This window comes from Secundilactobacillus yichangensis, assembly GCF_016861565.1.
Lineage (GTDB): Bacteria > Bacillota > Bacilli > Lactobacillales > Lactobacillaceae > Secundilactobacillus > Secundilactobacillus yichangensis.
Genome location: NZ_BOLK01000004.1, coordinates 115344 through 173014 on the forward strand (window position 1 = coordinate 115344; position 57671 = coordinate 173014).

Sequence of the window (57671 nt, forward strand, 5' to 3'; positions counted from 1 at the left end):
AAACATTCCATGCCTTGAAAGCTATCTTAAACGACCGCGGTTACTCTACTGCCGTTGGTGACGAAGGTGGATTTGCACCTGACTTGAAGAACAACGAGGAACCATTCGAAATCTTAGTTGAAGCCATCAAGAAGGCTGGTTACAAGCCTGGCAAGGACGTCGCAATTGCCTTTGACTGTGCCGCATCAGAATTCTACAACACTGAAACTAAGACTTACGACCTTAAGGGTGACGGCAAGTCATACACTGCTGATGAATTTGTCAGCTTACTTGAAAGCATCGTTGACAAGTACCCAGTTATCTCAATTGAAGACCCATTAGACGAAAACGAATGGGAAGACTGGCAGATGGCAACTTCTCGCTTAGGCAAGAAGGTTCAAATCGTTGGTGATGACTTATTCGTTACGAACACTGACTACCTTGCAAAGGGTATCAAGATGGACGTTGCTAATGCCATCTTAATCAAGCTTAACCAAATTGGTACTTTGACTGAAACTGTTGAAGCCGTTGAAATGGCTAAACAAGCAGGTTACACTGCTATCATTTCACACCGTTCAGGTGAAACTGAAGATACCACCATTGCTGACTTAGTTGTCGCATTGAACGCTGGTCAAATTAAGACCGGTTCAATGAGCCGTGGCGAACGTATCGCTAAGTACAACCAATTGATGCGTATCGAAGATCAACTTGGCGAAGTTTCAGAATACAAGGGTGTTCACTCATTCTACAACTTAAGCGAACAAGCTCGCGAAGCTATCCAAAACAAGTAATAATAAAGAGCTGTTAGGTTTAACAGCTTAATATTGAAGGTTTCAAATGATGCTGGTCATCGTTTGGAACCTTTTTTTATTTTGTCAATTTTTGTCGGTCATTCTTGCGTAGTTAATTGCATAACAAGAAGGGAGCAAGATTGGCAAATGAAATTTAATCGACTATTGTTAGGATTAGCTGTCGCAGCGGGAGCAGGACTGCCCGGTATTAAGGCGCAAGCGGCAGAGGGGGCTTTTACACCTTACGAATTGACGTATAAGGTGACTAGGAGTGTCCAAAATGCTGATTCAATAACTTGGATCAATCTACCAGATCAGACTAAAACCATCTCGGTAAAAGCGCCAATACCTGATGTGACGGGATTTAATAGCAACGGAGACATGATTTATAATTTGGGTACCGAATTTCCAGATTATCTCGATTGGAATAAGCAAGTTTTATCTCCTGTGCTGATTCCGAAAGATAAGAAGCATGTGTATTATGAGATCAGATTACAGGCAAAATATAACAAGCCCAAACTACATTACGTTCTCGAAAACCCTGATACTACTCGCAGTTCGAAGCATTTTACGGAATATCATTTTCTTTACGGTACTGTTGACGGGACGTTTCAGCCACGTTTATCAAATGAGTTAAAATCTGACTATGATTTAGTGGATAGTGAAGAAACAAAAATTACTAATAGTACTGAACCAATTGAAACAGTTATTCACCGAAAATCAGTGACATTTCAGGCAACGTATGTTGATCGTAATGGCGAAATAGTGAATGCTCATGATTTACCATCAGAGTTTACCGTTCCCTTTGATCAAGTTAAGGAAAAGTTGACAGGTCTCTCAAAACAACTGAACGATCAAGATTATCAGGTTGACTCACCAGAGGTTACTTACGATGAAGACGGTAACGGTAAGGTTCAATTTTCAGTTGAAAAGAATGCTGAAAATAAACCGAAACCAGATCCTGAACCTGAAACGAAGCCAGAGGGAGAAACAAAACCGGATCCGAAGCCAGAGACAAAACCGGAAGAGGAGACTAAACCAGAACCGGGTACCAAGCCTGATACTAAGCCTGAGGTCAAGCCAGATACTAAACCTGAGGTCAAGCCTGATACGAAGCCGAATACTAAACCTGAGGTCAAGCCTGATACGAAGCCGGATACTAAACCTGAGGTCAAACCTGATACGAAGCCGGATACTAAACCTGAGGTCAAACCTGATACGAAGCCGGATACTAAACCTGAGGTCAAGCCTGATACGAAGCCTGATACGAAGCCTGAGGTCAAACCTGATACGAACCCCGATACGAAGCCTGATACTAAACCAGAAACTAAACCAGAAACTAAACCCGAGCCAGCACCAAAGCCTGATCCTGTACCAGAAATTATCCCAAAGCCGATTTATATCGAAAACAACCCTTCTGTGTCCCAGTCACCAGCATTCAAGGAATTGTTAGATCGATTTATGAAGTTAATGGATCGTTATACTAACTTATTGGAAAAGCAGAATAATCTACACCCCAAAAAGGCTCAGCATAAAAAAGTTAAGACTAAGCAGCATAAAAAAAAGGTTCATAAGACACATAAAAAGCACAAGAAAAGTGCCAAATCAAAGAAGCATCAGCATCACAGCTCTAAAAAGCATACGAGAAAAATCATTCACAAACGTTAAAACATGCTGCTTAGATAAAATAACGGTAAGCACCTGATTTAACATCAGGTGCTTGCATACATATGATAGAATGATATCCGAACGAAAAACGTGAGGAGCATATTAATGAACGATACGAAGCCTAAAAAAATTGATTTTTCGCGAATCAATGCGGTAGCACAAGGAATTTTAATTGGCTTGATTGCTGGAGTGATCGTGAGTGTCTTCCGCTTGTTGATCAGTCATGGATTACAGCTAGTGCAGTGGTTCTTTCGGCAAGCAAATCATAATCCTTGGTTACTAGTGATTTGGGTGGCAGTCAGTATTTTACTGACGTTGCTTATTGGTCACTGGATCAAGGAGACGCCCGAAATTAAGGGGTCTGGTATTCCCCAAGTTGAAGGTCAATTAATGGGAGAAGTTGAGTACAAGTGGTGGCCAGTACTGTGGAAAAAGTTCGCGGGTGGCGTCTTGGCTATCGGCAGTGGCCTGTTTCTTGGTCGTGAAGGGCCTTCAATTCAGTTAGGTGCAACTGTCGGACAGGGATTTGCTGCCAGTCGAAAAATATCGGGGAATAAGCGGCGGATTTTAATTGCCAGTGGTGCTTCTGCGGGCCTTTCCGCAGCGTTTAATGCCCCTATTGCCAGCTCATTATTTATTTTGGAGGAAGTTTATCATAACTTCTCGACGATGGTCTGGATTACGGCTCTGGCCAGCGCGATTGCTGCTGATTTTGTCTCCACGTTCTTTTTTGGTTTAACCCCCGTTTTACATATTGATTATGTGCATGTTTTGCCATTAGGACAGTATGGCTGGCTGATTTTGCTGGGCTTATTACTGGGACTTTTTGGCCGGCTATACCAAATCGTTGTCTTGCGAGTCGGTTCTTGGTACCATAAATTTAAATTGCTGCCAGATGAATATAATAGTTTGATTGCTTTTATTTTGTTGATACCAGTTGGCTTATTTCTCCCCCAAATTTTGGGTGGCGGTAATCAGCTGATTATTTCTATTGGTGGTCAGGCACCGGGAATAATGGTTCTCTTAATCGTTTTTGCGGTTCGCTTTATTTATTCAATGATGGCCTATGGAACAGGGTTACCCGGCGGAATCTTTTTACCAATTTTGACATTGGGTGCTGTATTAGGCGCGTTGTTTGGACAACTTTTGGTGGCCTTTCATTTGGCAAGTACCAGTCTCGTTCCAATTTTCACCATAACTGCAATGGCTGGGTATTTTGCGGGAATCAGCAAGGCCCCGTTTACTTCTATTTTACTGATTACCGAAATGGTGGGAACGTTACATCATCTTATGCCATTAGCGGTTGTTTCGTTAATTGCGTATCTGACAGTAGATGTTTTAGGTGGGACGCCTGTATACGCTGCAATGCTTGAAAAATCGTTGAAGAAGGCGCATCATGGGCAATCAGTGCCAGTAACACAGTTGGAATTTCCAGTGTTTGAGAACGCCATTATGGATGGTAAACAGATTCGTGACGTCAATTGGCCCGATGGCACGTTATTGGTTGAAATTAAACGCGGCGAAAGGGTCATAGTGCCGCACGGGGATACTGTGATTCGCTTAGGTGATACGCTGCTACTAAACGTGCCGCAAAAAAAGCTGTCGCATATTCGCCAAAAAATGAAACGATTAACCGGTGAATAACTGATGCAGACATTACTAACGACTACAATTTGAGCCATAGGGTAGTAATCTATCTATTTTTATGATAAATTGTATAGAGGTATTGTCGGAGGAAAAGTAGCAATAGGAGGCAATTTCTTGTACAATTTACTGTTAACATTATTGATGATCGATAGTGTACTTATTATAATTGCTGTGTTAATGCAGCCCGCTAAGCAGGATGATGCAATGTCTGCCCTAAGTGGCGGCGGTACAGATTTATTTTCCCATCAGAAAGCTCGGGGCTTTGAAGCATTCATGCAAAAAGCAACTGTAGTTTTGGGAGTTATTTTCTTTGCGCTGGCGTTAGCATTAGCCTATCTATCTTCACACTAGCAATAGATCCTCCTGTGATGACCACAGGAGGATTTTTGACTTTTACCACCACTGACCGGAGGTGAATAAATGATGATTCAGTTACCCAAGCCCTTCTTTTTTGAAGGTGGCCCGCAGGCGGTTATTCTTTTACACGCCTACGCTAGTAATTCAAATGATGTGCGAATGCTGGGGCGCTACCTTCAAAGACAGGGGTATACGATACTTGGACCGATGTTTACCGGTCATGGTACGGGCGAACCTGCAGACATATTGACTAAGGGTTCCCCAGAGGCTTGGTGGGAAGATACACAGCGAGCGATACAATTTCTGAGGGATAAGCAGTATCAGCAAATTGGCATTTTTGGCCTGTCATTGGGTGGTATTTTCGCTATGCGGGCGTTAGAAAAAGATCCCAGTTTACTGGGTGGCGGATCATTTAGTTCGCCGATCTTCACGTCACGGGAAAATAATTTGACCCCAGAATTTATTCAGCTGGCCAAGGCAACTTATAAATACATGAAGGTTGATGGGGAAGAGGAACAGCAGCTTTTAGACTGGCTGGCTGCTCACTTACCAGCACAGTTGGCGCAAATCAATCAATTCGCGGGGGTTGTGGCTAACGACCTTGATCGAGTTCGGCAGGCGACCTTTATTGCCCAGGGCGGACAAGATGAGCTGATTGACGCGCGCAAAGTGTACGCCTTAAAAGATGCATTAACCAATAGTCAGGTCAGCTTTCATTTTTATCAGGATGCAGGTCACGTGATCACGGTCAATCAGGCGCATCATCAACTAGAACAAGACTTAGCAGTATACTTAAAACAGATTTTTAACTAAATACAGCAAATCAAAAATTTAAAATTAATGAGGAATAGATCGTGGAAGATAATAATTTAAAGCAACAAATTACGGATTTACTTCGCGCAAATCCAACTAAACGATTTCGGGTGGAAGATGTTTCCAATGCCCTTGGCTATCATGGATCAGCCGCTTTTAAACTGATCGTTCAAGAGTTTGCCCGGTTAGAGCGTGAACAAATCGCCGTTGTCACTAACGAAGGCGAGTTTCAATTAAACGAAAAAGAACGGACCCTTAACGGGGTTTTTCACGCTAATGACAAGGGCTTTGGGTTCGTTGCTTACGATGACGAATTACCGGATGCTTACATTGCACCGGACAACACCATGCTGGCGTTAAACGGCGATGAAGTGGACATGGAAATTGTCCGTGCTGCTGATCCTCATTCTGATCGTGGACCAGAGGGTAAGGTGACCGGGATTGACGTGCACCATTACACTCACGTAGTTGGGGCCTTCATGCAAACTGACGATGATATGGGTTACTATGGTCAGGTTCGTCTGACCGATAAGAAGTTGTCCCGTTATAAGTTTTACGTCGTGGACACTGGTTTAAAGCCAACTCCTGGCGAAGTCGTCACTGCTGAAATTACCGAATACCCTAACGCTGATCACCCATTAGCAATGGTTGGTATCGCTAAGAAAGTCATTGGTAGTGTGGATGATCCCGGTATTGATATCCTGCAGATCGTGTACGCACATGATATTCCGGCTGAATTCCCTGAAGATGTTTTGCAAGAAGCTGATGCCATTCCGGATCACGTTACCGAAGCCGAAATTGCCGGTCGTGAAGACATTACCGATCAGGACTTAGTGACGATCGATGGTGAATCATCAAAGGACTTAGATGACGCTGTTACTGTCTGGAAGATGGATAATGGTAACTATCATCTGGGTGTGCATATTGCCGATGTTTCCCACTACGTTAAGGAAGGTTCTTTGCTGGACCAGGAAGCTTACAAACGTGGGACCAGTGTCTACTTGACTGACCGGGTAATTCCAATGCTGCCTCGTCGTCTATCAAACGGGATCTGTTCTCTTAATGAGGGCGTTTTGCGGTTATGTATGAGCTGTGAAATGGAAATTGATCCTGAAGGTAACGTGGTTAATCACCGGATTCATCCTAGCGTGATGAAGTCAACGGCTCGAATGACTTATACCGATGTTAATAAGATTTTGGAATCCCATGACGATGCTACCCGTGAACGTTATGCTCGCTTAGTGCCAATGTTTGAAGACATGGGTGAACTGCATAAAATTTTGTACAAGCAACGCAAGCGCCGCGGTGCCATTGATTTCGATGATCACGAAGCAGAAATCATCGTGGACGAGACTGGCCACGCAATCGACATTAAGCTTCGAGTTCGTGGTTTGGCCGAAAAGATGATTGAATCATTTATGCTGGCTGCCAACGAAACCGTTGCAGAACACTATAATAAAGCTAAAGCACCGTTCATTTACCGGGTCCATGAAACCCCAGATGGCGAACGGGTAAAGAGTTTCTTCGAATTTTTGACGGCCTTTGGCATCAACGTTAAGGGTGATCCAGATCACTTACGGCCAAAGATGCTCCAGAACGTCTTGAAATCCGTTGCGGGTAAACCGGAAGAAGCCGTTGTTTCTGTCATGATGTTGAGAAGCCTTAAACAGGCGCGGTATACCGATCAGTCACTTGGTCATTTTGGTCTGGCTGCGAAGTACTATACCCACTTTACGTCACCAATTCGTCGTTACCCAGATACCATGGTTCACCGTTTAATTCACTTCTATGAGGAGAATGGCGTAAACGATAATAGTAAGGAACGCTATGCCGATTTACTGGAAGAAATTGGGACTCATTCATCAGAAATGGAACGTCGTGCGGTTGATGCAGAACGGGATACTGATTCGATGAAGAAGGCCGAATACATGGCCGATCATCTTGGCGAAGAATTCGACGCAACCGTCAGTTCCGTCATGAAATTTGGGATGTTTATTGAATTACCTAACACGGTTGAAGGCTTAATTCACATTAGCCGATTAACCGATGACTACTACGAATACGTTGAAAAGTATTTGGCATTAGTTGGGCGTAAGACCCACCGGACATACCGGATCGGACAAGCAGTCAGAGTTAAGGTTGTTAACGTTGATAAGGAACAAAGTCAAATCGACTTTGCGTTGGTTGACCCTTCAGCTGCACCAACCTCTGATTTATTGCCAAAGCGGGAACACCATTCAAATAACTATGGTGGTAACCGTCGAAACGGCCGGCCAAATGACCATCATCGTTCTCAAAATGGTGGTAATGGCAACCGTAATCGTAATAATCAAGGCGGTAATCGGAATGGCGGACGAAATAATAACGTCCATCATACACGAAGCCAGACACAATCTGGTAACCGTCAGAACCACAAACCCAGTCGTTAATATTTAAAAGTGAGGTGAGGACTGTTGGCAAAGAAAAAAACACCAACTGACAAAAATGTCATGGCGCAAAATAAAAAAGCTCGGCATGATTATGCGATCCTCAATACCTATGAAGCTGGTCTTGTCTTAACTGGGACCGAAATTAAATCAATTCGAGCTAAACGCGTTAATTTGACTGATGGTTTTGCTCAGATTCGTAATGGGGAAGCTTGGCTGATGAATATTCATATCAGCGAGTATACCCAGGGAAACCGGTTTAACCATGATCCGCTGCGTAACCGTAAGTTGCTTCTGCACAAGAAAGAAATCAATAAGTTGCAAGGTGAGACGCAGGATAAGGGGATTACCATTGTTCCCTTACGGATCTACATTAAAAACGGCGTGGCCAAAGTTTTGCTTGGTGTTGCTAAAGGGAAACACGAGTACGATAAACGTGAAACCATTAAGCGACGGGAACAAAGCCGTCAAATTGCCCGAGTGATGAAACATTATTAGGACAATCAGAGTCTGACCGTACTCAGTTGAAGTCACAAATAAGAGGATTGGGAAAACTAGCCTCTTAATAAAAGCAGGAGTGAAGTTCTTGGATTTTCAAGAATTTCACTCCTGCTTTTATTTACGGTACCCGTTATTCTATTACCTGAAGTTGAGTTTCTTCCCAGCCCCAATCGTGCTTAGGTTTTGGGTGTTAAACGTTTTTTCCCACTTTTGCTTAAAATAGCGGTAATTTTCCTAAATAATGAATATCATCCCGTGCAGCAGCATCGCCCTCTGCTAATATTGCTAATTGCGAAACGACAGTACCACCGGCCTTTTCAACTAACGCTTTAGCAGTAAAGACGGAACCACCGGTACTAATAACATCGTCGACGATGACGACCCGTTTGCCTTTAATTAGTTCAGCGTCAGCACCATCAAGCACTAGTTCTTGATCAGCGTTGGTGGTAATGGCGTTAACTGGTTCACTGATGGGGTGTTGCATATAGTCTTTGACTGATTTCCGTAAGACGATATAGCGGTCGTGATTCGTCAGCCAACTTAATGCTTGAGTTAACGGAATCCCTTTGCTTTCCATGGTAATCAGATAGTCAAATGGCACATCCGCTATCAATTTCGACAGTTTTTTAGCTGCATAGTGGGTCATTTCAGCGTCCCCTAATAGCACAAATGAGGCAATAGTGACGTCTGGGCTGATTTTGATTAATGGCAGATTTCGAGTCAATGGTCCTAGTTTTAACTGATAGGTTTTAGTCATTTTTTACACTCCTAAGCCAATCAATGGCAAAACAAATTTCAACACACCGCCAGTCAATAATCCAGCAAACGGATCAAAGACGGCTGTGACAACAAGTGTGACCGCTGGAATCAAGTTATTGGTGCCACTCAGGGCAGATGTAGCATTCTCTGGGAACGTGATAACTGCACCTAAAATGAATAGAAAACCGGCAATCGAAGCACTTGGCACATATTTTCCAATTTTAGGCAACCAGCCCGCAAAGAGAATCACGGCCATGATCAGCATCATCAAGACACCCGCAATGACAGGTTCCGGGGCACTAGCCGTTGCGGAAATAATCGTTTCAACGGGCGCACCACCGAGTAGACTAGTGCCCATGTCAGCTAAGGCTTGCGTACTAGTTAGCAAATTCAAGTTAACCGGATTGGGCTTTAAGCCCGTCATTTGTCCCGTAATCAGGCCATAAGAGATATTGGCCCCAATGTTCAGGCAGGCTAGGCTAAGTGCGCCACGGAGAACCCGCCAGCTAAAGGTGGGTTTTAAAAAGTGAAATTTACGGGCGGTGACGTAGTCCGGTAATGCTGCACGATAGTGTTCAACTAAGGTGGCGTAACAACTTGATAAAATAACTGACAATACGATCGTCCATACCAGATCTTTGGTAATCAAATAAATGAGCGTTGCAACTGCAATGGATATCCAGCCGGTCCGCTTTTCGGTTTTAGTCATTTGGATGGCAATTTTTGCCAGCATAATACCGACGCCAGCCATCATCGCGGCCATGATGTGATTACCCAAGAAAGACACGATGCGCGTCAGAGATCCGGTCACCCCGATGACAATCATAATCAGTGAGCCACCAAAAATAATTGAAGTCCGTTCCCGAATATTTTTACCTAAATTTCCCGTTAGTGCGAGGGATTCAGCCTGAAATGAAATCGGGGCTACGGAGCCAAACAGTCCGTTAACGCCAGATGCAAAAACAAATGAAAACGTGGTCGGAAAAACGGCAAATCCCAGTGACATTGCCATGATACCTTGCGGAATTCCGTTTAATACCACACCTATTGCTGCCAATAAATCTGCGAGCCAGTGCATAATGAGCCTCCCCAATAGTCGTATTGTTCTCTTATCAGCAATAGTGTAACGCAATTTAACGTGAAATTTAAGAGAAAAACAAGATTTTTATTAACTATTATGCTGATTACTAATGATATAGTTCGTTTTTTGACTTACTCCCCGTTTTCAGACCTTAAAAAAGATCTACGGTTAACTCTGAAATGAAGGTTAGCCATAGATCTTTAGTGTGATTAACTGAAGGTTAAAAGTTGCAGATTATTGATAAAGTTTTGATATAGCTGTAGGCTGTTCGTGATGAACCTGCTGTGGAAGTGGTGTTAACTGGTGCCTTTCCGTTTTACACCACCGACGTTTTGAGAGACGCGATTTTCGGCTTGGATCGGTCGCCATAGCAGGTTCATCCCGGACGGCTGGAAATGAAAAGTGTAGTCATTTTATTGATATCAACGTTGCAGTACCAGAGACTATCCATCATTCTTAACTTTCTTTAGGTGATTAATATTAGTCGTCATCAGTGCATCATTCGGTGCCAAACCTGTTGATTGGCGTAGTGCCAAGCACGACTGCCACGTAAACCAAGTTGCCGTTTTAGTGATGCGTGCCAGGCCTGTGCAGGGTTCTTCAATTGACTATGGCCGCTAGCCCAATGGTCTAACGTTGCCGCAATACAGATACAGATGGGTTCCAAGTTCTGAGAAATGATCTGCATTTCCCGGAGATCGCCATCGCTACGAGAGTTCATAATGGTTGTTGTCCCATGGTAAATTTTATAGTTGCCAGTGACAAAGTTGCCGACGATGATCCAATGTAAGTTGCTAATATAGATCATTTCGTTGAAGAAGCCCAGTCGCTTAGAGATGGCACCCACCTTTTCACCCTGATAATAAATATCAAAGCGGGGAAGCAAGCCTAATGAAGTTTGGCGAAGCTCAGCCAGTAGGTCACCGCTTATTTGGTAAAGCGAAAGTGCGTCTTGATGACGGCCCCATTTACCGACTAGGAGGTAAATGGAACGTCGATCGGCGTCACGGACAACACTGGCCCCCTTAGCAGCCAAACTGTCCTGTCGAATATACAGTGCGCGCATGGAAGCCCTCCATTCATTTTTGACGAAAATTTTAATTGATTGCTGCGTTATTTAATACTCATTTTAACATGGATAACGGTTAAATAGCGCTTAATCAGCCGTCATTTTGAAACCTTTTACAGCTCGTGAACTGACCCGCTTCAATTCCTACCATCATAACTGCAGGTCACGGGGCCCGTTCCAGTGACTTTTCGTTGTTATTACTAATAATTCGTGAAAATCTATGATAGAATGAACCTTGAGGTGTTGGGAATGAAACCGTTTATTCATAATGATTGGTGGCCGGTTTTGGAGCCGGAGTTTAAGAAAGCATACTACCAAAACTTACGCGCTTTTCTTGTTCATGAGTATCAGACACAAAATATCCATCCTGATATGTTCCATATCTTTGAAGCGTTTCAGTGGACGCCATTTTCAAAGGTTAAGGTCGTTATTTTAGGGCAGGATCCTTATCATGAGCCGCATCAAGCTCATGGCTTAAGCTTTTCGGTCTTGCCAGGAGTTCAAATTCCGCCAAGCCTAAGAAATATTTATAAGGAGCTGGAGTCTGATTTAGGTGTTAAGCCGGTTAATCATGGTTACCTTGAAAAGTGGGCAAAGCAGGGTGTGCTGTTGCTGAACTCAGTTCTGACTGTCCGTAACGGTCAAGCTTTTTCTCACAAGGGAAAGGGCTGGGAACAGTTAACGGATGCTGCTATTCATAAGTTATCAGAGAGACCTACCCCCGTAGTTTTCATCTTATGGGGCAGGGCGGCTCAAAGTAAGATCAGTCTGATTGATACGAAGTCTAACATTGTGATTCAGTCAGCTCACCCGAGCCCGTTGTCTGCTAACCGGGGTTTCTTTGGTTCTAAACCGTTTTCCAAAACCAACATCGCACTGGAGTCACTTGGAGAAACACCCATTGACTGGCAGTTGCCTGAGCACGTTACTGCTGAGGAACCAACACCACAGCATGAGGCGTCAAAGGAGAATTGACTGGTCGGAATTTCAAAATCTGGAGGTCTGTATTGTGGAACTTTTCGAGAGTTTAAAACAAAAAATTAGTGGCTTAAATAAGACGATTGTCCTACCTGAAGGTGAAGACACTCGTATTATTGGCGCAGCCAGCCGATTGGCTTCGGAGAAATTGCTGCAGCCAGTTCTGCTGGGCGACATCGATAAGATCAAAGCAATTGCCAATGAAAAGGGAGTTGATTTGACCGGCGTTAAGCTGGCAGATCCTGCCAAAGCACCCGCTGATGAAAAAAAGAAGATGCTGGATGCTTTGGTCGAACGCCGTAAGGGCAAGAACACTCCAGAACAAGCCGCAAAGATGCTTGAAGATCCGAACTACTGGGGTACGATGATGGTTTACCTGGGCGAAGCTGATGGCATGGTTTCCGGTGCTATTCACCCAACTGGTGATACTATTCGTCCGGCATTGCAGATTATCAAGACTAAGCCAGGTGTTAAGCGAATTAGTGGTTACTTTGTCCTGCTGAAGGGTGAAGAACGCTTATTATTCGCTGACTGTGCTATCAATATTGATTTGGATGCTGCCGGAATGGCCGAGGTGGCTGTTGAAAGTGCCGAATCAGCTAAAAAGTTCGACATTGATCCAAAGGTTGCCATGCTCAGCTTCTCAACGAAGGGCTCAGCAAAGGGCGATCAAGTTACTAAGGTTCAAGAAGCAACTAAGCTAGCTCAAGAACAGGCACCAGATGTTCCAATTGATGGTGAACTCCAATTTGACGCAGCGGTTGTCCCAGAAGTTGCTGCCAGCAAAGCACCAGGCTCAAAAGTGGCGGGTCACGCCAACGTTTTCGTCTTCCCAGAACTTGAAGCCGGCAATATCAGTTACAAGATTGCCCAGCGGTTAGGCGGCTATGAAGCTATTGGTCCGCTGGTACAAGGCATGAACGCACCAGTATCTGACTTATCACGTGGTTGCAATGAAGAAGACGTTTATAAGGTTTCAATCGTCACAGCAGCTCAATCGATTTAAAATGAATTTGAGTGTTAACAAAATTTTGGAGCTGTTGGCAGCATCGTTGCCCCAGCTCCTTTTGATTTAAGGGGTTATTATGACAGTTAAAGTTAAAGTTTCGACACCAGAGGAAACGATGGCAATCGGCCAAAAGATTGCCCCGTTGCTGGCACCAAAGGATATTATTCTATTGGATGGTGACTTAGGTGCTGGTAAAACCACCTTTACGAAGGGGTTAGCAGCAGGATTAGGCATTCAACGTAACGTAAAGAGTCCCACCTTTACTATTATTCGGGAGTATCAGGACGGCCGCATTCCGCTGTATCACATGGATGTTTACCGTTTGGAAGATGGCAGCGGTGATGAATTAGGGCTAGATGAATATTTCAATGGCGACGGTGTCAGCGTTGTGGAATGGTCAAAGTTTGTTGCTGATGAACTCCCCAGTCATTATCTAAGAATTGCTTTTAAACGATTAGATGATGAGGGTGAAAATCAGCGTGAGTTGATTTTCGAATCCCACGGTCAGCGCTTTGAAGAGATGGTCAATCAAATACGGGTGCAGTGAGATGGCAAATGAGCCGGAATTAGTGATTCGTAAAGCGGTTGCGACAGATGCACCAGCCGTTTTAAACCTATTGAAGCGTCTGAAAACAGAATCAACGACTTTTGAAGATACCAGCGATGAAGTTGATCCTGCTGCTGAAGGCAAACAAATTCAATTGATCAGCAAGTCGAATCAGCAATTGCTGTTATTGGCAATTTTGGATGGCGAAGTGGTTGGCTTAGTTACGGCACTGCCAACGTCTGATGAGCAGGTTGGTGAAATTGGGGTTGCAGTACGTAAAGCATACTGGCGTGAAGGGATAGGCCGTGAACTGATGTTAAGCGGGCTTGATTGGGCTGCTTTAAGCAGTCGCTATGACGTCATTATGCTGACCGTTCAAAAACGGAATCAACGCGCAATAAAGCTCTATCAAGATATTGGCTTTCAAACGACACGTACCTTCCAAGTGATAACATCGGTAGGGGAAGTCGTTGAGGCTTACGAAATGCAGCTAGCGGTAAAATAACTAAATATAAATAAGCCTAATTTACCAGTCTTCGGTAAATTAGGCTTATTTATATTGTTGGGTATTAGGCCATTTTTATAAATGGTTTGATGGCTTCTTGACCAAAAGTTTTTGTTTCAGTAAGTAAAATATTGGCACAGGCTAAGCTGTCGTCCAAGGCGTTGTGATGGTGCTCCAGAGAGATTCCCAGCGCGTCTGCAACGGTATTAAGTTTATGATTTTCCAGCATTGGCAGAAACTGCCGGCTCGTCTTCACTGTATCCAGCGTTAAGTAGGCTGGCGATGTCATTCCGTAATGATTAAGGGTTTGCCGCAGTACACCATTATCAAATTGAGCGTTGTGAGCAATCACCAGCTGCTCTGGAGTAAATAAGGACTGAATATGCGGCCAAACGGTTGGGAAATCAGGTGCGTCGGCAACATCTGATTCATGAATACCATGAATCTGGACGTTACGCCAAAAAAAATCGGTGTCAGGTTTGATCAGTGTATAGAACTCATCAGCCACCTGATTATTACGAACAATCGTCAGTGCTAAAGAACAAGCAGAATAGCGTTTACCGTTAGCAGTTTCGAAGTCCATTGCAACAAAGTTCAAATCGGCCACTCCTTTCAAGTCATACAAATTATACGTGAAGGCCGGTGGTTGTCAAGGAAATTGGACAGTGATCGGAACCAAAGATTTTATCTTTAATATCCGCTGATTCTAGTTTGGGCTGCAGTGCATTACTGGTAACGAAGTAGTCGATTCGCCAACCGGCATTCCGGTCACGGGCGCTGAATCGGTAACTCCACCAGGAATAACGTTCCGTGACGTCAGGGTAGAAATAACGGAACGTATCGGTGTAGCCACGGGAGAGAAAACGGGTGAATGCTTCCCGTTCCTGATCAGTAAAGCCGGCGTTTTTGTGATTCGTTTTGGGATTCTTAATATCAATTTCTTCATGGGCAACATTTAGGTCACCACAAAGGATCACTGGTTTCTTGGCGTTTAATTGATCGATGTAATCTTGAAAGGCATCTTCCCAGCCCATTCGAAAATCGAGGCGTTTTAGGCCGGTTCCCGAATTGGGCGTATAGCAGGTGACTAAGTAAAAGTCGGTGTATTCCAAAGTAATGACCCGGCCTTCATGATCGAATTCATCGGTTCCAATGTCATAAGTGACATTGATTGGATCATGTTTTGTGAAGACTGCCGTACCTGAATAACCCTTCCGGTCAGCAGAGTTAAAGTACTGGTGATATCCTGGTAGATCCAAAGTCAGCTGATCCGGTTGCATTTTGGTTTCTTGAACGCAGAAAAAATCGGCATCTAAATCGTTAAAAGTGGTCATAAAATCATGTTTAACAGCGGCCCTTAGACCGTTGACGTTCCAACTGATAAATTTCAAGGCAGAAAACATCCCTTCTTGATAAAATAGGTCACTCCTAGTTTATCATTTTTCAGTGATTCAGGCTGTTAAGGTATTTTAATAATAAATGAAGTACTTGTATGGCTGACCTTTTGTTTGCGGGAGTTCGCATGGTATGATATTAATATATAATCTTACGAAATATTTGAGCAGTGAAAGGAACTTAATCATGACGGCAGACATCATCGCAGCTTTTCCCAGAGTAAAGCTGATGCAAAACGAACCACTATCAAACTATACGAATACTAAGACGGGCGGTAAGGCTGATTTTCTAGCTTTCCCAGCAGATTTAACTGAAGTTCAAGAATTGGTGATCTATGCTAATCAACAAAACTTACCTATTACTGTCATCGGTAACGCCAGTAATTTAATCGTAAAAGATGGCGGTATTCGTGGCTTGGTTATGATCTTAACGGGTATGGATCACGTTGAGACCAAAGATAATCAGATTGTGGCCGAAGCCGGTGCGTCGCTGATTGAAGTTACTAAGGTTGCTCAACGTCACAGCCTAACTGGACTGGAATTTGCGGCTGGAATTCCGGGCAGTGTCGGCGGGGCCATCTTTATGAACGCCGGGGCATACGGCGGCGAGATCAGCATGGTTGCCGATTCGGTAACTGTATTGACTCCCGATGCCAAGCTGAAGACAATTCAGCGCGATGATCTAGATTTTGGCTATCGTCATAGCCGGGTGCAGGATGAAGGCGACATTGTGATCACGGCGACCTTTAAATTACGGCCGGGTGCCCCGACTAAGATCCAGGCTAAAATGGATGATTTAAACGCGCGAAGAGCGTCTAAACAGCCGCTGGAATTGCCGTCATGCGGCAGCGTCTTTAAACGTCCCACGGGGTATTTTGCCGGCAAGTTGATTCATGACGCGGGCCTTCAGGGGTATCAGTCTGGCGGTGCACAAGTTTCCACCAAGCACGCCGGGTTTATTGTTAACGTGGATCACGCCACCGCGTCAGATTATTTGGCAGTGATCAAGCACGTTGAAGACACCGTTCTGACAAAGGCCGGTGTTCAGCTGGAAACCGAAGTGCGTATCATTGGTGAAGATCCCGCACAGAAGTAAGGAGGGGAGTTATCTAGTTGCTGATAGTTGAAGCGGTTATTTTATTAGTAGTCATGGTTTTAATCTCTAACGTCATCAGCCACTACCTAACCTTTATTCCGGTTAGTTTAATTCAAATTGCATTAGGGTTAGTAATCGCATTATTTTGGGAAATCAAAATTCCCTTAGATACTGATTGGTTCTTACTGTTGTTTATCGCGCCGCTGCTTTTTAACGATGGACGCCGGTTTCCCAAGCGGGAACTTTGGCAGTTGCGGGGACCAATCTTCGCTAATTCTATTTTATTAGTATTTTTAACCACTATAGTGGGTGGCTACCTTATTTATATGATGATTCCGCGCTTATCGCTGACCGTCAGTTTTGCCTTGGCCGCAATCTTATCACCTACTGATCCGGTGGCTGTTCAGTCAATTTCTAAGCGAGTGAAATTGCCAGACCGCATTTTACACTTAGTTAGCGGTGAGAGTCTAATCAACGATGCTTCGGGACTGATTGCGTTTAAATACGCTGTAGCAGCTACCGTCACGGGTGTTTTTTCGTTTAGCCATGCAGTTGGCGATTTTCTCTACATCAGTGCTGTCGGTTTTTTAACTGGCTTCGTTTTGATGTGGCTAATTGAATTTGCGCGCAACTTTTTAAGACGGCAAGGAATCAACGATGTCGTATTTAATACCGTTTTACAAATTATGACGCCCTTTGTAATTTATGTGATTACGGAGGGCACCCTGCACGCTTCTGGAGTGATTGCGGTGGTCACTGCCGGGGCAGTTTCTCATGCCCAGGAAAACCGGTTAGTGGAAGATTCACCCGAATTAAAGTTGGTCAGCGAAAAGACCTGGGACATTATTGTCTACCTCTTAAACGGTGTCGTGTTTTTGATTTTAGGCGATGAACTGCCGGTTGCCACAACCAAAATTATTCATGACGTTCATTTTAATACGTTTCAGGCTGTAGCATATTCCTTTGGTGCCTGGGCGATTCTGCTGCTGATTCGAGTGATTTGGATCTACTTGTACCAAGGAATCAGTAAACCTCGCCGGCCTAGTTTTCGGGTAGCATTGCTGGCTGGTCTGTCCGGTGTTCGGGGTGCGGTAACCATGGCTGGTGTACTTTCGCTGCCATTAGTTACCGTCTCTGGCCAAGCTTTTCCGCAGCGTTCGTTAGTGTTGTTCGTAGCTGCCGGTGTCATTATTATTAGCCTGGTAGCTGCGGTAATCACTTTACCGCTAGTTGCACCAGATAACCCAGTACCGCTTCAGACCCGGACCAGTTTCAGCGATGAAACGGACGATGATTTTGAGGAGGGTGGCGTGGATGAACAAACAGCGGCAGAACGTCATCTGATGAGTGAAGCTGAGGCGCGGATATACATTATGCGGCTGGCCATTAACGCTATTGAGGAACACCGCCGAATTGAAAACCAGCGGGCAGCCTATGATTTGATCTTAGACTACCAGTTTATCATTCGCCGATTAGAACTGCAGACCCGTGATGATGCCGAACGTCAGCAAGTAATGGATGATGAAATTACGTTACGGCAAGTGGGTCTGAAAGGTGAGCAGTCCGCTTTAGACCGATTATATGCGCATCATCAAATTTCGTCGCAGGCTTATCGCTCTTCTTCAGGAACCGTGAAACGGGCGCTGCGGCGAGTAGGCCATCCTAACAGTCACGCGACTTTAAGAAGCTGGTCGGTTACTTTTCACCACACCGTTCAGTGGATTAAGGCCGTTATTCATCGATCCCAAGATAAGTCATCGGATAATGAATGGCAGCTGATTGACCGTGAAAGCGCAAAGGCGGCCATTAAAGCGCTATCCAAATATTTGAGTAATGATGACGTTAATCCGCAGTCGTTAGATAAACAGGCGATTTATCACCTAGTGGTCTTTTACCGCAATCGAGTTGAACGTGCGCGCAAAGACCAGCGTGTTTCGCGTTCGGCGTATGCCAAGCAGCTCAACCAGTTAAAAGTTGTTGCGCTAGGTGCTGAACGGACGGGTGTTCAATCACTGCTGGAAGCTGGTAATATTACCTGGCAAATGGCAGGTCGACTGCGTCAATACATTAACTACTCAGAAAATGTTTTGATGATGGCAGTCAACGATGAAATGGATTAAATTTATTGAGGGTGTGACACAACTCGCTAGATTCCAGAATATAATACCAAAGAACGCCATTCCGATGGGCTTTATCGGGATGGCGTTCTTTGGTATTATATGGCCGGAATCTGAAGTTGTGGAACAGGCTAAGGCTATATTCAAGTAATGAACTAAAGCAAATTTTAAGATGTGTTTTAGCCAAGAGGTTAGATTAAATCCTTGTCGATATAGACTTATGTCACAATTTCTTCCTTCCTACGTTTTGGCTTAAATTCATTCAGATTTGTGATGCTCATCGGGTTCTTTTTTTACTAGTTTCAAGTTCTTCATTGCTTGTTCATTAGCCATTTGACTGTGATAAGCTAAGTAAACCAGCCAGTAAGCAATCAACTGAATCAGGGTCATTAACCCAACGAAGACGATCATGGTTGGAGTCCACATGTGCAGTAAGCGATCAGTGATCAGTTCTGGTGAAATAAATAGGTAGACCGTGTGGATTCGCATAAACCGGCCGACGTAAATCCCAACTGAAGACAGGAAAGTAAGGAAGAGTACCAACAGTGTCTGCAGCCACGAATTTCCCTTTAAGTAACGTTGAGTGATCGTATTGGCGACGTAGTTCAGACTCCAGAAACCAAGGATGACGCAAAACAGAACGCTGATCAGTAAGTAGGTAAAGTATACCCAAACGTGCAGATTCAACTGTAACAATCCATCTGGACCGTAAGGGTTAAGGAGCGAAAGGTGGAATAAATCCGTCAGCAAGTATGGCGCGTTGGGATAGAACACTAGCCATAAAAGGACAACTAACCAAAATACCAGTCCGCTTTTAGGGCGCTCCTTACTTAGATGAAAACTGATTTCGATGGGTAAATAACCCAAAAAAGTATTTAAAATTAAAAAAGTAAAAGGCTCATGCGCGAACTGCCACAGAAATAACAGCCACAGCACTACGAAAATCCGAATTTGCCAGCGTGCGTGACCCGCCAAGAGATCATCTCCCTGTTCAAAATATCACTATTCAAATAATAACAGATTACTTGAGAAGTCGCATGAATTTTCAGCCGTTTTACCAAAATCTTGAACTTTTGAGTTTACTGGTCATTAGAAATGTGCCGGTGATTCTAAAAAATAGCAGTCAGCGTGCTATAATGTTATCTGAATAGATTTTTGGAGGGAAATTATCAAATGAATCTTGATTGGAGTAGCTTTTTGACGTGGCATAACATCGTAAACCTCCTCGATATTCTCGTTGTCTGGTTTGTTTTTTACGAACTGATTATGCTGCTGCGAGGAACCAAAGCTGTTCAACTTCTACGTGGTATCATCGTAATCGTCTTAGTCAAGATCATTGCGGTTTACGTGGGCTTTGGAACGGTCTCATGGCTAATGGACCAAGTGATTAACTGGGGTGTCATTGCCATGATTATTATTTTCCAACCAGAGATTCGGCGCGGGTTGGAACACCTAGGCCGTGGGTCAGTATTTGTCCGTAATCGGCAGGTGAATGAAGCCGAGAAGCAGATGATTGCCGCTCTGGATAAAGCCATCCAGTACATGTCTAAACGCCGAATCGGTGCTCTAATGACGATTCAGATGGATACTGGGCTGGAAGACTATATCGAAACGGGAATTGAGTTGGATGCTAAGATTACCGGTGAATTGCTGATCAACATTTTTATTCCCAACACACCGCTTCACGATGGTGCTGTAATCATTCGGAATAATAAGGTCGCGGTGGCGGCCGCGTATTTACCGCTGTCTGACAGTAACCTGATTCCTAAAGAATTGGGAACAAGACACCGTGCCGCGGTTGGTATCTCAGAAGTCACTGATGCCTTGACCATTGTTATTTCTGAGGAAACTGGTGAAGTTTCAATTACTAAGAATAACGAACTGCTCCGTAATATGGATCAAAATGATTATTTGAAGTTCTTGAACAATGAATTAATCAAGGATCAGGAGCCTGAACAACCGAAAAATCCGCTGTCTTGGCTGATTGACGAGTTCACCCAGTTCTTTAGGGGAGGTAATCGGCAATGAAAAGAATTTTCAACAGTCGTTGGACTTACCGGTTAATTTCCCTGTTCTTAGCAGTCTGCTTGTTTTTGTATGTCAATAGTTCGAAAAGTACGACGACTCAACAGATGAATACAACTGGGACTAATTCCACTACGTTAACGGCGACTGAACAGAAGACCGTTTCAGTACAGCTGAGATTGAACGTGGATTCTGACAAGTATTTTGTTACTGGCTATCCCGAAAAGGTGAAGGTTCATCTTCGGGGCCCGGCAGCGCTAGTTACCGCTACGGCAAACACTCAAAACTTTCGGGTCTTTGCTAATTTAACGGGCCTCAGAGCTGGTGAACATCGAGTTCAATTGAAACAGGACGGGTTGAACCGCGATATTAACTACCAAATTGCACCGGCTACCATTAAGGTTAATATTCAGCCGCGTCAGACGGTCAGCTTCCCGGTCAGCGTTCAATACGATAAATCACGGATTGCTAAAAACTACGTTGCTGGCAGTCCTAATAGTGATGTGACAAGTGTTAAGGCTACTGGGGCTGAAGGTGAAATCGACCGGATCAGCAGAGTTGTTGCTCAGTTGAATTTAGCTCAAAACACTAAGAAGTCAATTAATAGTGAAGCAGTCATCGAAGCCCTTGATAAGAACGGCCAGACTGTCAACGTAATCCTGACGCCAGCGACTACCCAAGTGAACCTGCCAATTACAGCAAAGGGGCATTCAAAGAAGGTTCCATTGAAATTTAAGGCTAAGAACGCTAACGATGATCAGGAATACAGTTTTCAAAGCAGTACGAAATCCATTGAGGTGTTTGGCTCTGAATCGGATTTAAAGGCCATTTCGGAGTTTGATGCCGACGTAGATGTTAGTGATGTTAAAAATCAAAAAACAAAAATAATTAGTTTGGATTCAGCGGCCAATAAGGTGACAGGAACAGATCCTGGCAGCGTTAAAGTAACGGTGACAACCGAATCTAAATGATAATCTGGAAATGAGGAAAATTAAACATGAAGTATTTTGGAACTGATGGTGTACGTGGTATTGCTAATCAAGAATTAACGCCGGAATTAGCTTTTCGACTTGGCCGTGCAGGCGGTTATGTATTGACGGAACACGCAACTGACCGTGAACAGCCGCAAGTCTTAGTTGCTCGCGATACACGGATCTCTGGTCAGATGTTGGAAGAAGCCATCGTGGCTGGCTTATTATCAGTTGGGATTGAAGTTTTACGTTTAGGTGTTATTACAACGCCTGCCGTAGCTTACCTTGTTCGGACTCAGGGTGCCGATGCCGGTGTGATGCTGACCGCTTCTCACAACCCGGTTGAAGATAACGGTATCAAGTTCTTTGGTGCTGATGGCTATAAGCTTTCCGATGATTTGGAAGATGAAATTGAAAAACTGCTGGAGCAAAAGGACACGTTACCAAGACCGGCTGCTAAAGGTTTAGGTACTGTTGAAGACTACCAAGAAGGCAGTCAAAAGTACATTCAGTTCTTGGAACAGACCATCGATGATGATTTAACCGGCATGCACATCGCGGTTGATTCTGCCAATGGCGCAACCAGCAATTTAGTTTCAAGATTGTACGCTGATTTAGGCGCTGAGTTTGATACAATTGCTACCACGCCAAACGGACTAAACATTAATGATCAGGTTGGTTCAACTCACCCCGAACAATTACAGAAATTTACCGTTGAAAAAGGTGTTTCGATCGGTTTGGCTTTTGATGGAGACGGTGATCGGTGCATTGCCGTTGACGAAGAAGGAAACGTGGTCAATGGTGATAAGATCATGTATATTTGTGGGAAATACATGTCTGAACACGGCCGGCTTAAGAAGGACACCATTGTTACGACTGTGATGAGCAATCTAGGTATGTACAAAGCGATGGAAGCCCATGGAATGACCAGCGTTAAAACCAAAGTTGGTGACCGTTACGTGGTTGAAGAAATGCTGGCTAACGGTTATAACCTTGGTGGCGAACAATCTGGCCACATTGTGTTCTTGGACTTTAACACGACTGGTGACGGTATGCTGACGAGTTTACAGTTGCTTCACATTATGAAGGAAACTGGCAAGAAGCTGTCAGAGTTAGCTGCTGATGTTCAAGATTACCCGCAACAGCTAGTTAACGTTAAAGTTGCTGACAAGAAGGCTGCTTTGAAAAATCCTGCCATTAAAGGGATCATTGATACCGTTGAAAAGGAAATGTCCGGCGATGGACGGGTCCTCGTTCGTCCTAGTGGGACTGAACCGCTATTACGGGTTATGGCAGAAGCCCCAACTCAAGAGGCAGTAGACGGTTATGTCAACCGAATCGTAGAAGTAGTAAAAAGTGAAGTCGGTGTTGAATAGGGTCATGAAATAAAAAAGTGGTTTTCAAACAATAACGTTTGAAAACCGCTTTTTTGGATTTACGATGTAATTTCTCTCATTTTCAATCTATACCATTTTTAACTTAAATGTTGACATCTAATTTAAAAGACTGTAAAGTATACATGTCTATAGATACATTGAATATTATTGAGTCTATACCAATTAAAATATTATGAAAACTAGAGGATGAAATCTTATGTGTGGAATTGTCGGTGTTACAGGTAGTGATAACGCAGTAAAAATCTTACTTGATGGCCTACAAAAGCTTGAATATCGCGGTTACGATTCAGCTGGTATTTATGTAAACGACCAAAACGGTAAGGATTATCTCGTGAAAGAAAAGGGTCGGATCGCTGACTTGCGACGTGAAGTTGGTCCTGATGTTCACGGGTCAACTGGAATTGGTCATACCCGCTGGGCAACTCACGGTGTTGTAAGTGTGGCTAACGCCCACCCACAGGTTTCCCAAGATAACCGGTTCTACTTAGTTCATAATGGTGTGATCGATAACTTCCAGGAACTGAAGAGTGAATATCTCAGTGACGTTCCCTTTACCAGTCAAACGGATACTGAAGTTGTCGTTCAGTTAGTTGATAAGTTAGCTGTTAAAGAAGGTTTGAACGCCCACGATGCCTTTGTTAAGGCACTGAGCCTGCTTAAGGGGTCCTCATACGCCTTTCTGCTGATGGATCGCGAGGATCCAGATACCCTATACGTTGCCAAAAACAAGAGTCCGTTGCTGGTAGGTGTCGGTGACGGCTTCAACGTTGTTTGTTCCGATGCGTTAGCAATGCTGCGTGAGACCCATGACTTCCTAGAATTAATGGATGGTGAAGTTGTGACGATCACCCCCGACAAAGTTAAAATTGAAGATCAAAAGGGTAATCCAGTTGAACGGAAGACCTTCCACGTTGACATGGATGCCAGTGAAACCGATAAGGGGACTTACCCATTTTACATGCTTAAAGAAATTGATGAGCAGCCTAATGTTATGCGTCGTCTGGCTCAAGTTTACCTCTCTGAAACTGGTGAACCAGTTATCAGTGATAAGCTGCTGAGTTCTATGAAGCAAGCAGACCGGATTTACATTGTGGGTGCCGGTACCAGTTACCATGCTGGATTAGTCGGTAAGCGATTATTCGAAAACCTGACTCAGACACCGACGGAAGTTCACATTTCTTCAGAATTCGCATACGAACAGCCGATTTTGTCCAAGAAGCCATTCTTCATCTTCTTGTCACAAAGCGGTGAGACGGCTGACTCCCGTGAAGTGCTGGTTAACGTTAACGCCGGTGGTTACGAAAGTTTAACCATCACTAACGTTCAAAATTCAACTTTATCACGTGAAGCAACCTACACGTTGCTGCTGCATGCCGGCCCAGAAATTGCGGTGGCCTCAACCAAGGCTTACACTGCTCAGATCGCAATTGAAGCCATTTTAGCCAAGGCATTAGGTGAAGCTGATAATCAAATCGTTGCTCAACGTTTTGATGTTCGTCATCAATTAGGTTTAGTAGCTACGGGAATTCAAGCAATCGTCGACGAGAAGAATAAAATCGAAGACATTGCCAAGACTTCCTTCTTGAAAACGCCAAACGCCTTCTACATTGGTCGTGGGATCGACTGGAGCGTTTCTCTTGAAGCCGCATTAAAGCTAAAAGAAATTTCATACGTTCAAGCTGAGGGCTTCGCTTCTGGTGAATTGAAGCACGGAACCATTGCGCTGATTGAAAAGGGGACACCGGTGATCGGTATCATTACCCAAGAAAAGACGGCTGGTCTGACCCGTTCGAACTTGCAGGAAACCATGGCTCGGGGTGCGCACATCCTGACGATTGTTTCCGAAAGCCTGGCTAAACCGGATGATGATATCATTTTGCCAGATGTTGATGAATTAATGTCACCTCTGCTGAGCGTTGTGCCAACCCAGTTGATTGCTTATTACACGAGCCTTAACAAGGGCTTGGACGTTGATAAACCACGTAATCTAGCCAAGAGTGTGACAGTTGAATAAGTCTTAAATTTAAAAATAGCAGTCTCAGTCAGTTAATGATTGAGGCTGTTATTTTTTTAGTCAGCGGGGCCGTTTCATTTCAAATAAACCAGTCAACCTTCCGTACGTTGAACCCGCAAGTCTTGCTAGGGGATCAAGTTGCTTGGTATTGACGTGCAATGTATTGGTATCTAACACGTCATCAGCAAAGTAAAAGTCAGTAACTTCAAGGATGAAAAGATCTGCTATCACTTGATTCTCGTTGCCTGTAACGGGAACGTACTGATACAGCGTCGTTTCAAACCGAACTTTTGGTTCGGCTAAGGCAGGTACAGCGATTGTTTGACTGGGCGTAGTAGTCAGCTGAGTAAGGTCCAATTCGCTTTGATCACTTGGTAAACTAGCGGCGGTTTGGCTACATTATAGCTCATCGGCAAAATAACTGACTATTCGCAGACTTTGTGAAATTAATAATTTCTTGTTTTCAAGCACATGCATAGACGCTGAAAGCGTAGCGTGGTACAATCTCGCAGTAGAGAAAGGGAGATGGATCATGAAATTCACAAAGAAACGCAGTCAAAATAAACAGGCAGCACAAAAGCGCGATGCCACATGGAAAAAATTTAAATCCCAGCAAAATACATTAGCTGCTAATAAGCGCGGCGACCGGCAGCGGGGCGCGCAAAAAGTAAATTATTAAACGGACTTGGTCATTTTTCTTGCATTATTGGTCTAGATGACTTATCATTGGGCTATACCAACAAAAGGAGTGGCGATCATGTCAGAATCTACTAAAGCAAAAATGAATGTGATTATCGTTAAGGATCGTGCAGAAGGCGGCCGGAAGGGCTTTGAAGTCTTTGAAAATGCTTACCAGGATGGTGCTAAAGTATTTGGTTTGGCAACCGGTAGTACACCAGTGACGACCTATGAGGAATTAACTAAGAGTGATCTTGATTTTAGTCAAATGACGTCAGTTAACCTAGACGAATACGTTGGCTTAGCTCCTGATCATCCGCAAAGTTACCATTACTTCATGCAAAAGCATCTGTTTAACCAGAAACCATTTGCACACTCATACGTACCAGATGGTTTGAACAGCGATGCAGCTGCTGAGATGAAGCGTTATGATCAAGTAATTGCTGATAACCCAATTGACCTGCAAATCTTAGGCCTCGGTCAGAACGGTCACATCGGTTTTAATGAACCTGGCACTGATCCAGCACTGGGTACGCATAAGGTTGCTTTGACTGAATCAACAATCAAGGCTAACGCCCGGTTTTTCGATAACGAAGACGAAGTTCCACGCTATGCTTACTCAATGGGGATTGCTTCCATCATGACCAGTAAGCACATCTTATTAGAGGCTTATGGTCCGGAAAAGGCTAATGCTGTTAAGGCAATGATTGAAGGTCCAGTTACGACGGATGTACCAGCTAGCTTCTTACAGCAGCATGATCAAGTAACCATCATCATTGATGAAGCAGCAGCTAGCAAGTTAACTGAAGAATACTAGTTTAAACAAATAAAATCAGCATGAGAGAGAAGAGCGGCGGAACAGTCGGTCTTCTTTTTTTACTTATTTTTGGAGGAAAAAATTTTTTAAAGCGTCTAATCTTTATTAGATTACGTCCCGTCTTCTATAAGGGGATTACCGAGCTTGTTTTCACTTCTTATTCCAATTATAATAAGAATAAATTGTTGTATCTGAGGGGGACGTACACATGCGGAAACAATGGATGGTGGGGCTGCTCACCGTTGGCTTAGTCGTATGCGGCCTATCTGGTGCGGGGCACACCAGAGCTGAAGCAAGCGCAACGACGGACCATTTTATTAGCAGTATGTCATCACCTGTTAAAAAGGTTGCTGACGAATATAAACTGTATCCGTCTGTTATGATGGCACAAGCCGCATTGGAAAGCGGCTGGGGGACGAGTCAGCTTTCGATGGATGCGAATAATTATTTCGGTATTAAAGGGGCATACAATGGTGCTTCCGTGACAATGAGTACTGCGGAATATAACGCTAATGGACAGCTATATTACACCCAGGCAGCGTTTAAAAAGTACCCTGACGCCGCGGCGTCAATGACGGATAATGCGCAGTTATTGCGCAACGGAACGGCGTGGAATCCAAATTATTATTCAGGCACTTGGCGGGAGAACGCCGCGACTTACGAAGCAGCAGCCAATGCATTAACAGGAACATACGCAACTGCACCAAATTATGGCAGTTCTTTGATCAATCTAATTCAGACGTATAAATTCTATTCCCTGGATGGCACAACGGCTCCTGCCACACCGACTGTAACTGCTAAAAAACCAGTAGCTGACACAACGAAGGTTAATTACTTTGTCGGCGCTGATAGCCAAACGGCATCTCTGAGTTCCAGATATAAGGGCTATGCGATTTATAATCACGTTAAGGGCAGTAAATATAAGTCAACTAAGTATAGCTGGTCGCAAATTGGCGGCTGGCAGGGGCGGCCAGTCTGGATTGATGCCCGTGGTTATAAGGTCAGCACAAAGACCAATTGGTACCGGGTTCGGTTCAGTAAACAGACAACGTCTAAGAAGTACTGGGTATACACCAAAGCGTTGAGTTTTCCTAAGACAACGTATTCGGCGTATAAAAAGACGGCTACTTTAACCGGAAGTATCTGCCCAGTCTATGATCACGTTTTTAATTCAGCTTACATTGCTAAGCAGCTGACGACAACGAAAGCGTTGGCGAATCATTCGGTGAAGATCGATAACAAAGCGATTCACGTTCAAAACGGGTTCACTACCACCTGGTACCGAATTCACAGTGGTACCACAAATGGCTGGGTGCCGTCATTAGCAGTAAAAAACTAGTTAAATAAATCATCAAAATGGGCTTGATACCGCTTCTGGTAACGGGCCTTTTTTAAAGTTTAAGGTTTTAATTTATTATCAAATATTAACTTGTGAATTCGTCAGAAACCGGTATAATATTCACGGTTTAGTATTTTAGATGGGAGATTAGTTAAGATGAAGCTCTGGAAGAAACTGACAATTATGCTGGTATCAGCATTCGGGCTTGGTGCAGTGACAATGGGAACTGCGCAAGCCGACACGCATACCGATTTTATTAATCGGATGAGTCAGCCGGTATTAAAAATAAGTCGCCAGAATCATCTTTACGGTTCGGTAATGATGGCTCAGGCAGCACTTGAGAGTAACTGGGGGACTAGTGGGCTATCAACGAGTGCTAATAACTACTTTGGTGTTAAGGGTAATTATGACGGTCATTCAATTACGATGTCGACGGCTGAAGCCAATCCCAGCGGATCGATGTATAATACTTTGGCGCAGTTTAAAGTTTATCCTTCTGCGCAGGCTTCTTTGAACGACTATGCCAAAGTCTTGCGTGGCGGTACGACTTGGAATCCATTTCTATATGAAGGTGCTTGGCGTGAAAATGCCAGTTCTTACATGACGGCAACGAATATTGTTGCTGAGAACTATGCTACTGATAGCAACTACGCTAGCAAGCTGAACAAAATTATTGCGGACTATGATCTGCATGATCGTTTTGATCGTACCTCTGCGAACAGTACGGATGCCGATACCAGTACACGTCTGACGCCTGGTGTGGATTATGCCAATTACGATGGTACGGCAACGGTAAAGCCGGGAACAATCAAGTTTTATAACGGTGTACCAACGTCGACTGATAAAGCTAAGGTTATTCGGACAAAACAATTGGCCAATAAACACGTTAAAGTAATGTCTCGCGGTATTGTCACCAAGGACCAGACGATTTGGTATCAAGTTAAAAGCGGTTCAGTAACCGGTTGGATTCAGATTACCGATATTTTAGGCTTAAAGAACGACTAGTAAACAAGCAAGACACAGGGCATGTTCTCTGATATAATGACGTTCATGGCGTTATAAACCGAAAAAAGACGTTAGGAAGAATTTAAAAAATGGCAACTGATTACAAGATTATGGTGCAAAATGTCACCAAAGAATACGATTTATTTAAGACTCAATCGGAAAAGCTGCGAGCTTTCTTTGCGTTGAATCGAAAACCAGTACCGCATTTTTGGTCGCTTATGGGTGTTTCACTCAAAATTATGCCAGGTGAAACCCTAGGTCTAATTGGGGTTAACGGTTCTGGAAAATCAACGCTGTCGAACATTATTTCTGGCATTATCCCGCAAACAACTGGGATCGTAGATGTTCGCGGTGATACCTCGATCATTGCCATTGGTGCTGGATTACGCGGTAATTTAACTGGTCTTGAGAATATCCGACTGAAAGCTTTAATGCAAGGTTTGACTAATGAAGAGATTGACGGATTAATGGATGACATCGTGAGCTTTGCTGACATTGGTGATTTCTTATACCAACCCGTAAAGAGTTATTCAAGCGGTATGAAATCACGGCTAGGCTTCTCGATTGCGGTGCATGTGAACCCCGATATTTTAATTATCGATGAAGCCTTATCTGTTGGTGACGATACTTTCTACCAAAAGTGCGTGGATAAAATTGCCGAATTTAAAGCAGAGGGCAAAACGATTATTTTTGTTAGCCACTCCTTAAAACAGATTGAGATGCTGTGTGATCGTGTTGCTTGGATTCATTATGGTAACTTAAAAGAAATTGGCGATACGGAAACGATTGTTTCGGACTACCGGCAGTTTGTAAAATGGTTCAAGGGGCTGAGCAAGAAGGAAAAGAAGCAGTTCCAATTGAAGATGAAGGAAGCACAGAAAGCATTTGATATTGATGCTTTTCAAGCTTCCGTGGTAGAGGAACGGCAGAAGCAAAAGCCGAATGAGCAAAACGTCGCAGCCAAAGTTAAAAAGGATTTCTATGGTTCCGTGATCAGTGAAAAGATGTCAGTAAGTAGCCGGATATTAACACTATTAGTTCTGGTATTGCTTTTCTTCACTTGTTGGACGAACCTTTCGGGTCATTCGTTAACGGAAGTGGTTTCAAACCCGTCAGCGTTAGTTCACCCAACAGTTCATATTGATAAAACGGGTAGTTTACACAAATAAATGAGTTTTTAATTAAAAAATGTGAGCAATTCTCATAAAATGTGGTATAGTGTAATTAACCATTTATTTACCCCCTAATTAGTTATTGACGAAAAGGGCTATCTCACATTTAGTGGTTTTATTAGCACCTTGACCGTTCAGTGAAACGGTTAAGGTGCTTTTTATTTCTTAATAAGGCAACGGAAATTAAATTAGTTGGAAAAAGGTTGACAGCGCTTTCATCATGTCCTATAGTATTACTTGTAAGGTATGAATTAATTACCTTCTAATCAATTCTCTTTCTCTCTTATGCCGCCACTATCCTAGATAGTGGCTTTTTTGTGTCCGTATGGAGATTTAAAGCACTAGCGAGTTTATGTTATAATGTGACAGTTAAAAGTGGAGGGAGAGTTATATCTATTGAAGAGTCACGAAACGTTTACACTCATTGAAGAAATTACGCGTCTAGATGGTACCAAGTATATGGAAATTAGTAATATGGTGCAAAATGGTCGTGCTGAGCTGGCAGCTGAACGTGGGTTTATCAAGCAAGTTCGAATCCTGCAGCTCAATATTCCGCATTCTCCACATGTTGAGGCATATGAGAAATACATTAACGAAAACTATGAAATGCCGACTGAGAAAATGGATCATTTCGAGGAGTGGAAGAAGCCAGATAAGATTCAGCACGAAGTCGATATGGTTTTAAAAGAAAATCATATTGGTTAAAATTTGAGGAAAAAACGATTGCACGTCGTGAAATTTTATGGTATAAATAACTCATGACGTTTTTATTGCCCCGTAGTTCAGTGGTAGAATAATTGACTGTTAATCAAGAGGTCGCTGGTTCGAGCCCAGCCGGGGCAGTTAACTTAAAGAGAGTGGATATGTGAACGTATCCTTAATTAAAAATCTGGTAATCAGTTTTATTAACTGGTTACCAGATTTTTTATGTTTCACGTTTAGTTGTTATTTTGAAGTGTCCTGTTTAATAGTTTTACCAATAGAAAAAGCTTTAAGCTTCATCTGTTGTAAAACGATTTAAAGTCATCTCTGCTTTCTCGTGTACGTTTTGTAGCTGCAATTCCTTTAAATGCTCAAACAAAATGCCTTCACGTAAGCCGCTGTTAGAAAATGTGATCCGGTCAGAGTCCAAATAACGCATCAGTAAGGTCAGTGGAATCAATCCCCCGACAATGATATCAGCTCGGTCTTTATTGAGCCCAGGGATGGCTTTTCGGCCTTCTAGGTCCTGACTGACGATGCGAGAGAAAGTATCATCAACAGAATGACGGCTTAATCGATACCCATGAATATCTTCAAAATTGAGGATGTTGTTAAAGCGGCGGTTGATCTTAGCCATTGTCCGGTTACTGCCACCAAGGCCGATAACGGGCAAATTTAGGCCATTACGCAGCCACCAAATACTACTGTAGACATCATTGACAAAACTCATTACTTTAAAGAGGCTAGCGGCTGGAATTTGGTCGGTAGGCAGGTATTCCTGGGTCAAATTGACGCTGCCTAAGGGAATGCTGATCAAATGGCTGATAGCACCGTTTTGAACCAGAACGATTTCTGAGCTTGCACCGCCCGTGTCCAGAATAACCGCGTTAGTGGCTGGTAGGGTTTCACTGACACCCAAGTAGTCGTAATAGGCTTCCATCGTGCCGGGCAAGACATCTAGCTTAATATCTAACTCGGTTTCAACGCGTTTGAGGAACTTTTTTTGGTTGGCCGCTTGGCGGGTGGCTGCCGTGGCGACCGCTTTGAGACGGACGTTATTCATCTTTGAATAGACGTCTTTAAATTCACGCAGAGCAGCCATGGTTCTATCAATGGCTTCGGGCTGCAGAATTTTCTTTTCGCCCATGTTCTCTGATAAACGAACGTATTCCTTCATTTGTTTGACAGTTGAGTAAGCACCATCATCATCGATTTCGGTAATGGTCATTCGGGCTGAGTTTGAGCCCAAGTCAATCACAGCAAAGTTTTCCATTAGTCTGATTCACTCCCATCGTCGTAGTTCAAAGGGTTTGGTCGGTTCTCAGGGCTAAGCATTGGCTGAAATTCCGTGGGGGCGGTCTTAGCTGCGTCAGCTTGATCACGCTGGACGTGTTCGCTGGCAGCTTTGACAAATGCACTCTGTGATTCAAGCGGCACGAGTCCACGGCGATCAATGTGGGTGTAAGATCCATCTGCTCGCAGAACCCGGGTTTTAACATTATCGTTCCACATGGTGTTGTAAATCCGAAGGACGCGGTCAGCTAAATCGGGTTGCAGGATTGGGAACAGCAGCTCGACTCGCCGATTCAAATTTCGGGTCATTAAGTCAGCACTAGAGAGGTAGACACTCTTTTGACCGTCAACGTCGAAACTATAGATTCGGCTGTGTTCCAAGAAACGGCCCACAATTGAATGGACGGTGATATTATCGCTAACACCGGGGATGCCGGTCTTTAAACAGCAAATGCCGCGAATGATCAGCTGAATGTGAACGCCACAGTGCGAAGCTTTGTAGAGATGTTCAATCATTTTCTGATCGGACAGCGAATTCATTTTCATGCGCACGGTGACGTTGGCACCGTTCTTAGCTGCGTCACCAGCCTGTTTCAGTTTATCGTTAATGAAATCACGGATGCCATTAGGGCTAATGTGCAGCTGATGGAAATAGGGCGGTTTCGAATATCCGGATAGCATGTTAAAAATGTTAGTGGCATCGATCCCCATATCGCTATTCACGGTGAACAGGCCCATATCGGTGTAAAAATGCGCGGTTACATCGTTATAGTTACCCGTTCCCATGTGCATGTACCGGCGAATGCCGCCTTGTTCCCGGCGGACTACCAGGGATAACTTGCAGTGAGTCTTGAGACCAATCAGGCCGTAAATAACGTGACAGCCCATTTTTTCAAGCTGCTTGGCCCAGTGAACGTTGTTTTGCTCGTCAAAGCGGGCTTTAACTTCCACCAGTACGGTAACTTGTTTGCCATTTTGAGCAGCCCGTCCCAAGTAACGGATGATCGGTGAATCGCCGGAGACTCGGTACAAGGTCATTTTGATTGCTAAAGTATCGGGATCAGTGGCGGCTTGACGGATAAATTCAACCACCGGATCAAATTTATCATAGGGGTGCTGCATCAGCCAGTCGTGTTCACGGATGGCTGCAAAGATGTCGTGATTATGATCTAACTCCTTTGGCTGATAAGCGGTGAATTTAGCGTATTTTAAATCATCGTGATTAATGATTTGACTCGTTAACTTGCTCAAAAAGGTTAAATCAACTGGCCCGTTAGTTTCGTAAACCGCGAAATCTGGTGTGTCCAATTCTTTGTTTAGCCGTTTCAAAAGCTTTTTACTGATAGTGTTTTCAACTTCTAGTCGGATGACGTTGCCGTGTTCCCGTAACTTCAGCTGTTGCTGAACATCCTTTAGTAAGTCTGAGGTGTCCTCCTCCGCAACGTCAAGATCCATATCACGAATAACACGGAAAACGACACTCTCCTTGACGTTGTAGTTAACAAAAAGCTGACCAACAAAGGCTTTAATAATTTCTTCAATTAAAATGAAGGAATTTTCTTCGCCTGGAAGCCGGACGACCCTTGGAAAGATGTCCGGAATCTGCAGCGTAGCATACAGTCGGCCGCTATCGTCATTAGGGGTCAGCTGAATTGCTAAATTCAGGGTATCGTTAGCAATAAATGGAAATGGCCGGGAACCGTCATCTGCCATTGGTGTCAGTACTGGATAAAGTTCATCGTGGAAGTAAGTCTTGATGAACTGAAATTGTTCAGCAGTCAAATTGGCTGCTTTTTTAATGTGAACGCCGATTTGCTGAACAGCAGGCACTAAGGAACGGTTCAACGTCGTGTACTGTTTGACCAGCATTTCGTGTGCTCGAACATTTACTGCCCGTAACTGTTCTTCAGCGGTTAAACCCGATGCGTCAGGTTTGGGGTAGTTAACGGCGGCTAGCTTTGCTAAGGATGCCACCCGGACCATAAAAAATTCATCCAGGTTGCTTTGGGTGATGCTTAAGAACTTTAATCGTTCAAGGAGCGGATTTCCTTTGTCCCGTGACTCCTCCAATACGCGGTCGTTAAAATCAAGCCAGCTGAGTTCGCGATTATTGAAGTAATCCGGATTACTATAATTCTTTTTATCACTCATTTTGAAGTCACACTCCTTTGTTTTAGTTGAGGTTTCAGGCCAAATGTTTCTTCAAAGAATTGGCTTTTATACGTAAATTCCCAGTTTTCAAAAGATAAGTTGTCGTTGCTGTAAACGGTAATGACCAGTTTGGGTGTTTTGATTGAGATTGAAATGCGGCTGATTTTTTGCTGTCGGTCATCATCGAGGGCATCCGCTAAGCGAAGGATGGCAGCTAGCTTTGCAACTAGGAGCCGTTCACTGGTATCGAGTTTTTGAAAGTGGCTAAGGTCCTCACTAGGTGTCGTTGAACTGTGATAGCGGGCAATAGCAGCAATAATTTGCCGCTCGTGAACTGATAGGCCAATGATGCTAGTATGCTGGATGATGTAATCCGAGTGCAGGTAGTGCTCATGCGCGTTAATATAGGCACCAACATCGTGCAGGATCGAGGCAACTTGCAGTAATAATCGATCACGGGATGTTAGCTGATGAATCGGCTTTAGCTGGTCAAACAGGTGTAACGCAAACTTGGTGACTAGCTCCCGGTGAACGGGTTCAACTTGATAATGATCCGCCATGTTGACGGCGGCAGTGATTGTTTGCTGTGAGAAGTCATACTTGCTGTACCCAGCGCGGACGGCTTCGTTGATTGCCAAACCATCCAGCACGGTGTTATGTGAAAAGTGTAGTGACGTTGCCTGAGTAAGGTGCATGAGCTTACGGACTAATAGGATTTCTGGCAATAAGAGTGGGATCTCTGTTTCGCTGATGCCGTATTCTTCAATTAGAAATTGGTCGGATGCATCCACCACTCGGTCAAAGATCTCTTCGAATTGATCAGCCGTCAGTGTGTGGTGGTTTTGACCGGAGATGGTGAGCTGACTCAAAGGCATTGAACTAAGCAAGATGAGTTCGCTGGGGCCATCAATAGCTTCTTGAGGCAGTTGCCGCTTATAATCTGATAGTTTACTGTCAATATAGTCGCTAAGTACTTCCACTGAGTTAGGAGCGCTTTGACGCAAGCTCTGCAAGTCCTCCGCAATTCTGACAGGACCCATTGAATAATAACTGGAATAGAGAAACGATAGGTGATTAAACTCGGTGATCGTCGTATTTCCAGAATTAATCCCGATTAAGTAAGTTAATTTTGAACTCGTTGGAACCTTCCTTTGACTAAGGTCAACGAGAACGGCCTGATTACGGTAATATGTTTCCTCGCTGATGGACAGCCAGTTAAGTTTAATGCCAGTTTTTAGAAAAATCTGGTCGGCAATGAAATCGGCGTTAATAGCCCTTGAAAGTGCTTCGCTGCCCCAAAGCTGGTAATCATCAATTTGATAATCGTTGAGGATTTGTAAAAAGCCACGCAATGAAGTTGTCATTTGATTGACTAATTCAAATTTGATGGGCTGTTGTCGGTATAGATCATCACCAACTGGCAATTCTTTGTGTACGCGTTCAACTGTTTTGAGTGTTTTTAGGTCAACAATGAGCAGCTCTAAGCCTTGCACCGAGATGATCATTGTACCAAAATAATGGTTTGCCAAGGTGATCGCCTCCAAAATATAATTTAGTAGAATACTTGATTATCCATAATTAACCGGCTGATATGTTTTTCCGTTCGCTGACTTTCGGGCGGTAAGGTCATGTAGTCACCGTACATCCGGGTTAAAATTGCGTCGTAAGCAGTTGGAACATTCACTTGTAGGTATTCGAACGGGACCTTGGTTAAGTTGCTGATTTCAGTTCCTGAAAGAATCTCTCTGTCGTAACTGTACTGAGAAGCCAAATTCTTGTAGAAGTTAGAATGATCAAATTCATACAGTCGCATAACGTTTTCACGCTGCTTTTTTAGTTCAATTAAATCCTCAACTTTCTCGGGTGCGGGATCTGAGCGGTGACGTCTTAGGGGTGTGTCAATCAGACCATAGCCGGCTTTAACGATGATTCGACTATCCAAAAACTTAAAACGGGTGATTTGACTGCGCCTCAAAGACGGATCATCAGGGATTCGGTCGAAGGGGAAAATATCAATAAAGACCCCTTTTCGGGCGTTATTGACGTTGCCCTTTTCTTCGATATAGGTAAATCGATCCAGTAGCTTCATATAACTGAAGCCGTAGCTGTCATCCGAATATGCTGTTTGCAAGAAGTAGTGGTCACCACGTAATTTTTCCGGGGCATACTTCGCAAAAGTTTCATAATCTGCGCGGGTCATCCCAATATCCATGTCATCATCCCAGGGGATAAAGCCCTGGTGACGAATGGCACCCAATAAGGAACCGCCAATTAAAAAGTAGTCAAGGGACAGCTCATCGCAAAGTGAAATGATTTTGGCTAAATTACCTAATTCAACATGGTGAAGCCGTTCAACTAAATCGATATTTTTCACCTCCTTTTTGGATTTCGTTTTAATTTTACACTCTTTTTGAAATGGATGAAACTTAGGTTTGATATTAATTCAAAGTTAGGGGATATTAAGTTAACGTGATTACAGTAATCTGCAGCTGAAAAGGCTAATATTATCATTCGGATATGGTAATTTATTTCGGATGATGATAAGCTACAAATAGGGAATGCTATATAGATTAGGGTGAAAAAAATGAAACGAGCACAATTACTGGATGAATACATTGATGTTTATATGAAGTCACTCAAATATCTGGATTCTTTTGTGTCGGAACCGGCGATGAAGTACAATTTGTCCTTTGAACAGTATTTGATTATGCATGATATTGCCCAGCAAGCTCACGTGACCTTAGCACGGATCGCTGATAAGCGTGGGGTTACGCGCAGTGCGATTTCTCGTCAGATCAAGGTTTTATTGAAGCAGGATTACATTTATCAGCAGCGTGATGAAAAGGATCACCGCAGACAGTTCCTGCATTTGACACCACGCGGCAGCAAGATTGAAGCGATTCTAGCCCAAGCGGCTGAGGACCGGTTTAGCGGTTGGCTCGATATCTTTGGTGAGGATCGGGCGATGGATCTGCTGCAGTTTATTCGTGAGTTTAGTGAAGCTGCTAATTTGGAAAATAAATCGCAGGAGAATTAAGTTTGATTATAAATTAAAAGCACCATTTGAACTGTAAATTTGATTGCGGTCCAGATGATGCTTTATTTTTTACGACTTAAAGCTATCAACGACTTCTACAGTGTAGTTATCGCTGTGACTTAATAATTTAGAAACCGGGCAGCGATGCTCAGCTTGGTGAGCAAAATCAACTGCTTGAGAGTGCGTGATGTGCGGAATATGAATCTGGGCAGTGACTAAAAAATCTAAACCGTCAGTACTCTTAACCATGCTGACGTGCACGTGAACTTCGGCTAAATGAGGCAGACCATTTTCCTTTTCGATCGCTTCTAAAGTTGCTGACATACAGGTACTCAACGATAATCCCAGCAGTTGTTCTGGGTTAGTCCCCGGTGCGTCTTCTAGCGGATGGCTTACAGCTACTGCCAAACCGTTGGGAATGTAGGCAACACCGTTCACGCCATCATTATTGATGGCTTCAGTTTCGTATCGGTGAATGTAATGCTTGATTTTTGCCATAAAGTGACCTTCCTTTAGTCATTATTTTAGAGGTTTAATGTTCAAATCGCAACGTTGTTTGTCTAACTATACCAATTATGATATTTTTAGTTAAAAGAGTTCTAATTTTAATCGATATAGCATTTTTAATTGACTAATCATGCTTTTACAAGTGATGTTTATTTTTGAAAGATTGATTTCATCAAATTAATAATTTATGGTGATATAACTAGACCAATCACGCGGAATGGACTATAATTAAGGTATTGTAGGAGTTAGTTTGTAAGTCCTGAAGCTTTGGAGGTATCACTAATGAGTGTGATAAATTTTTCAGGCCACCCCGTGGTGCAAAAAGCCTTAATTGAACAGTTTGACCGGCAAGGCAAAGCTGTGGATCCTGAGGCAATGGCACGTTTTCGGTCGATGGTACGGACCCATACCGAACTGTTTGGGGAACAGAGCGGTACGCGGGATCAAACGGATATCTAGCAACCTATATGGGATAATTTTAATAAACGGGATGATGTTTAGTCATCCCGTTTATTGTGTGCTACAGGGCAAATAAACTTTAGTTCAGGCCATGCCGGTAGTTGCGGACGGGTAATTAATAGTGGTTTAATAGCAATAAGGTAAAAAAGGAGCGATCAGTTTGTACAAAGTTATGGTAGTCTTACATGATGGCGATGACTATATCCGCATGAACAAGGTTTACTTTGAAACCATGCCGGTTGCTGGCCAATATATCATCCATTCGGATGGCTTGGCATACGTGGTGGAAGAAGTTACCACTTTTGCTGGTTACGTTAGCAGTAAAGGCGCGACCACCATTCTAGTGGTTCACCAAGCCCCGCGAGAAGCTGCTGTCAATAAGCTTTACGGTATTGATATTGAACGGGATCTTGATGATCCGGAGAGCGATTAGAATTTATTAGAATTAAATAACCAGATAGCCCGTCAACAGTGAATTGGTGGGTTATCTGGTTATCATTTTGCCCTAAATCAATTTATTGCTTTGTAAATTGATTGCATAGTGGTGGGCCTGAATGTAGCTGCGTTCTGCAGGACTGAATTGCTGCAAGTCTTTGTTGGTAATTGGACGAAGATGATCGAAATCAAAGTGATACTCCCCAAAATTGTTGATTTGTGTGCGTTCCATTTAAAACACTTCCTTGTATTAAATTGCCATCATTATACACAGCAGGTAATATAAACGCTACAAAAAAGCCCCTTTGATTTAATATTGATACAATGATTTTGCATATCAGGACATTGACTTAGCCGATTACCGGATAAGCTGGCACCGGGTTAAGCGTTTACGGTGATGTTTAAAGGGATTTCGCTAGGCAGGGCTGCTTTGGATTTATTAGGCTGATGAAACTGAGTCATGCCAATTAAAAAGAGCAGAATCGTTAATAACAGGATGAAAAGTTCGACTAGAACCTGTTTCACAATGGCACTCCTTTCCAGCAGAGCATTTTTGAACCATCTTGAAATTATGATAACACTGTTGCGGATGAGTTAGTGAATGACTCTAAATTTAAACAGCCTGGTCATCAACGATGGATGATCAGGCTGTCATTGTATTAAAGGTTAAATCAAGTTCTTTGAGTAAACGTACTGCATCAATGACCGGGTTTCGGTAAATTCATCTTCGTCATGTAAAACAACGGTGATGAGACGATCATGACCAGCTTTTTGTCCAGTACCAACAAAACAGTATCCGGCAAGGTCTGTATAACCAGTCTTTAGGCCATCCACCTTTAAAGACGAATCATAGTACTTACGGCCAGGCAAGAGATTGTTGTAGTTGTAGCAAAGTTGGCCGGCAACCGTTAAGCTGCCGCGGCTGCTGTCAGCTAAAACTGAAGGGTAATCGGTAATCAAATGTTTTGCAATCAAGGCGACGTCTTTTGCTGAGACCATGTTGGCGTTAGCGCCACTAACTGAGTAACCGTAACCGCGAAGGGCGGACTGCTCCATACCGTTAGCAGAAACGTAAGTTGCACGGCCAAGGTTCCACTTCTTAGCCTGGGCATTCATCATTGAAATGAACTTGGTGTTATATGATGGTGTTGAACCGCCAGCAACCCACTGCCCTAGTGCAATGGCGGCGTTATTAGAAGATTCGATTAAAGCTGCTTGATAAAGCTGTTTAACGGTGTAGCTGTTGGCGTTGAACTTGAAGCCGCCATAGACGCTTGAAGCACCCATCCGTTTGAGACCAGAGTACGAAGTATTCACTTTGGAATCCCAAGTAGAACCGGTATTGGCCACTTTCTGTTCAACTAAGTAAAGTGTCATCAACTTAGTTACACTAGCAATCGGCCGTGGCGTATCAGCACTTTTAGAGTATAAAACCTTATCCGTTTTAGCGTTCATTGCTACAGCTGATCGCGCATACTTGAGGTAAACTGGTGCGGTACCCTTATTTAAATAACTGTGCCACACGTAGCCTGACACGGTACCGGCGCCGTTCTTAACTGCGTAATAAATGGCTTTCGTTGAGCCGTGCTTTAAAGTGACTTTCTTGGTTGCGTACCAAGTGGTGTTAGGGTATTTGCTTAAACTAGCCAACTTTTTGGTATGGCTAATATTGTAGACCGCGCCTTTGCTGGAAGCGCGGTGATAGGCTGTTTTCGACATGTTAGAACTGCTAACAACACTGTAACTGGCTGCTGAAGCAGCTGCCGGTTTCAATGACATTAAGCTAAACATGCTTAATAACATAGCGATGGTCATTAACATGACGCGTGTGAAGCGATTAGACGATGTTATCATAATTTTCTTTTCCTCCCTATATCCCTTTACTTTCAAGTTAGCATGATTAACTAAACCTGACAACGGCAATCCCTGAATTGTAACTAAACTGTGCGGTTGCGGTCACTTGATTGTAACGGTGATGACATCAAATTTGAAATTACCGTTAACATTTGATGATGAAGGTTTAAACCTGTGTGTTGACAAATCGTTGGAAACTCATTAGTCTGAGTCATAGGCACCTTAAAGCCCGTCATAAGCTTGACGGGCCTTGATTGGCTTATCAACAAGTTTCTTATATTCAGGTTAGAAGGGATAACATGTCAAAGTTACCAACGTATAATTCACAACAGTGGGCAGAAGCCCGGGACGCTGTGATGCAGGAGTATCAAGACTTCGTGGAGGAGTTGCGAACTCAAGGGGTGGACTACACGATTAAGAATGCCCGTAAGTTGCTGATTTATCAAGATTTGATCGCTGAATGGCAGCACCATTTACCGACCGTTATTTCGGATCTGGAAGAAAATACTTTTGCGCTGTCAGTGTTTGATGAGCTTAAGAAACACAAAAAGTGTACTTTATTAGCACGTGCATATCAGGATATGTCATCGTGGTCGAACTTTAATCCGTTGGCGTTAACGCTTTGGCTAGAATTATCTGAGGACGAGGCCATTACGGAGTTTTAATCACTAAAACTGCAGCCGTTTAGCTTTCTAACTAGGAACTAATATGCTAAACTATAAACTGTAGTTTTATGGGGATGTTAAGGATTCGACAGGTATAGGTCGAATTCGGACTGCGCTTCGTAGTGAGGGTCTACGTAAAAAACCTCACCTAATTTTTAACTGCAAATAACAGTTCAAAATCTCTTGCATTAGCTGCCTAATAAGCGCTAAGTAAGGATCCGCCGAATCTCGCCCATGGGTTTGATACGGGTCTTAAATTAAGTGGGCTTACGCTGTCGGCTCCCATCTGAAGTTTACAGAAGAGATCAATCAGGTTAGCTGTTCATGTTTGGCCCTGACAGGCGGCGAATTGATCAGCGAATTCTAAATAGTCTGAATATAAGCGTAGAGGTCTGGATGGCGATATGCTTGGACGCGGGTTCGACTCCCGCCATCTCCATTGAATAATACCGGCTGAGGCTGGTGATAAAAAATACCATGATTTCCAATTTGTTTGGAATCATGGTATTTTTTTCGATTGCTCATTTATTTTAAAGTAGTTTAAAGTGCTTGAGACCATTTACGATACCGTGATCGATATTAGCAGTTGTTACAAATTCAGCAGCTTCTTTAATGGGTTTCAACCCGTTACCCATGGCAACAGTGTGATCAACGACGTCAAACATCGGCAGGTCGTTGTTGCCATCGCCAAAAGCATAGGTTGGGATTCCTTTAAACTCCGGTCGAGAAAGCAATGTTTGGATGCCGGCTTTCTTTGAAACACCGGGACCGACAACGTCGATACTATACGGTGTCTGTCTGAAGAAGGTTAATTCATCCTTGAAAGTATCGGTGTAATCCTTGTCGTTTTCATCGGTGGCAATGATCAGCATCATGTGAACTGGACAGAGCTGCCAGAAGGTTGGATCAATAATTGGAATCGGACTGTTAATATAGTGGTAGACTTTTTTGACATTATCATTCATCCGGTTGATGCGGTCAGTTTGATTGTTGAGTGTGGCGTAAGCATCATCGTGGTTTCTGATCAAGCCAGTCAGCCGTTTGATAACGTCCCTTGGAATTTCGGTGACGTCTACCGGTTTGCCATTTAAGACAATGAAGGCACCATTAGCAGAAACTAAAGTATCGATTTGAGTTTGCTGAATCACGTTTTTGATTTCAAAAATGTTTCTGCCAGTTGCGATAACTGGTAGAACATCGTTAGCTTTTAACTGCGTTACAGCTTTGATTACTTCAGGGTCTAATTGAGTCTTATCATTGAGTAATGTACCATCTAGGTCAAAAAAGACGATTGCTTTTGTCATGAATCAATTCACCTTTCCTGTTACTTTCTTACGTTGATTGTAGCACATTCTGATATTCGATTTGTGATGAATAGCACACTTCGAGTATAATAGAAACGGTTATAATGAATTCACAGAAGGCTGCACTTTAGTGTACTGAAATCCGCGTAATTTAATTTATTTTGATATGAGAACGGTTACTTAAAATAACATGAGACATCGGCCCCCGGGTTGAGAGGGTACTTATTGACGGAGGATCCGAAATGAAAATATTAATGATTGAAGATAATAAATCTGTATCTGAAATGATGCAAATGTTTTTTAAAAAAGAAGGCTGGGACGCTCACTTCGCCTACGATGGCGAACAAGCAGTTCAGATGTTTAACGCGAGTCCGGATGATTGGGATATGATCACGCTGGATCTTAACCTGCCTAAGATGGATGGCATGCAGGTCAGTGCGGAGATTCGTAAGACATCACCAACCGTGCCCATTATTATGCTGACAGCTCGTGATTCAGAAAGTGATCAGGTGCTGGGTTTAGAAATGGGTGCCGATGATTACGTCACCAAACCTTTTAGCCCAATTACCTTGATTGCTAGGATTAAAGCGTTAGACCGGCGTGCCAAGATTGCGGGTACAATGACGGAGCATGAGTCCGTAGTATCTTCAGCGGTTAAGGAAGAAGAAAAATTTGATATTGATACAGGCAAGTTCCAATTAAATAGCAAAACGCGGGAAGCTTATCTGAACGGTAAGCAGATCAATGATCTGACGCCTAAAGAGTTTGATTTGCTGCGTACACTGGCGCAAAAACCGCGGCAGGTGTTTTCTCGAGAACAGTTATTACAGCTGGTTTGGGATTACGAATACTACGGTGATGAACGAACTGTCGATGCCCACATTAAAAAGTTGCGTCAAAAGATTGAAAAAGTCGGTCCGCAAATCATTCAAACGGTTTGGGGGGTTGGCTATAAGTTCGATGACACAGGGGCTGATGAATCATGAAACTGGTCTACCAGCAATTACTCGCCTTGTTATCGATGGTTGCCATTGTGTTAGTTCTGCTGGGATTATCTTTCAGCAGTATGACGAAAGAATACGTCTACCAAAACACTTGGACAAGTCTGGAAAAGTACGCTAACAGTCTGGTAGAACAATCTGTTCGGGTTTCTTCAAGTGATCCGCAGCACGTCAGTTTTGATTCAGATTCATTGGTGAATAGTGAGGTGCTGTTGCGGAATCAGTCGGTGAACTTTACGATTTACAACCGGGATAATACCGCAATTTTCCCAGATAACGTTTATATTTCTAAAATTAACCGAACTGACTGGCAAAAATTGCAGCGGGGTAAGATCGTCCAAAAGGTTACGGATCAACAAACTCATACAAGCGGCGGGCAAGTTGAGCCGGCAATGACGGATATTTTAAAACCCTACTTTTATACTGATCACAACGATCAAAAACATTTGGTAGCCGTGGTTAAAGTAGGGGCCTATGTTTCTAACATTAATTCCAACATTGCTAAAATTAATTCTAATCTAACGAAAGCATTATTGGTTGCCAGTTTGGCGGCCATGCTTTTGGCGTTCTTCATTGCCCGTTACTTAACTTCTAGAATTGAACGGCTTCGCAGAGCCACCAGGCAAATTGCTAATGGTAATTACGACGTTCAGGTACCAAGTAAAAACCGCGATGAAGTTGATGATTTAGCCAATGATTTCAACAACATGGCCCGTTCGCTGCAGGAATCTAAAAAAGAAATTCAGCGGCAGGAACAGCGGCGTAAGGAATTTATGGCGGACGCGGCTCATGAGATGCGGACTCCGCTCACCACTATCAATGGTCTGCTGGAAGGCTTGGCCTACGATGCGATTCCCGAAGAGAGTAAGGCAGAAAGCATTGATCTAATGAGGAATGAAACTAAACGATTGATTCGCTTAGTGAACGAAAACTTAGATTACGAGAAAATTCGTAATAACCAAATTAGTTTGAATAAGCAGCAGTTTAATGCTATCGATACGCTGAACCGCTTAGCTGAACAGCTTGCTCAAAAGGCAGCGGCGAAGAACGACAAGATCAGCATTCAAGGTGGAGCCGATATCGAAGTATACGCGGACTACGAACGGTTTGTTCAGATTATGTTCAACATTACCCAAAACGCCATTCAGTTCACTGAGAATGGTCAAATTGTGATTTTAGCCCAGCGCGGGTATCAGGAATCCATCTTTAAAATCTCCGATACTGGTATTGGCATGACTAAAAAACAATTAGCCAATATTTGGGAACGGTTTTACAAGGCAGATCCATCTCGAACCAACACCAAATACGGTGAATCAGGTCTGGGGTTGGCGATCGTACACCAATTAGTGCTGTTGCATAACGGTAAAATTGAAGTTAAAAGTAAACCGGATCAGGGGACAACCTTTACCATTATTTTCCCTGATAAAAGGGCTGAACAAAAATAAGCTGCTATTAGAAAATGATTAAGAATAAAGGATTTTGAAGATAATCCTTTTTTTTTTGGCAAAAATCTAGTAAACTAAGTAAGATGAAAAGAAAGTAAAGCGCTTTCATAAACGCTTTACGGTATGAAAGAGAGAACGGAGTGAATTTCATGGCAATACTTTTAGCTTTAATCCCCGCGGTTTGTTGGGGGAGCATTGGATTAATTAGTGGGAAGCTGGGCGGTACTTCATACCAGCAAACCCTTGGAATGACGATTGGTGCCCTTCTTTTTGGGATTTTTAGCGTTTTTTATTTCCACCCCCATTTGGATAGTTTTGTTTGGATGATTGGAATTGCTTCTGGCTTATTCTGGGCATTAGGGCAATTTCAACAATTTCAGTCAATGAAAGCCATTGGAATTTCGGTTACGGTTCCCGTTTCAACTGGAGCCCAGTTAGTTTGTACGACTTTAGCAGGGGTTCTCTTATTCCACGAATGGACAACCACTAAAATGTTAGTTTTGGGTACTATCGCCATGGTTGTTTTGATTATTGGTATTGTTTTCACATCCTTACGGGATCGGGCCAACGTTTCTAGAACAGACATTAACACTGGTGCGGGTATTCGAGCCATCATTTTCTCTACTATCGGTTATACGCTGTATACTGTGATCGTTAACTCTTCTGGGGTTAACTCTAAGGCTGTTTTCCTGCCTCAATCAGTCGGGATGGTTATTGGTGCACTTTTGTTTGCCGCACGTAGCCAACCATTCGGTAAACCAATGTTTAAAAATATTGGAACCGGTTTAGTTTGGGGTATTGGTAATTTCTTCATGTTTATGTCGATTCCAGCGGTTGGTCTTGCAATCAGTTATTCGCTGGCACAAAGCGGTATTATCATTTCGACTTTCGGCAGTATTTTACTGTTGGGCGAGAAGAAGACTGGCCGTGAAATGCTTTATATCACCATTGGTTCTGTTTTAGTGATTGTTGGTAGTGTGATCCTCGGAATATTAAAATAATTAAATTATGGTATAGTCCATTTATTTTTTCCTCTGAATCGTTTATAATAGGGTTATCAAAAATAAAAGTGAGGTACAGTTAGATGGCACATATTTCTTTTGATGCTTCAAAGCTTGATAAGTTTGTTCACGATAATGAACTTGGTGAAATGCAGGCGTTAGTGAACGCAGCAGACGAAGAGCTAAGAACGGGTTCTGGCGCCGGCAGTGACTTCCGCGATTGGTTGACATTGCCTAAGGATTACGACAAAGAAGAGTTTGCCCGGATCAAGGCAGCGGCCAAGAAGATTCAGTCTGATTCAAAGGTCTTAGTTGTAATCGGAATTGGCGGTTCATACTTGGGTGCCAAGATGGCCACTGATTTTCTTCATGAAACGTTCTATAACTACCTGCCGGATGCACAACGTGATAATCCGCAAATCTTATTTGCAGGTAACTCGCTTAGTCCATCGTACGTTAATGACCTTATTAAACTGATTGGCGATCGTGATTTCTCAGTTAACGTGATCTCCAAATCAGGAACTACAACTGAACCTTCAATTGCCTTTCGTGTCTTCAAGAAGTTGTTAATCAACAAGTATGGTGAAGATGGTGCCAAATCCCGGATCTACGCGACAACTGATCAAAAACGCGGTGCACTTAAGAAAGAAGCCGATGCTGCGGGTTACGAAACCTTTGTTATTCCAGATGGTGTCGGTGGCCGTTACTCAGTTCTGAGTGCCGTAGGTTTGCTGCCAATTGCAGCTTCTGGCGCTGATATTGACCAGTTGATGACTGGTGCCGCAGATGCTATGGATGCTTACACGAATCCAGATTTGACCAAGAACGAAGCATATCAATACGCTGCATATCGAAACATCTTGTATCGTAAAGGATTCACTACTGAACTCTTGGAAAACTACGAGCCTAACATGCAGTACTTTGCTGAATGGTGGAAGCAACTTATGGGTGAATCAGAAGGAAAGAACGAGAAGGGAATTTATCCCTCATCAGCAAACTTTTCTACTGACTTGCATTCATTAGGCCAATACATTCAAGAAGGACTTCGCAACTTGATGGAAACCGTTGTCTTCATTGACAAGCCAAATCAAGATGTTGATATTCCTAAGGAAGACGATAATCTTGATGGTTTGAAGTACCTTGAGGGCGAAACCATGCACTTTGCTAACACCAAAGCCTTCCAAGGCGTTACGTTAGCTCATACTGATGGTAACGTGCCTAATATGAGTATTCACATTCCTGATCAATCTGAATACACGTTAGGTTACCTCATTTACTTCTTCGAAGTAGCGGTTGCTATTTCAGGTTACTTGAACGGGATCAACCCATTCAACCAACCTGGTGTAGAGGCTTACAAGACTAATATGTTCGCATTGCTTGGTAAACCAGGCTATGAAGAACTTGGCGAAAAGCTTAACAAACGTCTATAAGATGACTGAATAAGCTGTGACAAAACTCGGTTAGATTCCAGAACTTAACGTGAATAATGCCTATTCCGCGGTTTTTGCGGAATAGGCATTATTTGCGTTAAATGGCCGGAATCTGAGTTTTGGAACGTAATTTAGGCTATATAATCGGATAAAACCAAAGTACAATTACAACTAATTTGAATTAAGAATTGATTGAAAATACTTACCAATATAAACATATGCACAGTCCTTTTTATGTCAGAATCGTGTGTCTAATAACGATTAGTATTTATACATTTAAAGGGTCTCAGATTATAGTGGCAGGGGAAATCAACCCTAGTTAAGGATAAGACAAAAAATCCGTAACCACCGATTCTCGTTAACCGGCAGTTACGGATAAAATAAGATTGGGTATACTGGGCTCGAACCAGTAACTTACGGATTCAGAGTCCGCTGCCTTACCAATTTGGCGAATACCCAATAACTATCTGACAAGATAATAGTTTAGCGGTTTTTGAAATTATTGTCAACCAAAAATGGGTAAGTTATGAAGAAAATGCATGATTAATAATCCACAACGAATATTCTATCAGATACATTGACTTTTACGCTAAAATCGTGTAAATTATTATATTGTGTTAAGACATTTAAATAGGTGTCATTCATAACCTTGCCCGCTGGTCAAATTGGTTAAGACGTCGCCCTCTCAAGGCGGAGTTACGGGTTCGATCCCCGTGCGGGTGATAACGCAACAGTATAGGTTACTCAAGAAGCCACAGAACGCTGATTCAACAGTGTTTTGGGCTTCTTTATTTTCATCGGGATATTCTATTAGCGGATTGTTTAATTTTTTATGTTTTTATTGAACATGCCGACAATTCTTTTCGAAATTTTGCTAGAGTGGTTTCAATAGATTTTTTATAAATGGAGGATATCATGGTTTTTACTTGGGGCATTATTATCATTTTAGCGCTTGGAGTGATTTCGGGTTATCAAAGGGGATTTGTATCCGTTGTGATGTCACTGCTGGCTTATATTGTGGCCTGGCTCATTGCAACCATCTTCAGTCAGACTCTGGCTGAATTCCTATTTCACGCCTTTACTTCCTCCAGTTCAGTGGCAGTGCCAATTCCCAGAATGTTATCTGGGGTGGTGTTCTTAGTGTTATTCAGTATTTCTTATTCAGTAGTTCGGCGAATTGGTCGAGATCTTAATTTAATTACGCGGTTACCAGTCATTCACTCTGTGAACGCGCTGGTCGGTGCAGCAATTAATTTTATCGTCCGCTATTTGTTGCTCTTTTTAGTTTTAAACAATCTGCTGCTGTTTCCTAATCAGTGGATTCAAACTCAGTACCAAGCCTCACCAGTTGCTCAAAATATCGTTAAGAACACCCCGGTAATGTCCAAGCAGTTACTGCAATCCTGGCAGCAGCATCACGGTGATTAAGATCTGAATGATTCAAGAAGGGAAGTGGGTTAAATGATTTCAATGATCGTGTTAGGACTCATCATTTTCTTTGGACTGCGAATCTTTCTGGGTCTTTTCGGTTGGTTCTTTAAGATCCTAGGCCTCCTGCTTGTTGGCGGTTTGATTTTGGCCTTCGCGTCATCCTTTATTGGTATTTTTGCGATTGTGGTAATGGTGCTGTTTGGCAGCTGGATATTCAATGCGTTCTCAAATAGTTAACCTGGAGAATAATAAAACCCCGAGATGAGCATGATTGTTCATCTCGGGGTTTTCTATAGCCAATTAGATCATTCAAAGGAGAGATCTAACAGGTATAAGTTTTGATGTTTTAAGTGGCTGGTAGTGACCCAAACCTCACTATAATCAGGTTTTGATTGTTTTGTTAGCTCATAGAAATGGTTTAGAAGGTCGCCATTCTCACCTACAAACGAATCGGCTAATAAATTAACACTCAGTCGGTCACTTGGAAAATAAATTTCAGGATTAGAGACCTTCACGCTGTCGGGAATGCCAACTGTGACGGAGTTAGCGTACTGCCGCGGCTTGAAGACTACCCGGTCCGGATGCCTTTGAACGAAGGTGAGTACGTTGTAAATAGAATCAGAATTACTTGCCAAGGAATTAACCTCTTTTCCCTTTAACTGCATTTGCTTGTACTGTCATTGTAGCAGATGGTGTGAGCTTGCCGCAAGATTTAGGTAGGCGTCTGAGTAACGGATGTGTGCTTGACAGCCCCACAGATTCAGCATACAATTTATTAAAAATCAATGAGCTTAGCTTATGATTTTCTAATAATACATTTGGCAAGGAGTGGTTCAATTGACAAAAGCACCAGCACCTTCTGAAATTGATTGGCAAAACTTAGGTTTTAACTATATGGATCTCCCATATCGATTCTTAGCTCATTACAAAGACGGCAAATGGGACGATGGCGGACTCACTGAAGATTCTACGTTACATATTAATGAAGGTTCAACGGCGTTACATTATGGTCAGGCAGATTTTGAAGGTTTAAAGGCTTATCGTACTAAAAATGGCGATATTCAATTATTTCGGCCAGATCGTAATGCTGCCCGGATGCATAAGAGCTGTGAGCGGCTTTTGATGCCGCCATTTCCGGAGGACAAGTTTGTCGCGGCTGTTAAGTCAGTTGTGAAAGCAAACGCTGATTATGTACCACCATATGGCACTGGCGGCACGCTATATTTACGTCCGCTCATGATTGGTGTTGGCGAAAATATTGGTGTTCATCCCGCACCAGAATATTTGTTCACGGTTTTTGCAATGCCGGTGGGTGCCTACTATAAGGGTGGCGTTAAACCAACAAACTTCACGACCTCTTACTACGATCGGGCAGCCCCTCACGGTACTGGTCAGAGTAAGGTTGGCGGTAACTACGGCGGTAGTTTGCTTCCCGGTGACGAAGCTCATAAGGCTGGCTTCTCCGATGTCATTTATCTGGATCCAGCTACCCACACAAAGATTGAAGAAGCTGGTTCAGCTAACTTCTTTGGTATTACCAAGAATAATGAATTTGTAACGCCTAAATCAGATTCAATTTTGCCAAGTATTACCAAATATTCCTTACTGTACTTAGCGGAGCATAACTTGGGAATGAAAGCGGTGGAAGGCGAAGTGTTTATTGATGACCTTGACCGCTTTACTGAAGCTGGTGCCATGGGTACAGCGGCGGTAATTGCGCCAATTGGCGGCATTGAATATAAGAATCAGCTCCACGTCTTTTATAGTGAAACTGAGGTTGGTCCAGTGACTCAAAAGCTGTACGATACTTTAACGGGAATTCAATTTGGTGACGTTGAAGCGCCAGAAGGGTGGATTCAAAAAGTCGACCTTTAATTTTTAATAGATTTAGTAAAGATAAGGCCAGTAACTTCCTAAATGATGGGGCAGTTGCTGGCCTTATGTTATTCTAGAGAAAAACGGGTAAGGGGTCTTGAAGCAAATGTATGAGAAAACGGTTGAAGCAATAAAGCAGCTTGTTAACGACTGGACAGTTCCTGGTGTCAGCTATGCTTTTATTGATGGTCAGCGGGTCAAAACGGGGCTGTACGGAGCTGAAGCTTTGGTTCCAGGCTATGAACCATTAAAGCCTGACCAGCTCTATGATGTGGCATCTTTGACGAAGGTAGTGGGTACTGTAAACGTCATTATGCAGCTGCTCTCTGCGGGTAAGCTTTCACTGACGGATACTGTTCACCAGTTTCTGCCAGTGTGGCAAGATACTCGAGTCACGATCAGACATCTACTGACCCATACTTCAGGAATCACCGGCTATATTCCGCATCGTGATAAGCTGACTGCCAGTGAGTTGCACCAAGCGTTATTAGGCTTGCACGTGGGTGAGGACTTCGAACAGAGAATGGTTTATTCAGACGTTAATTTTATTTTTCTAGGCTGGATAGCTGAAGCCATTTTGGGTGAGTCCATTCAAACGTTGATTACTCAAATGGTCTTACGGCCGTTAGAAATGAATGACAGCACCTTTCAGCCGGCTGATCCAACGCGTTGCGTGCCGACGGAGGTTTCAGCAACGCGCGGGCCGATTCGTGGCGTGGTTCATGATCCTAAAGCCTTTGTTTTAAGGGATCACTGTGGATCAGCTGGGCTGTTCAGTACGTTGAATGATCTGGTTAAGTTTGAACAGGCCATGCTATTTAATCGTAAATTGCCAATGACCCAGGTACAAAAGGCCGATTTATTAAATGATCAGACGCCATTGCGTCATCAGTGGCGGTCATTTGGCTGGGCATTGCTGCAAACGTCGTTGCCGACACCGCACCGCTGCATTTGGCATAGTGGCTATACAGGGACAGCTCTAGTGCTGGATCTAACAACCAATCAAGGGATGGTGTTCCTATCTAACCGAGTTCACCCTAAAGCGCCTAACGAGCCGTTTTTAGCTCGCAGGAACGCAATCATTAACACTTACTTAGGCGAAAAGACTAGTGTTGCAATCAAGCAAGATTAAGCCAAACAAAAAGCACCATGATCTAGTCAGTTCAACTGATAAATCATGGTGCTTCTTTAATTTAGTCATGATTAAAAAGTAGCTGCAATCGGTAATGCTTCTTGCTGTGTTAAATCAGCATCCGGATAGCTGCGTTTTAGTGCAGCCACTAACAGCCGCTTAGCGAGGTTGCCATTTCTGGTCAAAATTGGGCCGTGAAAGTAGGAGCAGAAAACGTTTTTGTAAATGGCGCCTTCAGTACCATCTTCACCGTTATTACCCTTGCCTTCGATCACGTTACCCAATGGGCGTTCGTTCTTGCCGAGAAAAGTGCGGCCCTGATGATTTTCAAAACCGTGGTAGGTTTCACCGGTTTCTTCGTTTTTGATCACGATATCGCCAATGAAACGGTGATTGTCCTGCGATAAGGTGTAATGATCAAGAGCGCCAATACCGGGGATCTTATCGCCCTTGGCATCCACGTAGTAGTGGCCTAACAGTTGAAAACCGCCGCAAATGGCCAGCACTGGACCGCCATCTTCAATGAAATCGGTAAGTGCCTGCTTTTTGGTTTGGATATCCTTTGAAACAATGACTTGTTCAAAGTCTTGACCGCCACCGAAAAAGGCCATGTCGTATTTATCAGCGTCGAAGTCTTGGTCAAGGCTCACGACTTCCACGTTTAATTTAACGTCCATCTGTTTTGCATAGTAGTTTAACGCTAGGATATTACCAACGTCACCGTAAGTATTCATCAGGTCGCCGTAAAGGTGAGCCACGTTTAATTCGTAGGTCATGCTCCCATACCCTCCTTGATATAGCCCTGATCGGCTAATAATTTCCGTAATTGTAACACAGCCGTGTAGGTTGCCAAAACATAAACGTGCTCGGTTGGTAAAGTCTTAATCTTTTCCACGACATCTTTCAGTTCCGGTACAACTGCGTGTTTGTCATCGGGGACGCCGGCCACTTTTAGGCGGAAGGTGATGTCCTTGTAGCGCTCACCACCGGTAATATAAGCGGGAATGTTCAAACTGGGCAGCTTTTCAAAGTTACCGTCCCAGATCCAGCTGGTATCGATGCCGTCCGCGTAGTTGGCATTCAGCAGACCCACGAACGAAAAGGGCTTTTTATCCGTTGCAATCATATCCAGGACTTGGTTAAGACCAACCGGATTTTTGACCAAGATCAAGGTCACTTGCTTGCCATCTAAATTGATGACTTCCTGACGGCCGAAGACTTTTTTATCTTCGCTAAACGCTTTATCGATCTGTTCTGGTGTCACGCCTAAGAAGCGGCCCACCGCGTAAGCAGCTAAAGCATTATAAATGTTGTATAACCCGCCAATTTCAATTTTCATCGAGTGACCGTCAACTTCGAATTGTGAACTGGTTGGTGTCAGGTCGGTAACTTCGGTGACAGTGTATTTAAGTTCTGGCCGTGAGTAACCGCAGTTCGGGCAGAAGTACTTGCCCAAGTTACTGTAGGTCAAATATCTGTAGTGCAGAATATGCTGACAGTTCGGGCACAATACGCCATCAGTATTCGGCTTTGCCTTAATGTCGTTTTCTTCTGCCTGCTTAAAGCCGTAATAAATGATCGGGTTGGGCAGGTTCTTTGAGTGGAAAATGGGGGCGTCACCGTTGGCAATAATGGTTGCTTCAGGTGCTAAAGCAACGCCATCGATGATTTTTTGGTAGGTGGTGTAAATTTCACCGTAACGGTCCATTTGGTCCCGGAAGATATTTGTGAAGACAAACGCCTTAGGCTTGATATATTTAGTTACCTTGATCACGTTAGCTTCGTCCACTTCCAGTACGGCGATTGGCCGAGCGCCCTTAACTTTGGGAGCACGAAGAAAAGTGGTGACGATTCCCTGTTCCATGTTTGATCCGGTGGGGTTGGTTAAGATGTTAGTGTATTTTTGTTTTAAGACCCGCACGGTTAAGGCAGTGGTCAAAGTCTTACCATTGGTACCGGTAATGACAATGACATCGTAGTTTTGACCCAGGTGTTTGAGAATCTCCGGATCAATTTTAGTTGTAATTTTGCCTGGCAGTGAACTGCCGCCCTTTAAAAACGTATGCAGAAACCAGTATGAGGATCTGCCCGCAAAGGCAGCTACGGTACTTCGTAAGGTCATTGTTTTCGCTCCTTGTCCCGCGTTACTCGGCTGAGTGACAGCGGGAACTATTATTTTCGATTTCACTAAGCATTTATTTTACCATGTTTCAACTAAATAAGCGGTGAACCAGCGCTGATTTAATCAAAAAAACGATTTCACCACTGAATATCGTTCGGCAAAGGGTGAATTTTAGTCCTAAATCCGCTATAATAGATGAGAAATTTGCGAAGAGTGGAGACTGAGACTATTGGCACAGTTATTTTTTAAGTACGGGGCAATGAACAGTGGTAAAACCATTGAGATTTTAAAGGTAGCACACAACTACGAGGAACAAAATAAACCGGTTATTATTATGACCAGTGGCAAAGATAGTCGCGATGGTGTCGGCATCGTTTCAAGCCGGATTGGTTTGAAGCGCGAAGCAATACCCGTTTTTCATGATGATGATATCTTTAAGATGGTTGAGAAGATCAACCCCAAAGCTAATTGTGTATTGATCGATGAAGCTCAATTTTTGACCAAGGCTCACGTGTTTGAGCTGGCTAAGATCGTGGATGAATTAAAAATTCCCGTGATGGCCTTTGGGTTAAAAAACGATTTCCGAAACGAGCTGTTTGAAGGGTCAAAATACCTGTTACTGTACGCGGACAAGCTTGAAGAAATGAAAACGATTTGCTGGTTTTGCGCTAAAAAAGCCACGATGAACCTCCGTTTTCACGATAATAAACCGGTTTACGAGGGTGAACAGATTCAAATCGGCGGTAACGAGTCATATTACCCCGTCTGCAGAAAACACTACTATAATCCACCAATGGATATATTAGGCGAAGAATAGGAGAGTTAACATGGACGAAATGTTCGATAGATTACAAACGCTGGTCGATCGTTATGATGAACTTAACGAATTAATCAGTGATCCGGAAATAATCGCCGATACCCGGCGATTTATGGAATTATCTAAGGAAGAAGCTGACCTTAGAGAAACGGTGGAAGCTTACCGGAAGTACCAAAAAGTCACCAGCCAGATCGACGAAGATAATGAGATGCTTCGCGAAAAGCTTGACGATGACATGAGCAGTATGGTTAAAGACGAGTTAAAAGACTTAGAAACGCAAAAAGAAAAACTGGAAGATCAGATTCGAATTTTGCTGCTCCCGAAGGATCCTAACGATGATAAAAACATCGTGATGGAGATCCACGGGGCTGCTGGCGGTGATGAAGCTAGTTTGTTTGCGGCCGACCTTTTTGATATGTATTCCCGTTACGCTGAAAAGCAGGGCTGGAAGGTTGAAGTTGTCGACAAAAACGAAACTGAAGTTGGCGGCTTTAAGGAAATCGTTATGCTGATCAGCGGTGACAAAGTTTATTCTAAGCTGAAATACGAGAGCGGTGCCCACCGGGTTCAACGGGTGCCAGTTACTGAATCTGCAGGTCGTCTGCACACTTCTACGGCGACTGTTGGGGTCATGCCTGAAGCGGAAGACGTTGATATTGATATTGATCCAAAGGATATTCGAACCGATGTTTACCGTTCTTCTGGGGCTGGTGGTCAGCATATCAACAAAACCAGTTCTGCTGTTCGGATGACCCACTTGCCAACCGGTATCGTGGTTGCCATGCAGGATGAACGTTCACAGCAGCAAAACCGTGCTAAGGCCATGAAAATTTTACGTGCCCGGGTTTATAACTACTACCACGAGCAAGAAGAAAGTGCCTACGATGAAAAGCGGAAGTCAGCTGTTGGGACGGGGGATCGTTCGGAACGGATTCGAACTTATAACTATCCTCAAAACCGGGTTACCGATCACCGAATCGGTCTGACCCTGAACAAGCTGGATAAAATTATGAATGGTGATTTGGATGATATCATTGATGCTTTGATTTTGTATGATCAAACGCAAAAGATGGAGCAGCTTAATGGCTAATCGTACTTACTATGAAGCCCTCAAATGGGCTTCTTTGTTTGTTCAAAAAGAACAGTTAGACGAATCGGCAGCCTCTTATCTACTGCAGGCACTGAGTCATTTAGACCAGACGCACCTGTTAATTAATTACCGAAAGCCGATTCCCGCTGCGTTGGATCAACGCTATATCGAGGCAATCAACCAGTATGTAGCTGGCACCCCGCCCCAGTATATTATTGGGACGGCACCGTTTTACGGTGAACAGTTCGTGGTGAACAAAAACGTGCTGATTCCCCGGCAGGAAACCGAAGAACTGGTAGAGTGGATTTTAACCGCCAACCCGCAGTTGACATTGTCAGTTTTGGATGTTGGTACGGGCAGCGGTGCCATTGGCGTTACGCTGAAGAAGCAGCGTCCTAACTGGCAGGTCACACTTTCTGATTTATCTGGTGCGGCACTGAAAGTAGCTCAGGAGAACGCTAACCGGCTGAATGCTTCTGTCGTCACGGTTCAAGGAGACTTGCTGACGCCGGTTGCTGGTTCTCAGTTTGACTTAATTGTCAGTAATCCGCCCTATATTTCACATGGAGAAGAAGCTGAAATGGATGCTGATGTATTAGCTTCCGAACCGAAAATAGCACTGTTTGCGGATCACGATGGTCTAGCTATCTATGAACGTTTAGCTGATCAGCTTAAACAGGGCGTGGTGAAAACTAAGCAGGTGTTTCTTGAAATTGGTTTTCAGCAAGGATCAACCGTCAAACGGATTTTCAAGACACGCTTTCCCAGTGCTTCAGTGACTGTCCGTCAGGATATGGCCGGCCATGATCGGATGGTTCGGATCACGTTTAATTAGAGCTATCATTCTTTAACAAGAATAGGAGTAATATGTATGGAAACTAAAATTTTTAAACCAGATGAAGTTGAAGCAGCAGCACAATTGCTTAAACAAGGTGAGCTGGTTGCCTTTCCAACCGAAACGGTTTATGGCTTAGGAGCGGACGCAACAAACGAACAGGCTGCCAGCAACGTTTACAAAGCTAAGGGCCGTCCTAGTGACAACCCTCTGATCGTCACCGTTTCTTCAATCAAAATGGTGGAACATTACGCTCAGCCGTTATCGGATCAAGTAAAACAGCTGATGGCTAAGTTCTGGCCGGGTTCACTGACCATTGTTTTGCCGCTTAAGCCGGGTACTTTGTCGAAAACGGTTACTGGTGGGCTTGATACCGCTGCTTTTCGGATGCCTAAGAATCAGGTCACATTGAAACTGATTGCCACCGCAGGGATCCCCATTGTTGGCCCCTCAGCTAACACGTCTGGGAAACCTAGTCCAACGTTAGCCAAGCACGTTTACCATGACTTAAACGGCAAGATTGCGGGTATTGTAGACGACGGACCAACTCAGGTCGGGGTAGAGTCCACGATCATCGATATGTCTACCGGCACACCAACTATTTTGCGTCCAGGGGCCGTGACAGTCGCTGAATTAGAGCAGGTTATTGGCGATGTGAAAGCTGACCATCACCACGTTGGCGCCAACGAAACTCCTAAGGCACCAGGGATGAAGTATAAGCATTATGCTCCCAGTGCCCAGGTGGAAATTGTGGACCACCCAGCCGACTTTGACGCGGCCATGGAATGGGCTTCAAAGCAAAATGAAGCAATTGGTGTCATGGCAACTGATGATGTTTTATCTCATTTGTCGGTACCGGAAAACGTCGAAACCTATTCTTTAGGTAAGGACATTCAAAGTGCCACGCACTTGTTATTCGCTGGTCTACGC

General features: G+C 43.5%; 57 protein-coding genes, 3 tRNA genes and 1 other RNA gene (2 of these 61 cut by a window edge). 42 read left to right on the top strand and 19 right to left on the bottom strand.

Annotation, left to right across the window (positions count from 1 at the left end; genetic code table 11):
- From eno to smpB, 7 genes are all read left to right on the top strand, one after another.
- A protein-coding gene (gene eno, locus JUE95_RS05025) for a phosphopyruvate hydratase (RefSeq protein ID WP_203649664.1) crosses the window boundary here: on the top strand, positions 1-770 show its 3' portion. It extends 550 nt beyond the left edge of the window; only the last 770 of its 1320 coding nucleotides appear in the window; its start codon lies off the left edge, out of view; it ends in the stop codon at positions 768-770.
- Between the two features lie 147 nt (positions 771-917).
- Positions 918-2438, top strand: coding sequence for a hypothetical protein (locus JUE95_RS05030; RefSeq protein WP_203649665.1), 1521 nt, complete (start codon positions 918-920; stop codon positions 2436-2438).
- A 105-nt stretch (positions 2439-2543) separates the two neighbouring features.
- A complete protein-coding gene (locus tag JUE95_RS05035) occupies positions 2544-4082 on the top strand; it encodes a ClC family H(+)/Cl(-) exchange transporter (RefSeq protein ID WP_203649666.1) in 1539 nt (512 codons plus the stop codon).
- A gap of 117 nt (positions 4083-4199) precedes the next feature.
- A complete protein-coding gene (gene secG, locus JUE95_RS05040; RefSeq protein ID WP_089088157.1) occupies positions 4200-4436 on the top strand; it encodes a preprotein translocase subunit SecG in 237 nt (78 codons plus the stop codon).
- 69 nt (positions 4437-4505) lie between these two features.
- Positions 4506-5255 carry an alpha/beta hydrolase gene (locus JUE95_RS05045; RefSeq protein ID WP_203649667.1) on the top strand — a complete coding sequence of 250 codons (750 nt, stop codon included), beginning with the start codon at positions 4506-4508 and terminating at the stop codon, positions 5253-5255.
- 41 nt (positions 5256-5296) lie between these two features.
- Positions 5297-7684 carry a ribonuclease R gene (gene rnr / locus JUE95_RS05050; RefSeq protein WP_203649668.1) on the top strand — a complete coding sequence of 796 codons (2388 nt, stop codon included), beginning with the start codon at positions 5297-5299 and terminating at the stop codon, positions 7682-7684.
- Positions 7685-7708: 24 nt separating this feature from the next.
- Positions 7709-8179 (top strand): SsrA-binding protein SmpB, encoded by a 471-nt coding sequence (gene smpB, locus JUE95_RS05055; RefSeq protein WP_203649669.1) that lies wholly within the window; start codon positions 7709-7711, stop codon positions 8177-8179.
- Positions 8180-8396: 217 nt separating this feature from the next.
- On the opposite strand, the gene JUE95_RS05060 is transcribed toward smpB, so the two are convergent.
- From JUE95_RS05060 to JUE95_RS05070, 3 genes are all read right to left on the bottom strand, one after another.
- On the bottom strand, positions 8397-8939 hold the full coding sequence (locus JUE95_RS05060; protein ID WP_203649670.1) for a phosphoribosyltransferase family protein: 543 nt from the start codon (positions 8937-8939) through the stop codon (positions 8397-8399).
- A 3-nt stretch (positions 8940-8942) separates the two neighbouring features.
- A complete protein-coding gene (locus tag JUE95_RS05065; protein ID WP_203649671.1) occupies positions 8943-10019 on the bottom strand; it encodes an NCS2 family permease in 1077 nt (358 codons plus the stop codon).
- Positions 10020-10512: 493 nt separating this feature from the next.
- On the bottom strand, positions 10513-11088 hold the full coding sequence (locus JUE95_RS05070; protein WP_203649673.1) for an LURP-one-related/scramblase family protein: 576 nt from the start codon (positions 11086-11088) through the stop codon (positions 10513-10515).
- A 252-nt stretch (positions 11089-11340) separates the two neighbouring features.
- Between JUE95_RS05070 and JUE95_RS05075 the strand changes: the two genes are divergently transcribed.
- The 4 genes from JUE95_RS05075 to JUE95_RS05090 all read left to right on the top strand — a co-directional run bounded on the left by JUE95_RS05075 (position 11341) and on the right by JUE95_RS05090 (position 14130).
- The gene (locus JUE95_RS05075; protein ID WP_203649675.1) at positions 11341-12066 is read left to right on the top strand and encodes a uracil-DNA glycosylase; all 726 of its coding nucleotides are present in this window, start codon (positions 11341-11343) and stop codon (positions 12064-12066) included.
- A gap of 34 nt (positions 12067-12100) precedes the next feature.
- The gene (pta, locus tag JUE95_RS05080) at positions 12101-13075 is read left to right on the top strand and encodes a phosphate acetyltransferase (RefSeq protein ID WP_203649676.1); all 975 of its coding nucleotides are present in this window, start codon (positions 12101-12103) and stop codon (positions 13073-13075) included.
- A gap of 79 nt (positions 13076-13154) precedes the next feature.
- Positions 13155-13625, top strand: a complete 471-nt coding sequence (gene tsaE / locus JUE95_RS05085; RefSeq protein ID WP_203649678.1) for a tRNA (adenosine(37)-N6)-threonylcarbamoyltransferase complex ATPase subunit type 1 TsaE — start codon at positions 13155-13157, stop codon at positions 13623-13625.
- Position 13626: 1 nt separating this feature from the next.
- Positions 13627-14130 carry a GNAT family N-acetyltransferase gene (locus JUE95_RS05090; protein WP_203649680.1) on the top strand — a complete coding sequence of 168 codons (504 nt, stop codon included), beginning with the start codon at positions 13627-13629 and terminating at the stop codon, positions 14128-14130.
- Between the two features lie 64 nt (positions 14131-14194).
- Here JUE95_RS05090 and JUE95_RS05095 read toward each other — a convergent pair whose 3' ends face one another.
- Positions 14195-14728 carry a 3'-5' exonuclease gene (locus tag JUE95_RS05095; RefSeq protein ID WP_235995204.1) on the bottom strand — a complete coding sequence of 178 codons (534 nt, stop codon included), beginning with the start codon at positions 14726-14728 and terminating at the stop codon, positions 14195-14197.
- Positions 14729-14756: 28 nt separating this feature from the next.
- The gene (locus JUE95_RS05100) at positions 14757-15521 is read right to left on the bottom strand and encodes an exodeoxyribonuclease III (RefSeq protein ID WP_203649681.1); all 765 of its coding nucleotides are present in this window, start codon (positions 15519-15521) and stop codon (positions 14757-14759) included.
- 190 nt (positions 15522-15711) lie between these two features.
- Between JUE95_RS05100 and murB the strand changes: the two genes are divergently transcribed.
- Complete coding sequence (gene murB, locus JUE95_RS05105; protein ID WP_203649683.1) at positions 15712-16620, top strand: UDP-N-acetylmuramate dehydrogenase; 909 nt, start codon at positions 15712-15714, stop codon at positions 16618-16620.
- A 17-nt stretch (positions 16621-16637) separates the two neighbouring features.
- A complete protein-coding gene (locus JUE95_RS05110; RefSeq protein WP_203649685.1) occupies positions 16638-18740 on the top strand; it encodes a cation:proton antiporter in 2103 nt (700 codons plus the stop codon).
- Between the two features lie 255 nt (positions 18741-18995).
- Here JUE95_RS05110 and JUE95_RS05115 read toward each other — a convergent pair whose 3' ends face one another.
- Positions 18996-19712 (bottom strand): DUF1361 domain-containing protein, encoded by a 717-nt coding sequence (locus tag JUE95_RS05115; RefSeq protein WP_203649687.1) that lies wholly within the window; start codon positions 19710-19712, stop codon positions 18996-18998.
- A gap of 198 nt (positions 19713-19910) precedes the next feature.
- On the opposite strand from JUE95_RS05115, the gene cdaA reads away from it, so the two are divergent.
- From cdaA to glmS, 4 genes are all read left to right on the top strand, one after another.
- On the top strand, positions 19911-20765 hold the full coding sequence (gene cdaA / locus JUE95_RS05120) for a diadenylate cyclase CdaA (RefSeq protein WP_203649688.1): 855 nt from the start codon (positions 19911-19913) through the stop codon (positions 20763-20765).
- Positions 20762-21733, top strand: coding sequence for a CdaR family protein (locus JUE95_RS05125; RefSeq protein WP_203649690.1), 972 nt, complete (start codon positions 20762-20764; stop codon positions 21731-21733). The genes cdaA and JUE95_RS05125 overlap by 4 nt, the downstream gene beginning before the upstream one ends.
- Positions 21734-21759: 26 nt before the next feature.
- On the top strand, positions 21760-23109 hold the full coding sequence (gene glmM / locus JUE95_RS05130; RefSeq protein WP_203649692.1) for a phosphoglucosamine mutase: 1350 nt from the start codon (positions 21760-21762) through the stop codon (positions 23107-23109).
- Positions 23110-23326: 217 nt separating this feature from the next.
- The gene (gene glmS, locus JUE95_RS05135) at positions 23327-25144 is read left to right on the top strand and encodes a glutamine--fructose-6-phosphate transaminase (isomerizing) (protein WP_203649693.1); all 1818 of its coding nucleotides are present in this window, start codon (positions 23327-23329) and stop codon (positions 25142-25144) included.
- A gap of 60 nt (positions 25145-25204) precedes the next feature.
- Here glmS and JUE95_RS05140 read toward each other — a convergent pair whose 3' ends face one another.
- Positions 25205-25501: a flavin reductase family protein gene (locus JUE95_RS05140; protein ID WP_203649694.1), complete on the bottom strand. Its 297-nt coding sequence runs from the start codon at positions 25499-25501 to the stop codon at positions 25205-25207.
- Positions 25502-25676: 175 nt separating this feature from the next.
- Here JUE95_RS05140 and JUE95_RS05145 point away from each other — a divergent pair, with 175 nt between their 5' ends.
- The 7 genes from JUE95_RS05145 (at position 25677) to JUE95_RS05175 (ending at position 30998) form a co-directional block, all read left to right on the top strand.
- Entirely contained in the window at positions 25677-25823 is a 147-nt protein-coding gene (locus JUE95_RS05145) for a hypothetical protein (protein WP_203649695.1), read from the top strand.
- Positions 25824-25925: 102 nt separating this feature from the next.
- The gene (locus tag JUE95_RS05150) at positions 25926-26639 is read left to right on the top strand and encodes a glucosamine-6-phosphate deaminase (RefSeq protein WP_203649838.1); all 714 of its coding nucleotides are present in this window, start codon (positions 25926-25928) and stop codon (positions 26637-26639) included.
- A 208-nt stretch (positions 26640-26847) separates the two neighbouring features.
- Positions 26848-27978 (top strand): glycoside hydrolase family 73 protein, encoded by a 1131-nt coding sequence (locus JUE95_RS05155; RefSeq protein WP_203649696.1) that lies wholly within the window; start codon positions 26848-26850, stop codon positions 27976-27978.
- Between the two features lie 156 nt (positions 27979-28134).
- On the top strand, positions 28135-28983 hold the full coding sequence (locus tag JUE95_RS05160; protein WP_203649697.1) for a glucosaminidase domain-containing protein: 849 nt from the start codon (positions 28135-28137) through the stop codon (positions 28981-28983).
- An 89-nt stretch (positions 28984-29072) separates the two neighbouring features.
- The gene (locus JUE95_RS05165; RefSeq protein ID WP_203649698.1) at positions 29073-30152 is read left to right on the top strand and encodes an ABC transporter ATP-binding protein; all 1080 of its coding nucleotides are present in this window, start codon (positions 29073-29075) and stop codon (positions 30150-30152) included.
- A gap of 399 nt (positions 30153-30551) precedes the next feature.
- Positions 30552-30860 carry a hypothetical protein gene (locus JUE95_RS05170; RefSeq protein WP_203649699.1) on the top strand — a complete coding sequence of 103 codons (309 nt, stop codon included), beginning with the start codon at positions 30552-30554 and terminating at the stop codon, positions 30858-30860.
- 66 nt (positions 30861-30926) lie between these two features.
- A tRNA-Asn gene (locus tag JUE95_RS05175) sits at positions 30927-30998 on the top strand.
- A gap of 148 nt (positions 30999-31146) precedes the next feature.
- On the opposite strand, the gene JUE95_RS05180 is transcribed toward JUE95_RS05175, so the two are convergent.
- From JUE95_RS05180 to JUE95_RS05195, 4 genes are read right to left on the bottom strand one after another with little or no spacing between them, the layout of a single operon-like run.
- Positions 31147-32130 (bottom strand): Ppx/GppA family phosphatase, encoded by a 984-nt coding sequence (locus JUE95_RS05180; protein ID WP_203649701.1) that lies wholly within the window; start codon positions 32128-32130, stop codon positions 31147-31149.
- Positions 32130-34301 (bottom strand): RNA degradosome polyphosphate kinase, encoded by a 2172-nt coding sequence (locus tag JUE95_RS05185; RefSeq protein WP_203649702.1) that lies wholly within the window; start codon positions 34299-34301, stop codon positions 32130-32132. Before JUE95_RS05185 ends, JUE95_RS05180 begins: the two co-directional genes overlap by 1 nt.
- The gene (locus JUE95_RS05190; protein WP_203649703.1) at positions 34298-35830 is read right to left on the bottom strand and encodes a Ppx/GppA phosphatase family protein; all 1533 of its coding nucleotides are present in this window, start codon (positions 35828-35830) and stop codon (positions 34298-34300) included. Before JUE95_RS05190 ends, JUE95_RS05185 begins: the two co-directional genes overlap by 4 nt.
- A gap of 23 nt (positions 35831-35853) precedes the next feature.
- The gene (locus tag JUE95_RS05195) at positions 35854-36666 is read right to left on the bottom strand and encodes a LicD family protein (RefSeq protein ID WP_203649839.1); all 813 of its coding nucleotides are present in this window, start codon (positions 36664-36666) and stop codon (positions 35854-35856) included.
- 219 nt (positions 36667-36885) lie between these two features.
- Between JUE95_RS05195 and JUE95_RS05200 the strand changes: the two genes are divergently transcribed.
- Positions 36886-37338, top strand: a complete 453-nt coding sequence (locus JUE95_RS05200) for a MarR family winged helix-turn-helix transcriptional regulator (RefSeq protein WP_203649704.1) — start codon at positions 36886-36888, stop codon at positions 37336-37338.
- A gap of 69 nt (positions 37339-37407) precedes the next feature.
- Here JUE95_RS05200 and JUE95_RS05205 read toward each other — a convergent pair whose 3' ends face one another.
- Complete coding sequence (locus tag JUE95_RS05205) at positions 37408-37836, bottom strand: OsmC family protein (RefSeq protein ID WP_203649705.1); 429 nt, start codon at positions 37834-37836, stop codon at positions 37408-37410.
- Positions 37837-38127: 291 nt separating this feature from the next.
- Between JUE95_RS05205 and JUE95_RS05210 the strand changes: the two genes are divergently transcribed.
- Together JUE95_RS05210 and JUE95_RS05215 are read left to right on the top strand one after the other, a co-directional pair.
- Positions 38128-38304 (top strand): hypothetical protein, encoded by a 177-nt coding sequence (locus JUE95_RS05210; RefSeq protein ID WP_203649706.1) that lies wholly within the window; start codon positions 38128-38130, stop codon positions 38302-38304.
- Positions 38305-38464: 160 nt separating this feature from the next.
- A complete protein-coding gene (locus tag JUE95_RS05215) occupies positions 38465-38737 on the top strand; it encodes a LysR family transcriptional regulator (RefSeq protein ID WP_203649707.1) in 273 nt (90 codons plus the stop codon).
- Positions 38738-38809: 72 nt separating this feature from the next.
- Here JUE95_RS05215 and JUE95_RS05220 read toward each other — a convergent pair whose 3' ends face one another.
- A complete protein-coding gene (locus tag JUE95_RS05220) occupies positions 38810-38971 on the bottom strand; it encodes a hypothetical protein (RefSeq protein ID WP_203649708.1) in 162 nt (53 codons plus the stop codon).
- 434 nt (positions 38972-39405) lie between these two features.
- A complete protein-coding gene (locus JUE95_RS05225; RefSeq protein ID WP_373305667.1) occupies positions 39406-40542 on the bottom strand; it encodes a serine hydrolase in 1137 nt (378 codons plus the stop codon).
- Between the two features lie 350 nt (positions 40543-40892).
- Between JUE95_RS05225 and JUE95_RS05230 the strand changes: the two genes are divergently transcribed.
- Positions 40893-41258, top strand: a complete 366-nt coding sequence (locus JUE95_RS05230) for a hypothetical protein (protein ID WP_203649711.1) — start codon at positions 40893-40895, stop codon at positions 41256-41258.
- Between the two features lie 70 nt (positions 41259-41328).
- Positions 41329-41700: a transfer-messenger RNA gene (gene ssrA, locus JUE95_RS05235) on the top strand.
- A gap of 88 nt (positions 41701-41788) precedes the next feature.
- On the opposite strand, the gene JUE95_RS05240 is transcribed toward ssrA, so the two are convergent.
- Positions 41789-42562 carry a Cof-type HAD-IIB family hydrolase gene (locus JUE95_RS05240; protein WP_203649713.1) on the bottom strand — a complete coding sequence of 258 codons (774 nt, stop codon included), beginning with the start codon at positions 42560-42562 and terminating at the stop codon, positions 41789-41791.
- Between the two features lie 242 nt (positions 42563-42804).
- On the opposite strand from JUE95_RS05240, the gene JUE95_RS05245 reads away from it, so the two are divergent.
- From JUE95_RS05245 to JUE95_RS05260, 4 genes are all read left to right on the top strand, one after another.
- Positions 42805-43548: a winged helix-turn-helix domain-containing protein gene (locus tag JUE95_RS05245; RefSeq protein WP_203649715.1), complete on the top strand. Its 744-nt coding sequence runs from the start codon at positions 42805-42807 to the stop codon at positions 43546-43548.
- Complete coding sequence (locus JUE95_RS05250) at positions 43545-45008, top strand: ATP-binding protein (protein ID WP_203649717.1); 1464 nt, start codon at positions 43545-43547, stop codon at positions 45006-45008. Before JUE95_RS05245 ends, JUE95_RS05250 begins: the two co-directional genes overlap by 4 nt.
- Before the next feature lie 149 nt (positions 45009-45157).
- Positions 45158-46009 carry a GRP family sugar transporter gene (locus tag JUE95_RS05255; RefSeq protein WP_203649718.1) on the top strand — a complete coding sequence of 284 codons (852 nt, stop codon included), beginning with the start codon at positions 45158-45160 and terminating at the stop codon, positions 46007-46009.
- 83 nt (positions 46010-46092) lie between these two features.
- On the top strand, positions 46093-47439 hold the full coding sequence (locus JUE95_RS05260) for a glucose-6-phosphate isomerase (RefSeq protein WP_203649719.1): 1347 nt from the start codon (positions 46093-46095) through the stop codon (positions 47437-47439).
- 386 nt (positions 47440-47825) lie between these two features.
- Here the strand turns inward: JUE95_RS05260 and JUE95_RS05265 are convergent.
- Positions 47826-47898: transfer RNA gene (locus JUE95_RS05265), tRNA-Gln, on the bottom strand.
- Between the two features lie 191 nt (positions 47899-48089).
- Between JUE95_RS05265 and JUE95_RS05270 the strand changes: the two genes are divergently transcribed.
- The 3 genes from JUE95_RS05270 (at position 48090) to JUE95_RS05280 (ending at position 49107) form a co-directional block, all read left to right on the top strand.
- A tRNA-Glu gene (locus JUE95_RS05270) sits at positions 48090-48162 on the top strand.
- Between the two features lie 192 nt (positions 48163-48354).
- On the top strand, positions 48355-48867 hold the full coding sequence (locus JUE95_RS05275) for a CvpA family protein (RefSeq protein ID WP_203649720.1): 513 nt from the start codon (positions 48355-48357) through the stop codon (positions 48865-48867).
- Between the two features lie 33 nt (positions 48868-48900).
- Complete coding sequence (locus JUE95_RS05280; protein WP_203649721.1) at positions 48901-49107, top strand: hypothetical protein; 207 nt, start codon at positions 48901-48903, stop codon at positions 49105-49107.
- A 68-nt stretch (positions 49108-49175) separates the two neighbouring features.
- On the opposite strand, the gene JUE95_RS05285 is transcribed toward JUE95_RS05280, so the two are convergent.
- Positions 49176-49505 (bottom strand): hypothetical protein, encoded by a 330-nt coding sequence (locus JUE95_RS05285; RefSeq protein ID WP_203649722.1) that lies wholly within the window; start codon positions 49503-49505, stop codon positions 49176-49178.
- Positions 49506-49707: 202 nt separating this feature from the next.
- On the opposite strand from JUE95_RS05285, the gene JUE95_RS05290 reads away from it, so the two are divergent.
- Both JUE95_RS05290 and JUE95_RS05295 read left to right on the top strand, forming a co-directional pair.
- On the top strand, positions 49708-50745 hold the full coding sequence (locus tag JUE95_RS05290) for a branched-chain amino acid aminotransferase (RefSeq protein ID WP_203649723.1): 1038 nt from the start codon (positions 49708-49710) through the stop codon (positions 50743-50745).
- 106 nt (positions 50746-50851) lie between these two features.
- Positions 50852-51877, top strand: a complete 1026-nt coding sequence (locus JUE95_RS05295; RefSeq protein WP_203649725.1) for a serine hydrolase domain-containing protein — start codon at positions 50852-50854, stop codon at positions 51875-51877.
- A 71-nt stretch (positions 51878-51948) separates the two neighbouring features.
- Here JUE95_RS05295 and JUE95_RS05300 read toward each other — a convergent pair whose 3' ends face one another.
- Both JUE95_RS05300 and JUE95_RS05305 read right to left on the bottom strand, forming a co-directional pair.
- Positions 51949-52653, bottom strand: coding sequence for a type 1 glutamine amidotransferase (locus JUE95_RS05300; RefSeq protein WP_203649727.1), 705 nt, complete (start codon positions 52651-52653; stop codon positions 51949-51951).
- Positions 52650-53999, bottom strand: coding sequence for a Mur ligase family protein (locus JUE95_RS05305; protein ID WP_203649729.1), 1350 nt, complete (start codon positions 53997-53999; stop codon positions 52650-52652). The genes JUE95_RS05300 and JUE95_RS05305 overlap by 4 nt, the downstream gene beginning before the upstream one ends.
- Positions 54000-54228: 229 nt before the next feature.
- On the opposite strand from JUE95_RS05305, the gene JUE95_RS05310 reads away from it, so the two are divergent.
- The 4 genes in view from JUE95_RS05310 to JUE95_RS05325 are tightly spaced (at most 36 nt apart) and all read left to right on the top strand, a layout consistent with a single transcriptional unit that may run on beyond the window.
- Positions 54229-54816 (top strand): thymidine kinase, encoded by a 588-nt coding sequence (locus tag JUE95_RS05310; RefSeq protein ID WP_203649731.1) that lies wholly within the window; start codon positions 54229-54231, stop codon positions 54814-54816.
- Between the two features lie 10 nt (positions 54817-54826).
- Complete coding sequence (prfA, locus tag JUE95_RS05315; RefSeq protein ID WP_203649733.1) at positions 54827-55906, top strand: peptide chain release factor 1; 1080 nt, start codon at positions 54827-54829, stop codon at positions 55904-55906.
- On the top strand, positions 55899-56741 hold the full coding sequence (gene prmC / locus JUE95_RS05320; RefSeq protein WP_203649735.1) for a peptide chain release factor N(5)-glutamine methyltransferase: 843 nt from the start codon (positions 55899-55901) through the stop codon (positions 56739-56741). Before prfA ends, prmC begins: the two co-directional genes overlap by 8 nt.
- 36 nt (positions 56742-56777) lie before the next feature.
- Positions 56778-57671 carry the 5' portion of an L-threonylcarbamoyladenylate synthase gene (locus tag JUE95_RS05325; RefSeq protein ID WP_203649737.1) on the top strand. The gene runs 123 nt beyond the window's last position, so the window shows 894 of its 1017 coding nt (coding positions 1-894); the start codon lies at positions 56778-56780; the stop codon falls past the right edge of the window.

What these genes read in the sequence shown, in the direction of transcription:
- JUE95_RS05030 (WP_203649665.1), top strand. Translation starts at nt 918, where the DNA reads ATGAAATTTAATCGACTATTGTTAGGATTAGCTGTCGCAGCGGGAGCA.
- JUE95_RS05035 (WP_203649666.1), top strand. Translation starts at nt 2,544, where the DNA reads ATGAACGATACGAAGCCTAAAAAAATTGATTTTTCGCGAATCAATGCG.
- JUE95_RS05045 (WP_203649667.1), top strand. Translation starts at nt 4,506, where the DNA reads ATGATGATTCAGTTACCCAAGCCCTTCTTTTTTGAAGGTGGCCCGCAG.
- JUE95_RS05060 (WP_203649670.1), bottom strand. Translation starts at nt 8,939, where the DNA reads ATGACTAAAACCTATCAGTTAAAACTAGGACCATTGACTCGAAATCTG.
- JUE95_RS05065 (WP_203649671.1), bottom strand. Translation starts at nt 10,019, where the DNA reads ATGCACTGGCTCGCAGATTTATTGGCAGCAATAGGTGTGGTATTAAAC.
- JUE95_RS05070 (WP_203649673.1), bottom strand. Translation starts at nt 11,088, where the DNA reads ATGCGCGCACTGTATATTCGACAGGACAGTTTGGCTGCTAAGGGGGCC.
- JUE95_RS05075 (WP_203649675.1), top strand. Translation starts at nt 11,341, where the DNA reads ATGAAACCGTTTATTCATAATGATTGGTGGCCGGTTTTGGAGCCGGAG.
- tsaE (WP_203649678.1), top strand. Translation starts at nt 13,155, where the DNA reads ATGACAGTTAAAGTTAAAGTTTCGACACCAGAGGAAACGATGGCAATC.
- JUE95_RS05090 (WP_203649680.1), top strand. Translation starts at nt 13,627, where the DNA reads ATGGCAAATGAGCCGGAATTAGTGATTCGTAAAGCGGTTGCGACAGAT.
- murB (WP_203649683.1), top strand. Translation starts at nt 15,712, where the DNA reads ATGACGGCAGACATCATCGCAGCTTTTCCCAGAGTAAAGCTGATGCAA.
- cdaA (WP_203649688.1), top strand. Translation starts at nt 19,911, where the DNA reads ATGAATCTTGATTGGAGTAGCTTTTTGACGTGGCATAACATCGTAAAC.
- JUE95_RS05125 (WP_203649690.1), top strand. Translation starts at nt 20,762, where the DNA reads ATGAAAAGAATTTTCAACAGTCGTTGGACTTACCGGTTAATTTCCCTG.
- glmM (WP_203649692.1), top strand. Translation starts at nt 21,760, where the DNA reads ATGAAGTATTTTGGAACTGATGGTGTACGTGGTATTGCTAATCAAGAA.
- glmS (WP_203649693.1), top strand. Translation starts at nt 23,327, where the DNA reads ATGTGTGGAATTGTCGGTGTTACAGGTAGTGATAACGCAGTAAAAATC.
- JUE95_RS05145 (WP_203649695.1), top strand. Translation starts at nt 25,677, where the DNA reads ATGAAATTCACAAAGAAACGCAGTCAAAATAAACAGGCAGCACAAAAG.
- JUE95_RS05150 (WP_203649838.1), top strand. Translation starts at nt 25,926, where the DNA reads ATGAATGTGATTATCGTTAAGGATCGTGCAGAAGGCGGCCGGAAGGGC.
- JUE95_RS05155 (WP_203649696.1), top strand. Translation starts at nt 26,848, where the DNA reads ATGCGGAAACAATGGATGGTGGGGCTGCTCACCGTTGGCTTAGTCGTA.
- JUE95_RS05160 (WP_203649697.1), top strand. Translation starts at nt 28,135, where the DNA reads ATGAAGCTCTGGAAGAAACTGACAATTATGCTGGTATCAGCATTCGGG.
- JUE95_RS05165 (WP_203649698.1), top strand. Translation starts at nt 29,073, where the DNA reads ATGGCAACTGATTACAAGATTATGGTGCAAAATGTCACCAAAGAATAC.
- JUE95_RS05180 (WP_203649701.1), bottom strand. Translation starts at nt 32,130, where the DNA reads ATGGAAAACTTTGCTGTGATTGACTTGGGCTCAAACTCAGCCCGAATG.
- JUE95_RS05185 (WP_203649702.1), bottom strand. Translation starts at nt 34,301, where the DNA reads ATGAGTGATAAAAAGAATTATAGTAATCCGGATTACTTCAATAATCGC.
- JUE95_RS05200 (WP_203649704.1), top strand. Translation starts at nt 36,886, where the DNA reads ATGAAACGAGCACAATTACTGGATGAATACATTGATGTTTATATGAAG.
- JUE95_RS05205 (WP_203649705.1), bottom strand. Translation starts at nt 37,836, where the DNA reads ATGGCAAAAATCAAGCATTACATTCACCGATACGAAACTGAAGCCATC.
- JUE95_RS05210 (WP_203649706.1), top strand. Translation starts at nt 38,128, where the DNA reads ATGAGTGTGATAAATTTTTCAGGCCACCCCGTGGTGCAAAAAGCCTTA.
- JUE95_RS05220 (WP_203649708.1), bottom strand. Translation starts at nt 38,971, where the DNA reads ATGGAACGCACACAAATCAACAATTTTGGGGAGTATCACTTTGATTTC.
- JUE95_RS05225 (WP_373305667.1), bottom strand. Translation starts at nt 40,542, where the DNA reads ATGTTATTAAGCATGTTTAGCTTAATGTCATTGAAACCGGCAGCTGCT.
- JUE95_RS05230 (WP_203649711.1), top strand. Translation starts at nt 40,893, where the DNA reads ATGTCAAAGTTACCAACGTATAATTCACAACAGTGGGCAGAAGCCCGG.
- JUE95_RS05240 (WP_203649713.1), bottom strand. Translation starts at nt 42,562, where the DNA reads ATGACAAAAGCAATCGTCTTTTTTGACCTAGATGGTACATTACTCAAT.
- JUE95_RS05245 (WP_203649715.1), top strand. Translation starts at nt 42,805, where the DNA reads ATGAAAATATTAATGATTGAAGATAATAAATCTGTATCTGAAATGATG.
- JUE95_RS05250 (WP_203649717.1), top strand. Translation starts at nt 43,545, where the DNA reads ATGAAACTGGTCTACCAGCAATTACTCGCCTTGTTATCGATGGTTGCC.
- JUE95_RS05255 (WP_203649718.1), top strand. Translation starts at nt 45,158, where the DNA reads ATGGCAATACTTTTAGCTTTAATCCCCGCGGTTTGTTGGGGGAGCATT.
- JUE95_RS05260 (WP_203649719.1), top strand. Translation starts at nt 46,093, where the DNA reads ATGGCACATATTTCTTTTGATGCTTCAAAGCTTGATAAGTTTGTTCAC.
- JUE95_RS05275 (WP_203649720.1), top strand. Translation starts at nt 48,355, where the DNA reads ATGGTTTTTACTTGGGGCATTATTATCATTTTAGCGCTTGGAGTGATT.
- JUE95_RS05280 (WP_203649721.1), top strand. Translation starts at nt 48,901, where the DNA reads ATGATTTCAATGATCGTGTTAGGACTCATCATTTTCTTTGGACTGCGA.
- JUE95_RS05295 (WP_203649725.1), top strand. Translation starts at nt 50,852, where the DNA reads ATGTATGAGAAAACGGTTGAAGCAATAAAGCAGCTTGTTAACGACTGG.
- JUE95_RS05300 (WP_203649727.1), bottom strand. Translation starts at nt 52,653, where the DNA reads ATGACCTACGAATTAAACGTGGCTCACCTTTACGGCGACCTGATGAAT.
- JUE95_RS05305 (WP_203649729.1), bottom strand. Translation starts at nt 53,999, where the DNA reads ATGACCTTACGAAGTACCGTAGCTGCCTTTGCGGGCAGATCCTCATAC.
- prfA (WP_203649733.1), top strand. Translation starts at nt 54,827, where the DNA reads ATGGACGAAATGTTCGATAGATTACAAACGCTGGTCGATCGTTATGAT.
- prmC (WP_203649735.1), top strand. Translation starts at nt 55,899, where the DNA reads ATGGCTAATCGTACTTACTATGAAGCCCTCAAATGGGCTTCTTTGTTT.